The following is a 57,671-nucleotide window of genomic DNA, read 5'->3' on the forward strand; positions in this document are numbered from 1 at the left end:
CTGCGACGCCCACCAGTGCGTGGTGCTTCGCCGCTGTGCGCGGCTGCCGGCTGTCTGCGGTGCGTGGTCCCTTGTCGTCGTGGGCGGGTGCGGGTGTCCGCTGGTCGGCGGGGCTCGGGCTGTGGCTGGGTGGGTTGTCCACAGGGGGTTTTCCACAGGGGTGGTGGGGGCGGTTTGTGGTTGGCACAGTGGGGCCATGCGGGGGCTGTTGCAGGGGCTTGGGGAGTTGGTGTTGCCGGCTGCTTGTGGGGGGTGTGGGCGGGCTCGGGCGGTGCTTTGTGCGGGGTGTCGCAGGGCGTTGAGTGGGGGTGCGCCCTGTCGGGTGCGGCCGGTGCCGGAGCCGGTGGGGCTGCCTGTGGTTCATGCGGGGGCGCGGTACGCGGATGAGGTGCGGGCCGTGTTGTTGGCGCACAAGGAACGGGGGGCGTTGGCGTTGGCGGGGCCCTTGGGGGTGGCTCTGGCGGGGGCCGTGCGGGCGGGGGTGCGGAGTGGGCCGGTGGTGTTGGTGCCCGTGCCGTCGGGGCGGGCCGCGTTGCGGGCTCGGGGGCATGATCCGGTGCGGCGGATCGCGTTGGCGGCGGCGCGGGAGTTGCGGCGGACCGGGACGGCGGCCCGGGTGGTGGCCGTGCTGCGGCAGCGGCGGGTCGTGGCCGACCAGGCCGGGCTCAACTCGCGGGAGCGGCTGGACAATCTCGCGGGGGCGCTGGCGGTGGCGCCGGGGGGCGCCCGGCTGCTTCGGGAGGGGGCCGTGGTGCTGGTGGACGACGTGATGACCACGGGGGCCTCGCTGACCGAGGCGGCTCGTGCCGTGTACGCGGCGGGAAGTCGGGAAGGCAGAGGGGAACGGGGTGGTGGCCTGGTCCGCGCGGCCGTGGTCGCTGCGTCGCCGGATTCTTTCGAAATAAACCGGAACTGACTGAGAACTTGCGTCGTTGCAGGTAATGAGAGGGTCAATTCACCTGAACGGAGGTACGCCGCAGTAGAGGGTGACGACATCCGTCCGGGCGAGATATGTTCGGTTGTGAGGGAAAGGCGCAGGCCATGCCTCACATATCCGAATGCCGTGCTGCGGGTTTTGCGTAATCACCCGTACCGGCGGGGGTGGAGATCTTGCCCGTGGGGGAGGAGGAGGTGGAAGTCACCGAGTCCGAGGTTCCGGGGCTCGCCGGAACTTGGTGCAAAAGGGAGACGCTCCGCCAGCGAGGTGGGGCAATCCGGGAACGGAGTTCTGCGTGGACATCGTCGTCAAGGGCCGCAAGACCGAGGTGCCCGAGCGGTTCCGCAAGCACGTGGCCGAGAAGCTGAAGCTGGAGAAGATCCAGAAGCTCGATGGCAAGGTGATCAGCCTCGACGTCGAGGTGTCCAAGGAGCCGAACCCCCGACAGGCCGACCGTTGCGACCGAGTGGAGATCACGCTCCGCTCCCGCGGTCCGGTGATCCGGGCGGAGGCGGCGGCCAGCGATCCGTACGCGGCGCTCGACCTGGCGGCGGAGAAGCTGGACGCCCGGCTGCGCAAGCAGCACGACAAGCGGTTCTCGCGCCGTGGCGCACGCAGGATCTCGGCCGCCGAGGTCCCCGACCACGTTCCGGGCGCGGCGACGCTCAACGGCAACGGCCATCCCGTCCACGAGGAAGAAGCGGACGGAGTGCCCACGAAGAAGATCGGCTCGCTGGAAGTGAAGGGCGAAGGCCCCCTCGTCGTCCGCGAGAAGACCCACGTCGCCTCCCCGATGACCCTCGACCAGGCCCTCTACGAGATGGAACTGGTCGGACACGACTTCTATCTGTTCGTCGACTCCGAGACGAAGGAACCGAGTGTCGTCTACCGGCGGCACGCCTACGACTACGGCGTCATCCACCTGAGCACGGACCCGATGGTGGCCCAGGCGCAGCCCCCCGCGCCGGGTGGCACGCTGGGTGGCTGACCCGCGCGGCTGACGGCTGAGCCGGTGCCCCTGGAGCGCGCGTGCGCCCCCAGGGGCACCTGTGTGCGACCACTTCGCGCCCCGCTCGGTCACCGCGTTGTCGCCCAGGCATGGAATCATGGCGGCAACGGCCCAACCGGTGGGCCGTTGCCTTGGGTTGGCGATGGCACAGGACCACAGGCCACAGCCTTCAGGGGGAGGAACAATGGCGGACAGCTTCGGACCGATGCAGGACGGGGATGCCGACGACGGCGTCGTCGGCATGGGCCCGGACGCGGGCACTCCACGCAAGGAGCCGATCCGGGTCCTTGTCGTGGACGACCACGCCCTCTTCCGCCGCGGCCTGGAGATCGTGCTGGCGGCCGAGGAGGACATCCAGGTCGTCGGAGAGGCCGGGGACGGCGCGGAGGCCGTCGACAAGGCCGCGGACCTGCTGCCGGACATCGTGCTGATGGACGTGCGGATGCCCAAGCGCGGCGGCATCGAGGCCTGCACCTCCATCAAGGAGGTCGCCCCCAGCGCCAAGATCATCATGCTGACGATCAGCGACGAGGAAGCGGACCTGTACGACGCGATCAAGGCGGGCGCCACCGGTTATCTCCTGAAGGAGATCTCCACGGACGAGGTGGCCACCGCCATTCGCGCGGTGGCCGACGGGCAGTCGCAGATCAGCCCGTCCATGGCCTCGAAGCTGCTCACCGAGTTCAAGTCGATGATCCAGCGGACCGACGAACGGCGGCTCGTGCCGGCGCCGCGCCTGACGGACCGTGAGCTGGAAGTCCTCAAACTCGTCGCCACGGGCATGAACAACCGCGATATCGCCAAGGAGTTGTTCATCTCCGAGAACACCGTGAAGAACCACGTCCGCAACATCCTGGAGAAACTGCAACTGCACTCCAGGATGGAGGCCGTGGTCTACGCGATGCGGGAGAAGATTCTCGAGATCCGCTGACCGTGTGGACCCCTCGGGCGGTCGTCAGCGCATGGCCGCGATCAGGGCGCGGGTCACCTCCTTGGTGAGCGGCTCACGCAGTTCCGGGGCGTCCACGCGCTCCACCCGTACGCTCGTGCAGCCCACCCAGCTCGCCGCCTCGACCAGCGCCTCCGCCACCGCCGGGACCACCTTCGGGCCGTCCAGCGTGACCTGCTTGGCCACCAGCGTGGCGCCCTCGCGGGCCGGGTCCACGCGGCCCACGAGACGGCCCCCGGCGAGCACCGGCATCGCGAAGTAGCCGTACACCCGCTTCGGCTTGGGGACGTACGCCTCCAGGCGGTGGGTGAAGCCGAAGATGCGCTCCGTGCGCGCCCGCTCCCAGATCAGGGAGTCGAAGGGGGACAGCAGCGTGGTGCGGTGACGCCCGCGCGGGGGAGTCTCCAGGGCCGCGGGGTCTGCCCAGGCCGGCTTGCCCCAGCCCTCCACCGTGACCGGGACCAGGCCCGAGTCGGCGATCACCTCGTCGACCTGCTCGCCCTTGAGACGGTGGTAGTCGGCGATGTCCGCGCGCGTGCCGACGCCCAGGGACTGGCCGGCGAGGCGGACCAGACGGCGCAGGCACTCGGCGTCGTCCAGCTCGTCGTGCAGCAGCGCGGCCGGGATCGCGCGCTCGGCGAGGTCGTACACCCGCTTCCAGCCGCGGCGCTCGACGCACACCACCTCGCCGTACATCAGCGCGCGTTCGACGGCGACCTTGGCGCCGGACCAGTCCCACCACTCGCTGGTGCGCTTGGCGCCGCCCAGCTCCGTGGCCGTGAGCGGGCCCTCGGTGCGGAGCTGCTTGACGACCTGGTCGTAGGCGCCGTCGGGGAGTTCGTGGTTCCAGTGCGGGCGGTTGCGGTAGGCGCGGCGGCGGAAGGCGAAGTGGGGCCACTCCTCGACGGGGAGGATGCAGGCCGCGTGCGACCAGTACTCGAAGGCGTGCGTGTCGGTCCAGTACGCCTGCTCGACCGTCTTGCGGCCCACCGCGCCCAGGCGGGCGTACGGGATGAGCTCGTGGGAGCGGGCCAGGACCGAGATGGTGTCGAGCTGGACCGCGCCCAGGTGGCGCAGGACGCCCCGGACCCCGGCCCGCCGGTCGGGGGCGCCGAGGAGACCCTGGGCACGGAGGGCGATGCGGCGGGCTTCGTCTGCGGACAGCTCGGTGGCGGGGCGCGGGGTCGTCATGCCCCGAACGATAGAAGGCGGCACTGACAACGCGAAGTGAGCTGCGGCCGAGCCGGGAAGCCGGTTAGACCGGTGCCGGCAGGTAGGGCGCCGTCGACGGCAGCCCGAGGTCCGACGGCAGCAGCGAGCCCACCCAGCAGTCCCGGCGTACGCCCTTGTTGTTGATCGCGGAGCGCAGCGTGCCCTCGATGGTGAAGCCGGCGCGCTCGGCCACCGCGCGGGAACCCTTGTTGCCGACCTCCGCGCGCCACTCCACGCGGTCCACCGACACCTGCGTGAAGGCCCAGCGGGCGGCGGCGAGGGTCGCCTCGGTGATGTAGCCGTTGCCGCGGTGCTCCTTGGCGGTCCAGAACCCGACCTCGCCGACGCCCAGGGAACGCATCGTGATGCCGAGCATGCCGGCGAGGGTTCCCTCGGGCAGGAAGACGCCGAAGGTGAACATGGAGCCGTCCGCCCAGCCCTCGGGGACCATCCGGCGCGTGAACCCCTCGGCGTGCTCCGGGAGGTAGGGGGAGGGGATCGTGGTCCAGCGCTGGATGTCGGGGTCCTGCGCGGCGGCGTACACGGCGTCGGTGTCCTGCGGCCCGACCGTGCGCAGCAGAAGGCGGGGCGTCGTGAGCGTCACGGGTTCCATCGGCCGATTCTCCTCGCGGGGCCGACGAGAGCGCCATCTTTTTGCGGTGCGTGAGCGCATGATCACAATTCGCGTAATTCGTCGGCGTGATCCGGCACCATCCGCGGGGCCCGTCCGTTGTCCCCTTTGAAGAAGATTTGAAGCAGCGCGCGAAGCAGCGGACGGTCGGCGTCACGGCAGGCCTCCCGGCTTGGCCGTGTCCTCGCATACGATGGCCGTTGCTCAGTAAGCCAAATGGAAACCGACCGTCCCAGGCCCGACCGGCAAGGAGACCAGCCCCCGTGTCCGTCCTCTCGAAGATCATGCGTGCAGGCGAAGGCAAGATCCTGCGCAAGCTGCACCGCATCGCGGACCAGGTCAACTCCATCGAAGAGGACTTCGTCGACCTCTCCGACGCCGAGCTGCGGGCCCTCACCGATGAGTACAAGCAGCGCTACGCCGACGGCGAGAGCCTCGACGACCTGCTCCCCGAGGCGTTCGCCACGGTCCGCGAGGCCGCCAAGCGCGTCCTCGGCCAGCGGCACTACGACGTGCAGCTGATGGGCGGCGCCGCCCTCCACCTCGGCTACGTCGCCGAGATGAAGACCGGTGAGGGCAAGACCCTGGTGGGCACGCTGCCCGCGTATCTGAACGCGCTGTCCGGAGACGGCGTCCACCTCATCACGGTCAACGACTACCTGGCCGAGCGCGACTCCGAGATGATGGGCCGCGTCCACAAGTTCCTGGGCCTGAGCGTCGGCTGCATCCTCGCCAACATGACGCCGGCCCAGCGCCGCGAGCAGTACGCGTGCGACATCACCTACGGCACGAACAACGAGTTCGGCTTCGACTACCTGCGCGACAACATGGCCTGGTCCAAGGACGAACTCGTCCAGCGCGGGCACAACTTCGCCATCGTCGACGAGGTCGACTCCATCCTCATCGACGAGGCCCGTACGCCGCTGATCATCTCCGGCCCGGCCGACCAGGCCACCAAGTGGTACGGCGACTTCGCCAAGCTCGTCATGCGCCTCAAGCGCGGCGAGGCCGGCAACCCGCTCAAGGGCGAGGAGGAGACCGGCGACTACGACGTCGACGAGAAGAAGCGCACGGTCGCCATCCACGAGTCCGGCGTCACCAAGGTCGAGGACTGGCTGGGCATCGACAACCTCTACGAGTCGGTGAACACGCCCCTGGTGGGCTACCTGAACAACGCCATCAAGGCCAAGGAGCTCTTCAAGAAGGACAAGGACTACGTCGTCATCGACGGCGAGGTCATGATCGTCGACGAGCACACCGGCCGTATCCTCGCCGGCCGCCGCTACAACGAGGGCATGCACCAGGCGATCGAGGCGAAGGAAGGGGTGGACATCAAGGACGAGAACCAGACGCTCGCCACGATCACCCTGCAGAACTTCTTCCGCCTCTACAAGAAGCTCTCCGGCATGACCGGTACGGCGATGACCGAGGCCGCCGAGTTCCACCAGATCTACAAGCTCGGCGTGGTCCCGATCCCGACCAACAAGCCGATGATCCGCAAGGACCAGTCGGACCTGATCTACCGCACCGAGGTCGCCAAGTTCGAGGCGGTCGTCGACGACATCGCCGAGAAGCACGAGAAGGGCCAGCCGATCCTCGTCGGTACGACGTCGGTCGAGAAGTCCGAATACCTCTCGCAGCAGCTGTCCAAGCGGGGCATCCAGCACGAGGTGCTCAACGCCAAGCAGCACGACCGGGAGGCGACGATCGTCGCCCAGGCCGGCCGCAAGGGCGCCGTCACCGTGGCCACCAACATGGCCGGCCGTGGTACGGACATCAAGCTCGGCGGCAACCCCGAGGACCTCGCCGAGGCGGAGCTGCGCCAGCGCGGCCTCGACCCCGAGGAGCACATCGAGGAGTGGGCCGCGGCCCTGCCGGCCGCCCTGGAGCGGGCCGAGCAGGCCGTCAAGGCCGAGAAGGAAGAGGTCGAGGAGCTCGGCGGCCTGTACGTGCTGGGCACCGAGCGGCACGAGTCGCGGCGCATCGACAACCAGCTGCGCGGTCGTTCCGGCCGTCAGGGCGACCCCGGCGAGTCGCGGTTCTATCTCTCCCTCGGTGACGACCTGATGCGGCTGTTCAAGGCCCAGATGGTCGAGCGCGTGATGTCCATGGCGAACGTCCCGGACGACGTGCCGATCGAGAACAAGATGGTCACGCGCGCGATCGCGTCCGCGCAGTCGCAGGTCGAGCAGCAGAACTTCGAGACCCGTAAGAACGTCCTGAAGTACGACGAGGTCCTCAACCGGCAGCGCGAGGTCATCTACGGCGAGCGCCGCCGCGTCCTGGAGGGCGAGGATCTGCAGGAGCAGATCGGCCACTTCATGGACGACACGATCGACGCGTACGTCGCCGCGGAGACCGCCGAGGGCTTCCCGGAGGACTGGGACCTCGACCGGCTGTGGGGCGCGTTCAAGCAGCTCTACCCGGTGAAGGTCACCGTCGAGGAGCTGGAGGAGGCGGCCGGCGACCGGGCCGGTCTGACCGCCGAGTTCATCTCCGAGTCCATCAAGGACGACATCCACGAGCAGTACGAGGCGCGTGAGGCGCAGCTCGGCTCCGAGATCATGCGGGAGCTGGAGCGCCGGGTCGTGCTGTCGGTCCTGGACCGCAAGTGGCGCGAGCACCTCTACGAGATGGACTACCTCCAGGAGGGCATCGGCCTGCGCGCGATGGCGCAGAAGGACCCGCTGGTCGAGTACCAGCGCGAGGGCTTCGACATGTTCCAGGCCATGATGGACGGCATCAAGGAAGAGTCCGTCGGCTACCTGTTCAACCTGGAGGTCCAGGTCGAGCAGCAGGTCGAGGAGGTCCCGGTCGAGGACGCGCAGCCGGTCGACATGGAGAAGCAGGACACCGTGCCGGCGCAGGCGAACGGGCGGCCGGAGATCCGCGCGAAGGGGCTCGACGCCCCGCAGCGGCGCAACCTCCACTTCTCCGCGCCGACGGTGGACGGCGAGGGCGGCACCATCGAGGGCGACTTCGTCGGCGACGACGAGCCGGTGCGCTCCGAGGCCGACGGCCTCACGCGCGCGGAGCGGCGCAAGCAGGCGCGCGGCGGGCGACGCCGCAAGAAGTGACGGATTGCGAAACGCCGTAACGCCGTGATGCCGGTGCCAGTGCCGGCGGCGGTGTGCGAGACGCCGTAGTGCGCCGTAGTGCTGTGGAGGGCCGGTCACCCGAGGGGGCCGGCCCTTCGGCGTGCCCGGGCTAGTGGTCGTCCCTGGTGCGGGGTGGGCGGGGGCCGCCCAGTTCCACCGCCGTGCAGCGCCAGCGCAGGTCCTGGCCGCGTTCCAGACGGAAGGCCATGGCGCGCAGCTGGTCGCCGGCGCCGATGCGGGCGAAGGCCTCCAGGGCGCCGGGGCCGGCGACGTAGTAGCCGATGTCCCGGACCACCGGGCGGGTGCCGCGGGCCCGCAGGGGGCCGCGTTCGGCGAGCCAGGCCAGTTCGTCGTAGGCGCGGCCAGCGGTGTGCCGGAGCATCGAGTGAACGGGGCGCTGCCCGCTGAGCACCGCGAGGAGCAGCTCGGCGAAGAGGTCCGTGGGGCGGGGCTGGGGGACGGCGGGGCGACGGGGCGTTTGGGCGGGGGCGTGGGTGAGCGGGCTGTCGCTGCCTTCCATGCTCAGGGCGACGCCGCCCTGCGGGGCGGTGGTCTCCTGGTGGGTGGCCAGCGTGGGCCTCGGGCGGTTGCCCGGTGCGGGTCCTGGGCGGTTTTCCTGTGGGGTCTGCGGGCGGTTGTCCGCGGGGCGGGTTCGGGCGCGGAGGCCGCGGCCCGTGGGGGAGCCCGGTGGGCGGCCGTCGCCGGGGGACGTGCGGGACGACGTACCGCCGGGGGTGCGGGGCGGGAGGCCGCCGGGTGCGCGCGGTGGGGTGGTGCCGGGGCGGCGGGAGTCGCGGCGGGTCGGTGGGCGGGTGCCGGGGTGGAGCGGGAGTTGTGCCCTGGTCATGACCTTGTTCACGGGTGCCCCCGGTCGGTGCGGCCCGGTGAGTACCGGGCGGTAACTTGGGTGGTTGGGGATCTTGTACGGGGCGGCGGGCGGCGACGGCAAGGAAGCCGGAGGCCGGGTCGGGGTGGCCGGAATGTTCACTTATCCGAGTGACCGAGGGGTGCGGAAAGCCCGTTACGGCGGGGGTGTACCGGGTGAACGCAGGGACTGGAGTGGACGCCCCCCGACCGGTGCGCAGGGACTCGAAAGGGGACGCCCGCACGTATCCTGAAGGCTCCCCGAAAGGCCCCTGCGAGCCCACCGACCACGAAAGCGGCCAGCCATGCGCGTCTACGTCCCCCTGACCCTCCCCGGTCTCGCCGAGGCGTACAAGACGGGAGAGCTGGGAGCCGCGCCGCTCGTCGCCTACGCCGTCACGCCCGCCCTGCGCGAGTGGTACCTCTCCGACGACATCGAGGAACTGGAGTACGCCGCGCTGAACCGCGCCGCGCTCGCCTCGCTGCGGCTGCTGGCCGCGGACGCGGCGGCGGCACGGCGCCGGGTCGTGGTCGCCGTCGACGTGCCCGACGGCGCGGCCGTCGCCGACCCGGACCGCGGGCTCGACCCGGCGGCGCTCGGCGAGGTGCGGGTCGACCGGGCCGTCCCCTTGGCCAAGGCGGCCTCGGTGCACGTGGACGCCGACGACGCGGAGGCGGACGTGGCCGCGGCGGCCGAGGCGTTGGCGGCGGCGGACGGCGGGGACGACGACGCCCAGTTCGTGGTGGACGGCGCGGAGGACCACGAGCTGCTGTGGTACGCCACGCAGGAGATCCCGAACCTGGTCGGACTCGGCGACTGAGCCGCCCGCGGACCGGCCGAAGCCGCCTCAGGGCCCCGTTGAGCTGCCGTTCTCTTGATTGTCAGTGGGGCCGGGTACGGTTTTTGGCATGGGGAAGCGGACAGGGGCGCACATCGTCTGGGACTGGAACGGCACGCTGTTCCACGACAACGACGCCATCATCGGAGCGACGAACGCGGCCTTCGCCGAGCTGGGGCTGGAGCCGATCACGATGGAGCGGTACCGGGCGCTGTACTGCGTGCCGGTGCCGAAGTTCTACGAGCGGCTGATGGGGCGGCTGCCGACGGACGCCGAGTGGCAGGTCATGGACGAGATCTTCCACCGGTACTACGCCGAACACCGCGTCGGGTGCGGGCTCACCGAGGGTGCGGTGGAGCTGCTGACCGGGTGGCGTTCGGCGGGAGGCAGCCAGTCGATCCTCAGCATGTACGTGCACGACGAACTCGTGCCGCTGGTGCGGGGGTTCGGGATAGAGCCGCACTTCATACGGGTCGAGGGGCGGTCGGGGCCGTCCGGCGGCAGCAAGGCGGAGCACATGGTGCGGCACCTCGCGGCGCTGGCCGGGGTGGCGCCGGAGCGGACGGTGGTGATCGGGGACGCGGCCGACGACGCGGTGGCGGCCCGGCACGTGGGGGCGAAGGCGGTGCTGTACACCGGCGGGTCGCACAGCCGGGAGAGCCTGGAGGAAGTGGGGGTGCCGGTGGTGGACACCTTGGCGGAGGCCGTGGTGGAGGCGGAGCGAATAGCGGCGTAGCCGCGGCACGGCACCGGCAGCCGGCAGGGAGGGCACGGGCGGCCTCGACGGCAGGGCGGCACCGCCGTACGGACTCCATTGACGGCCCCGCCGGCCCGGGCGCACGCCCACAGCCCGCCCAGCACCGACGGCACGCACGACACCATCAGCGAGCCCGGCACCGACGGCACGCCCCGCACCGGCAGCACGCCCGGCACCCGACGGCACGTCCAGCACCGAGAGCACGCCCAACACCCGACGACACGCCCGGCACCGAGAGCACGCCCGATACCGACAGCACGCACGACACCGACGGAACGCCCGACACCCGACGGCACGCCCGGCACCGAGAGCACGCCCGGCACCTGACGGCACGTCCAGCACCGAGAGCACGCCCGGCACCGGCAGCGAGCCGGCGCCGACGGTACCTCCCGCCCGGGAACACGTCGCCAAGGTGTCCCGTCCCTCAGGTCACCGGTGCCTTCGCCCGCAGGACCGTCAGGAACTCCCGCATCCACGCCGGGTGGTCCGGCCAGGCACGTGAGGACACCAGCGTGCCGTCCACCACCGCCTCCGCGTCCTGGAAGTCGGCGCCGGCGGACTGCATGTCGGGCTCCAGCGCCGGGTACGCCGTGACGCGCCGGCCGCGCAGGCCGTCGACCGCCGCGGTGAGCAGCGGGCCGTGGCAGATCTGGGCGACGGGCTTGTCCGCGTCGAAGAAGGACTTGAGGATCTTGCGCAGCTCGGGATCGTTGCGCAGGTACTCGGGGGCCCGTCCGCCCGGGATGACGACGGCGGCGTACGCGCCGGGGTCGACGTCGGCGAAGGCGAGGTCGGCGGGCCAGGTGTAGCCGGGCTTCTCGGTGTAGGTGTCGTAGCCGGGTTCGAAGTCGTGGACGACGAACCGCAGCTGCTTGCGGGTGGGGGCCGCGACGTGCACCTCGTAGCCCTCTTCGCGCAGACGCTGGTAGGGGTAGAGGACCTCCAGTGACTCCGCCGCGTCGCCGGTGACGATCAGGATTTTGGCTGTCATGTCGGCAACGTGCCTCCGGCGGCCGGACTTGCCAAGAGGGCGCGCGCGGGTAGGGCGCTTCAGGCCACTGCGGAACACGTCACCGTCCGGCCACCTCGTTACGCCACCGCCACCCCCGGCGCCCTGTGCAGAACGTCAAAGTTCGACCCCCGGTTTTGTACACATACGGCTCATGACGGGCCCCCTGTAAGGAGCGATAGCCTTGGTGGCGTGATCAGCGCGATAGCACGCGGGGGCACCGTCGCCCCTGCCCCGCGCCCGGTGAGCACGGACGACATCCGTGTCCGGGCGGCGGTCGCTGGTCCGCGCGGGCGGGACGGGGGTGCCAGAGCCTCCCGGGCGCCGCGCACCCCCCGACAAGTGATCACGCAGAGAGCAGCGTCACACCCCTCAGGGGCGTCGACATTGGCTGATATCCCCCCGCTCATCTCACCTCGCGGCATAGCGTCGGAGCAGACCGGAGAACCCGGGCCGTGGCGACGAGCCGCAGGGGAAGAGACCGTACTTCCTTCTACGTCACGCAACGGCGCGCGACAGGAGCCAGAGGACAATGCAGACCAAGCTGGACGAAGCCAAGGCCGAGCTGCTGGAGAGGGCCGCTCGGGTAGCTGAGAACAGCCCGGTCGGGGGGCACCTACCGACCGGGACGACGGACAAGGACGCGCCGGACACCCCGGACCGCGAATCCGTGCTCGCGTTCCTCCAGCGCTACTACCTGCACACCGCCCCGGAGGACCTGACCGACCGCGACCCGGTCGACGTCTTCGGAGCCGCGCTCTCGCACTACCGGCTGGCCGAGAACCGTCCCCAGGGCACGGCCAGCGTGCGGGTCCACACCCCGACTGTCGAGGAGAACGGCTGGACGTGCAGCCACTCCGTCGTCGAGGTCGTCACGGACGACATGCCCTTCCTCGTCGACTCGGTGACGAACGAGCTGACCCGGCAGGGCCGCGGCATCCACGTCGTGATCCACCCCCAGGTCGTCGTCCGCCGCGACCTGACCGGCAAGCTCATCGAGGTGCTGACCGCGCCCGCCGGCGACCTGCCGCATGACGCGCACACCGAGTCCTGGATCCACGTCGAGATCGACCGCGAGACCGACCGCTCCGACCTCAAGCAGATCACCGCCGACCTGCTGCGCGTGCTGTCCGACGTGCGCGAGGCCGTCGAGGACTGGGAGAAGATGCGGGACGCGGCGGTGCGGATCGCCGAGGAACTGCCCGCCGAGCCGACCGCCTCCGACCTGCCCGCCCACGAGGTCGAGGAGGCCCGCGAGCTGCTGCGCTGGCTGGCCGCCGACCACTTCACCTTCCTCGGCTACCGCGAGTACCAGCTGCGCGCGGACGACTCGCTGGCCGCCGTCCCCGGCACCGGCCTCGGCATCCTGCGCGCCGACCCGCACCACGCCGGCGAGGAGGGCCACCCGGTCTCCCCGTCCTTCGAGCGGCTGCCCGCCGACGCGCGCGCCAAGGCCCGCGAGCACCGGCTCCTGGTGCTGACCAAGGCCAACAGCCGCGCCACCGTGCACCGGCCGTCGTACCTGGACTACATCGGCGTCAAGAAGTTCGACGCGGACGGCAACGTCGTCGGCGAGCGCCGCTTCCTCGGCCTGTTCTCCTCGGCCGCGTACACCGAGTCGGTGCGTCGGGTTCCGGTCATCCGCCGCAAGGTCGACGAGGTGCTGCGGCGCGCCGGGTTCTCGCCCAACAGCCACGACGGGCGCGACCTGCTGCAGATCCTGGAGACCTACCCGCGCGACGAGCTCTTCCAGACCCCGGCCGACGAGCTGGAGTCCATCGCGACCTCCGTCCTGTACCTGCAGGAGCGCCGGCGGCTGCGCCTGTACCTGCGCCAGGACGAGTACGGCCGCTACTACTCGGCCCTGGTCTACCTCCCACGCGACCGCTACACCACCGGCGTGCGCCTGCGGATCATCGACATCCTCAAGGAGGAACTGGGCGGCATCAGCGTCGACTTCACGGCCTGGAACACCGAGTCGATCCTCTCCCGGCTGCACTTCGTCGTGCGCGTCCCGCAGGGCACCGAGCTGCCCGAGCTGTCGGACGGCGACCGCGAGCGCATCGAGGCGCGCCTGGTGGAGGCCGCGCGCTCCTGGGCCGACGGTTTCGCGGAGGCACTGAACGCCGAGTGCGGCGAGGAGAAGGCCGCCGAGCTGCTGCGCCGCTACAACAACGCCTTCCCGGAGGGCTACAAGGCGGACCACACCCCGCGCGCCGCGGTCGCCGACCTGGTCCACCTGGAGGCGCTGAGCGAGGAGAAGGACTTCGCGCTCAGCCTGTACGAGCCCGTGGGCGCCGCCCCCGAGGAGCGCCGCTTCAAGATCTACCGCAAGGGCGGTGCCGTCTCCCTGTCCGCCGTGCTGCCGGTGCTCAGCCGGCTCGGCGTCGACGTCGTGGACGAGCGGCCGTACGAGCTGCGCTGCGCGGACCGCACCACCGCCTGGATCTACGACTTCGGCCTGCGCATGCCCAAGTCGCAGAGCGGCGGGGACTACCTGGGCGACGACGCCCGCGAGCGCTTCCAGGAGGCCTTCGCCGCGTCCTGGACCGGCAAGGCGGAGAACGACGGCTTCAACGCCCTCGTGCTGAGCGCGGGCCTGACCTGGCGTCAGGCGATGGTGCTGCGCGCGTACGCGAAGTACCTGCGGCAGGCCGGCTCCACCTTCTCGCAGGACTACATGGAGGACACCCTCCGCAACAACGTCCACACCACGCGCCTGCTGGTCTCCCTGTTCGAGGCGCGGATGTCGCCGGACCGCCAGCGCGCGGGCCACGAGATCGTCGACGCGCTCCTCGAAGAGGTCGACGCGGCCCTCGACCAGGTGGCGAGCCTCGACGAGGACCGCATCCTCAGGTCCTTCCTGACCGTCATCAAGGCGACGCTGCGCACGAACTTCTTCCAGGAGGCCGCGGGCGGCAGGCCGCACGACTACGTGTCCATGAAGTTCGACCCGCGGGCCATCCCCGACCTGCCCGCGCCGCGCCCCGCGTTCGAGATCTGGGTGTACTCTCCGCGCGTCGAGGGCGTGCACCTGCGCTTCGGCAAGGTCGCGCGCGGCGGTCTGCGCTGGTCGGACCGGCGTGAGGACTTCCGCACCGAGATCCTCGGCCTGGTCAAGGCGCAGATGGTGAAGAACACCGTCATCGTGCCGGTCGGCGCCAAGGGCGGCTTCGTCGCCAAGCAGCTGCCGGACCCGTCCGTGGACCGGGACGCGTGGCTCGCCGAGGGCGTCGCCAGCTACAAGATGTTCATTTCGGGCCTGCTCGACATCACCGACAACATGGTGGCCGGCGAGGTCGTGCCCCCGCAGGACGTCGTCCGGCACGACGAGGACGACACCTACCTCGTCGTCGCCGCCGACAAGGGCACCGCGACCTTCTCCGACATCGCCAACGAGGTGGCCGCCAGCTACAACTTCTGGCTCGGCGACGCCTTCGCCTCCGGCGGCAGCGCGGGCTACGACCACAAGGGCATGGGCATCACCGCCCGCGGCGCCTGGGAGTCCGTCAAGCGGCACTTCCGCGAGCTCGGCGTCGACACGCAGAGCGAGGACTTCACGGTCGTCGGCATCGGCGACATGTCCGGCGACGTGTTCGGCAACGGCATGCTGCTCAGCGAGCACATCCGCCTGGTCGCCGCCTTCGACCACCGGCACATCTTCATCGACCCCAACCCGGACGCGGCCACCTCCTACGCCGAGCGCCGCCGCGTCTTCGAACTCCCGCGCTCCAGCTGGGCCGACTACAACACCGAGCTGATCTCGGCCGGCGGCGGCGTGTTCCCCCGTACCGCCAAGGCCATCCCGATCAACGCGCACATCCGCGAGGCCCTCGGCATCGAGGACAAGGTCACCAAGATGACCCCGGCCGACCTGATGAAGGCCGTCCTCAAGGCGCCGGTGGACCTGCTGTGGAACGGCGGCATCGGCACGTACGTCAAGTCCGGTACGGAGACGCACGCCGACGTCGGCGACAAGGCCAACGACGCGATCCGCGTCGACGGCGCGGACCTGCGCGTCAAGGTCGTCGGCGAGGGCGGCAACCTGGGCCTGACCCAGCTCGGCCGGATCGAGTTCGCGCTGCACGGCGGGAAGATCAACACCGACGCGATCGACAACAGCGCGGGCGTGGACACCTCAGACCACGAGGTGAACATCAAGATCCTGCTCAACGGCCTGGTCGCGGACGGCGACATGACCGTCAAGCAGCGCAACAAGCTGCTCGCCGAGATGACCGACGAGGTCGGCCGGCTGGTCCTGCGCAACAACTACGCGCAGAACACGGCGATCGCCAACGCGCTGGCCCAGTCCAAGGACATGCTCCACGCGCAGCAGCGCTTCATGAAGCACCTGGTGCGCGAGGGCCACCTCAACCGCGCCCTGGAGTTCCTGCCCACCGACCGCCAGATCCGCGAGCGGCTGAGCCAGGGCCAGGGCCTGACCGGTCCGGAGACGGCCGTCCTGCTGGCGTACACGAAGATCACGGTCGCCGAGGAGCTGCTGCGGACCTCGCTGCCGGACGACCCGTACCTGCGCGGCCTGCTGCACGCCTACTTCCCGACGGCGCTGCGCGAGCAGTTCGCCGAGCGGATCGACGGCCACCCGCTGCGCCGCGAGATCACCACGACCGTGCTGGTCAACGACACGGTCAACACGGGCGGTACGACGTATCTGCACCGGCTGCGCGAGGAGACCGGCGCCTCCCTGGAGGAGATCGTGCGGGCGCAGACCGCGGCCCGGCGGATCTTCTGCTCGGCACCGGTGTGGGACGCCGTCGAGGAGCTGGACAACCGGGTCGAGGCCGCCGTGCAGACCCGTATCCGCCTGCACTCGCGCCGCCTGGTCGAGCGCGGCACGCGCTGGCTGCTCAACAACCGGCCGCAGCCGCTGCAACTCGCCGAGACGGTCGACTTCTTCGCCGACCGCGTCGAGCAGGTCTGGCAGCAGCTGCCGAAGCTGCTGCGCGGCGCGGACCTGGAGTGGTGGCAGAAGATCTACGACGAGCTGACGGACGCCGGCGTCCCGGACGAACTCGCCACCCGGGTGGCCGGGTTCTCCTCCGCCTTCCCGGCGCTCGACATCGTCTCGGTGGCCGACCGCATGGGCAAGGAGCCGATGGACGTCGCCGAGGTCTACTACGACCTCGCCGACCGGCTGCACATCACCCAGCTGATGGACCGCATCATCGAGCTGCCCCGCGCCGACCGCTGGCAGTCCATGGCCCGCGCCTCCATCCGCGAGGACCTCTACGCGGCCCACGCGGCGCTGACCGCGGACGTCCTGGCGGTGGGCAACGGCACCTCCACCCCCGAGCAGCGCTTCAAGGCCTGGGAGCAGAAGAACGGGGCGATCCTGGGCCGGGCGCGCACGACCCTGGAGGAGATCCGCAGCTCGGAGACGTTCGACCTGGCGAATCTGTCGGTGGCGATGCGCACGATGCGCACGCTGCTGCGCCAGCACTCGTAGGCGGTACGACCCACCGGTCGCCGCCACGACGACGAGGGCGCCCCGGGCCACAGAGGCCCGGGGCGCCCTCGCGCACGCGGGGGTGTCAGGAGGCGACGGCCACCTTGGGCTTCGCCTTCGGCTTGGGCCTCGGTTTGTTGCCCTTGTCGCCGGTGAACGCCTCGTACTGCTCCATGACCTCCTCGGTCGGCCCGTCCATGCGCAGTTCGCCGCGCTCCAGCCACAGCACGCGGTCGCAGGTGTCGCGGATGGACTTGGCGCTGTGGCTGACCAGGAAGACCGTGCCCGCCTGCTCGCGCAGGGCGCGGATCCGCTCCTCGGAACGGATGCGGAAGGCCGCGTCGCCGGTGGCCAGCGCCTCGTCGATGAGCAGCACGTCGTGGTCCTTGGCGGCGGCGATGGAGAACCGCAGCCGGGCCGACATGCCGGAGGAGTAGGTGCGCATCGGGAGGGTGATGAAGTCGCCCTTCTCGTTGATGCCGGAGAAGTCGACGATGTCCTGGTAGCGCTCCTTGATCTGCTCGCGGGACATGCCCATGGCCAGGCCGCCGAGGTAGACGTTGCGCTCGCCGGTGAGGTCGTTCATCAGGGCCGCGTTGACGCCGAGGAGCGAGGGCTGGCCGTGCGTGTAGATCCGGCCGTTCTCCACCGGCAGCAGGCCCGCGACCGCCTTGAGCAGCGTGGACTTGCCGGAGCCGTTGGTGCCGATCAGGCCGATGGCCTCGCCCTTGTAGGCGACGAAGGAGACGTTCTTGACGGCGTGCACCTTGCGGACGCCGGCCGCCTTCTCGGCCTGCTTCTTGCGCAGCATGCGGTTGAGGGCGGCGGTCGCGGAGCCCTTGCCGGCGCCGGTGCCGTTGACGCGGTACACGATGTCGACGCTGTCGACGACGACGGTGGGGACCGACTCTGTGCTGTTCTGCGAGGTGTGCTCAGCCACGGCCGTAGGTCTCCTCAGCCTTCCAGAAGTAGATGAAACCGCCGACGCCGACGACCAGCGCCCAGGCCGCCGCGATCGCCCACACGTGGTGGGGCAGCTGGCTGGAGTGGAAGCTGTCGATCAGGGCGTAGCGCATCAGGTCGATGTAGATGGCGGCCGGGTTGGCCTTGATGGCCGCGACCACGGCGTGCGGGAGGTGGCTCTTGCTGGTCAGCTTGTCGATGCTCCACATGACGCCCGAGACGTACATCCAGGTGCGCAGCACGAAGGGCATCAGCTGGGCGATGTCCGGGGTCTTCGAGCCCCACCGGGCCATGATCATCGCCATGCCGGCGTTGAAGGTGAACTGCAGCGCCAGGGCCGGGATCGCGAGCACCCAGGAGATGGCGACCGGGACGCCGAAGAAGAGCAGGATGATGACCAGGGCGCACATCGAGAACAGCAGCTGCTGGAGCTGCTGGAGACAGAAGGCGATCGGCAGGGCGGCCCGCGGGAAGTGCAGGGCGCGGACCAGGCCGAGGTTGCCCGAGATGGCGCGGGTGCCGGTCAGGATCGAGCTCTGCGTGAACGTCCAGATGAACACGCCCGTGACCAGGAACGGGATGTAGTCGGGGACGCCGCGCTTGGTGCCGAGCAGGATGCCGAAGATGAAGTAGTACACCGCCGCGTTGAGCAGCGGGGTCATGACCTGCCAGACCTGGCCGAGCTTGGCCTGGCTGTACTGGGAGGTCAGCTTGGCGGTGGAGAACGCGGAGATGAAGTGGCGCCGGGCCCACAACTGGCGGACGTACTCGGGCAGCGAGGGGCGGGCGCCGCTGACGGACAGGCCGTGGCGGGCGGCGAGGGCCGCGAGGTCGTCTTCGGCCGGAGCCGCCGTGGAGGGCGGTGTGTGGAGGACCTGGCTCACATCCGCTGCTTTCGCTCGGGGGTGGGGGTGGTGCCGTGACGGCGTGTCCTTCGCCCGGCGTTTCCTTACGCTTCTCTTCACGTTTTCTTACGTCGGGACGGGACCGTATCGTCGCAACGTGAGCGTAGGCCGACCGGGCGTCGGAACGCAACCGTTTCGTCGTAACGTATCGCGTCGGGACGGGACCGTTTCGTCGTGACGGGTCGCGTAGGGACGGCACCGTATCGTCGTAACGCCCTATGCTGGAGCGCATGACGACGAACGCCGACGGGCCCCAGACGCGTACGCGCCGCCGGACCCCCGCCGGAGCCGCCGTGCTCCGCGAGGATGTGACGGAAGCCATCCGGGCGGCCGTCTTCGAGGAGCTCGCGGCCGTCGGCTACGCGCGGATGTCGATCGAGGGCATCGCGCGCCGGGCGGGCGTCGGCAAGACGGCGGTGTACCGGCGCTGGCGTTCCAAGCTGCACCTGGTGCTCGACGTCGTCTCGGCGATCGCGGTGATGGGCCTGCCGACACCGGACACGGGCTCCCTGGAGGGCGATCTGCGCCTGCTGTACGAGGTGACCTCGCGCGCCCTGCGCCACCCCGTGGCCTCGCAGATCATCCCGGACCTCCAGGCGGAGGCGGCCCGCAACCCCGACATCGCGGAGGCCATGCAGAAGACGCTGCGCGAGGGCCAGGAGGGCGTCGCCAGCAAGATCCTGGTCGCGGCGGTGCGGCGCGGCGAGATCAACCCGCACGTCGACGACGAGCTGGCCCTCGACCTCATCTCCGGCCCCCTGTACTGGCGTTCGGTCGTCATCCGCGCCCCGAAGCTGCCGAAGGGGTACCTCGACGCGCTGGCCCGCGCCACCGCGCAGGCGATCAAGGCGCTGTGAGCGGGGTGTCCTGAGCGTCAGCGGCAGTCCGGCGCGGCGCGCAGGCCGAGGAGTTCCGCCGCCGGCACCTCGACGCGGCCGTCCGCCGCCGAGTGACGCGGGTGACCCCCAGCAGGTCGGCGAGCGCGCGCTGACCGCCGGCCGGCGTCACGTGTCCGGCAGCCAGGCCGCGAGTGGCGCCTCGCAGAGCAGGGTGGCGGTGGCCGTCAGCCGCCGCTGCCGGGCGCGGGCCCGGGCGGCGAGCAGGCGCAGGACGTGGGTGCGTACGGCCGCGGGGTCGCCCAGCGGCGCCAGGAAGCGGGCCCGTGGGAGGAGCCCGTACGGAACACGGCGTGAGCGCGGTGTACGTCGTGGTGTGGCCCGCGCCGTCGAGCAGCGCGACCTTGTCCAGGGCGCACGGCCTCGACCACGTGCGCACCGCACGACGCGCCCGCCCGCGGTCGTCGCGGAGGTGGCGGCGCGGCCGTCGAGGAGGACGAGCAGGTGGTCGGCGGGAGAGCCCTGGAGACGCAGCAACTCAGCGGTGCCGTGGCGGCGGGGCGTGGAGGCCGTCCACAGGGTGTGGAGGACGGGGTCGGGGAGCGAGGCGAACAGCGGCACGTCCCGCAGCCGGCGCCAGCCGCCGTCGGCGTGCAGGACGGCGTGGTGGGCGGGGCGGGCGGCGAGGCGCTCGGGGGTGGGGGGAAGGACGGTTCACTCGTCGTCGCGAGCCCCTGGGCCGACGACAGCGGCGCGCTCCTCCTGTTCACCGTGGACCGCGAACGCCTCGACGCCCTGATGAGCGAGGACCCGTTTACCGCACCCCCGGAGTCCAGGTCCGCGCGATCCGTGCCTGGACACCGGTGGCCGAGGGCGTCCCCCAGCCGTCCTGACCGCGTCCGCGCTATCCCCGCGCCGCCCCCGGATGGAGCCGTACCCAGCCCTCCCAGGCCGACGTGATCATGTCCTCGACGTCGTGTCTGGCCTTCCAGGTCAGTTCCGTGGCGGCGCGGTCGGCGGAGGCGACGACGCGGGCCGGGTCGCCGGGGCGGCGGGGGGTGACGGTCGGGGGGCGGTCGTAACCGGTCAGGGCGTTGATGCGGTCGATCATCTCGCGCACGGAGACGCCCTCGCCGCGGCCGATGTTGAGGGTGAGCGCGCGGCCGGGGGAGGAGCGCAGGGCGCGGGCCGCGGCGACGTGGGCCTCGGCGAGGTCGACGACGTGGATGTAGTCGCGGACGCAGGTGCCGTCGGGAGTCGGGTAGTCGTCGCCGAAGATGCGGGGCGGGGCGTTCTCCGTCAGCTTCTCGAAGACCATGGGGATGAGGTTGAAGACGCCCACGTCCGCCAGCTCCGGGGCCGCCGCGCCGGCCACGTTGAAGTAGCGCAGGCAGGCCGTGGACAGGCCGGTCGCGCGGCCCGTCGCGCGGACCAGCCACTCGCCGGCCAGCTTCGTCTCGCCGTACGGGGACATCGGCACGCACGGCGTGTCCTCGGTCACCAGGTCGACGTCCGGCATGCCGTACACGGCCGCGGAGGAGGAGAAGACGAAGGAGGGGACCCCGGCCGCGGTGACCGCCTGGAGCAGGACGCGCAGGCCCTCGACGTTCTCCCGGTAGTAGTGCAGGGGCTTGTCCATCGACTCGCCCACCTGCTTCTTCGCCGCGAGGTGGACGACGCCGGTGACCGCGTGCTCGGCGAGGGTGCGGGCCAGGCGCGCGCCGTCCAGCGTGGACCCCTCCACCAGCGGTACCCCGTCCGGCACACGCGCGGCGATGCCGGTCGACAGGTCGTCGTACACCACGGCGTTCTCGCCCGCCTCGGTCATCGCCCGGACGACGTGCGCGCCGATGTAACCGGCGCCACCGGTGATCAGCCAGGTCATGTACGGCCGTCCCCTCGTGCTCGTTCCTGGCCGGGCGCCTTTCGGGCCCGGCGCCGGCCTGTGTGTCGCGTATCAGTGAAGCAGGCGGGGAGGGCGGCGGGGCGCAGGTGCGGTTACCGGGTGTGAGGGAGGGGGTGCGTGTGGTAGCGGCGCGTCGGTCGGCGGTAGGAGGGTGCTAACAGCACACAATCGGGCGGGTGGAGAGAAAGGGCAGACGCGAGGGCGTGGTGGCCGTGGCGGTGCCCACGGCCGTGATGTCGGCGGTGGGACTGTGGGGGCTCGACCGCGGGGGCATGTGGGGCGACGAGAGCGTCACCTATCTGGTGGGCCGGCGGTCCGTGCCGCAGATCTGGCGGTTGCTGCATGGCATGGACGCGGTGCACGGCCTGTACTACCTGTTCATGCACGCCGTCCTCGCCGTCCACCCCGGCGAGGTCGTCCTGCGTCTGCCCTCGGTGTGCGGTGCCGCCGCCGCGGCCGGTCTGGTCGCGGCGCTCGGGGTGCGGCTCGCCCGGCCCCGGGTGGGTCTGTGGGCTGGTCTGCTGTACGCGGTCACGCCGCTGACCGGGCACTACGCCCAGGAGGGCCGTTCGTACGCCCTGGTCGCGGCGGGGGTGGCCGGGGCGACGCTGCTGCTGGTGCGGGGCGTGGAGGGGCGGGGGCGGTGGTGGGGGTACGGCGGTGTCCTGGCCGTGTCCTGTCTGCTGCACGAGCTGGCGGTGCTGGTGGTGTGCGCGCACGCGGTGACGCTGGTGCTGTGCCGGGCGTCGCGGCGGGTGTGGCTCGGGTGGGGGTGCGCGGTGACGGCGGCGGGGGCCGCGCTGGCGCCGCTGGTGTGGGTGTCGCGGCGGCAGTCGGGGCAGGTGGCGTGGCTGGCGGTGCCGGGCTGGGGGCGGGTGGAGGCGCTGGCGCGGGATTTCGCCGTGGCGCCGAGGGGGGTGGTGTTCTGGGCCGCGGTGGTGCTCATGGCGGTGGGTGCGGTGGCGGGGCGGCGGGTCGCGGTGGTCGCGGGGCCGTTGCTGGTGGTGCCGCCGGGGGTGCTGATGGCCGTGTCCCAGGTGCGGCCGCTGTACCACGAACGGTACGTGCTGTACGCGCTGGCGGGGGCGCCGCTGCTGGTGGCGGCGGGAGGGGAGTGGGCGGTGGGGCTGCTGCGACGGGGGCGTCGCGTGGCCGCCCTCGACGCCCTGCCCAATGGCGCCTCCCACGGTCACCTCCGCCTGTCCCGCCTCCCCGTCCTCGCCGGCGCCCTCGCCATCGCCCTCGTCTTCCTCCACGCGCTCCCCCTCTACCGCCAGGACCGCTCCCCGGCCCACCGCCCCGAGAATCTCGCCGCCGTCTCCGCGCTCGCCGCACGGGAGATCCGTCCCGGCGATCCCGTGCTGTTCGTGCCGTCGGTCTGGCGGCTCACCGCGCTGACCTATCCGCGGGCCTTCCGCGCGGCGCGCGACATCGCGCTGCGGGAGCCGGGACCGCGGTCCGGCACGCTCAGCGGGCGCGAGACGCCGCCCCGCGAGCTCCCGCGGGAACTGCGGCGCCGGCTCGCCTCCGCGGACCGCGTGTGGGTCGTGGCCGACACCCGGGCCCTGCACGCGCCGGGCGATCCGACCGACCGGCTCAAACTGGCCGCCCTGCAAAGGCGGTTCACGCCCGGCCAGGAGTACGTCAGCGGACGCGTCGCCCTGCGTCTCTACGTCCGCCGCGCCGCCCTGACGGGCTCTCCGGCGCAGCCGGGTCCGCCGCGCCCCACCGTCACGGCCCCTCCGCCGCGGCCGCGTCCAGCGCCACGGTGAGTTCGTCGAGGCGGGCCCGCAGTGCGCGGATCTCGTCGGCGTCGAAACCGGTCGCGGCGACGATGCGGCGCGGTACCTGCAGCGCGCGCTCGCGCAGGGCGACGCCCTCGTCGGTGAGCCGTACCTCCACCGAACGCTCGTCGCGGGCGCTGCGCTCACGGCGTACCAGACCGGCCGTCTCCAGGCGCTTGAGCAGCGGGGAGAGCGTGCCGGAGTCGAGCCGCAGGTGCTCGCCGAGCTTCTTGACCGGCAGCTCGCCGTGCTCCCACAGCACCAGCATCACCAGGTACTGCGGATAGGTGAGCCCGAGGTCCTTGAGGATCACCCGGTAGACACCGCCGAAGGCGCGCGACGCGGCGTTCAGGGAGAAGCAGATCTGCTGGTCCAGGCGGAGCCAGTCGGTGGCAGGCGGCGTACTCATGCCTCCAGGGTAGCTCTTGTTCCCCATTTAGTTGTGTGCAATTGAATTGTGTGCTCTACTTGTGGTCGTGAGGCGGCCGCCGGAAGCGCCGCCGGACCACGCACCGACTTCGAGAGGGACGGTTTCCCATGGACGCGCTCTACACCGCTGTCGCCACCGCCACCCACGGCCGTGACGGCCGGGCCTTCACCAACGACGGCAAGATCGACGTCAAGCTGGCCCCGCCGGTGGAACTGGGCGGCAACGGCGAGGGCACCAACCCGGAGCAGCTGTTCGCCGCCGGTTACGCCGCCTGCTTCGGCAGCGCGCTCGGCCTCGTCGGCCGCCAGGCCAAGGTCGACGTCAGCGACGCGGCCGTCACCGCCGAGGTCGGCATAGGCAAGCAGGGCGAGGGCTTCGGCCTGAAGGTGACGCTGCGCGTCGAACTGCCCGACACCGTCGACCAGGAGACCGGCCGCAAGCTCGTCGAGACCGCCCACCAGGTCTGCCCGTACTCCAACGCCACCCGCGGCAACATCGACGTCGACCTCGTCATCGAGTAGCCGGTCCGGCAGGACTCAGCGCACCCGCGCCAGCACCTCCCCCGTCCGCCCGCTCCACGTCACCACCACCGCCTCCGGCGGCACCGGCTGCCGTCGCGTCAGCAGCAGCCAGCGGACGTGGTAGCGGCGGACCACCGCCTCCCGCTCGGCGCGGGTGGCGTCCGGCGCGAAGTAGGCGCGCACGTCGGCCGACCGTCGCCTGCGCTCGCGTTCGTCCAGCGCCGGGTCGGGCCAGATCGGCGCGGCGAGGTTCGGCCCGTACCCGGCGATGAGATGGGCGGCCTGGTAGCCGTCGGTGAGCACCACCTCGCCGCGCCTGACGTACCGCGCCGCCCAGTCGTACGACGGCCAGCGCGGCGGCTGGTCCAGCCCCACCGGGTCCAGGGCCCGCGGCACCACCGCCCCGCCCTGCACCGTGCAGAACCCCACGCACGCCCACACCACCGCGGCCCCGCCCAGCACCTTCCGGAACGCCCCCCACGGCCGGGGCGCCGCCAGCTCCACCGCGAGCGCGAACTGCAGCGGCACCAGCACCGCCCACAGGACACGGCCGTAGGTGTAGTGCCCGCTCAGCCAGCCGTACGCCAGCACCAGGCTCTCCAGCGCGAACATCAGCAGCAGCGGGTCGCGTCCCGCCGTGCCCCGGGCCCGCCACCACAGCGCCGGCGCCCCGATCAGCGCCAGCCAGGAGTTCCCGGCCAGGTGCTCGTAGAGCCGCCGGTGCATCCAGTCCATGCCGGAGTCGCCGCCCAGCGACAGCACGTCGTAGTACGGCCAGACGACGGCCACCGCGAGCGCCGCCGCGCCCGCCACCGCCCAGCGTGCGACCAGCGGACCCGTCCACCCCCGCTGCCGGGCCGCGACGATCGCCACCGCCCCGACCACCGCGGAGACCGCCGTGACCGGATGCACGAGCAGGATCAGGGCGTACAGGGCGCCGGTCCCCGCATACCCCCACCAGCCGCCCAGGCCGCTCGGACCGACGTAGCGGACCGGCGCCTCGCGCTCGGCCGCGCGCGTGGCCGTCAGCGCCCACGCCCAGAAGGTCAGCCCGATCGCGAACGCGGACGGGTAGCTGATGTTCGTCGTCAGCGACATCAGCCCGAGGTAGCCGCTCCACAGCAGCCGCTCGGTGCCCCACAGCAGCGTCATCGCGGGCACCGCGAGCACCGGCGCCCACGGGCGGTCGGTGAGGGTGCGCACGAAACGGCCCACGCCCGTCAGGAGCAGGACCAGGTGCAGGGGCCCGGCGATCCTGAGGACCGCCCAGCCCGACAGGCCCGTCAGCCGCGCGAAGAGGGCCTGGACGACGGCGTACGGGCCGTAGTACGGGCTGCCCGCGCCCGGCAGGTCCGCCATGGAGTGCGCCGGGTGCAGCAGGTCCGCCCTGAGCCGCTCGATGACCGCCGCGTGCTGACCGGCGTCGCAGCACAGCGGAATCCGCCAGAACGCCAGCGTCAGCACCAGCCAGAACAGGCCGCCGAAGACCTGGTACGGACCGGGGTGCCAGGCGCGGCCGCCGCGCAGCGCCGTCGCGCCGCGCAGGGTCCGCCGGACGAGGACGTCGGCGCTCGGGAGGGTCTTGGACATGGGCCGTATGTTTCCCGCCACGAGTGCCGGAACGGCGGACCGTCACCTCAACGAGTGAGCCCGACCGGTGGCGGGGGCCGGGATGGCGGGGGAGCCCTCCGGCCCGGGCGGACGCTCGCCCAGCAGCACCGTCCGCACCACCCGCTCCGCCGCCCGCCCGTCGTCGAACTCGCAGAACCGCTCCCGGAACGCGGCCCGCAGCCGCGCCGACTCCTCGTCCCGCCAGCCGCCTGAGGCGAACAGCCGCGCCAACTCCCGGTAGGAGCGCGAGACATGGCCCGGCGCGTCGGCGGTGATGTCGAAGTAGGCGCCCCGGCTGGCCGCGTACGCGCCCCAGTCGTCGGCGTGGATCACGATCGGGCGGTCCAGGTTGGCGTAGTCGAACATCACGGCCGAGTAGTCGGTGACCAGCACGTCGGCCGCGAGCAGCACGTCCTCGACGTGCGGTTCGTCGGTCGCGTCGACCAGGACGCCGCGCCGGTGCAGGTCGGCGAGGCCGAGACCGCGGGCCGGGCCGGCGGCGAGGGAGGGGTGCAGGCGGACGACGAGGGTGTGGCCGGGGCCCAGGTCCGCGGCGAAGCGGGCCAGGTCGATCCGGTCGACGTGACCGCCGCGCCGGTAGTCGCGACGGGTGGGCGCGTACAGGACGACCGTGTCGCCGTCCGGGACGCCCAGCCGCTCGCGCACCGAACGGCCCCTGTCCGCGGGCGCGTTGACCAGGACGTCGTTGCGGGGGCTGCCGGTCCGCAGCGAGGTGAAGTGACAGGGGTACGCCCGCTCCCACACCAGCTCGGAGTGGCGGTTGGCGACCAGGCTGTAGTCCCAGCGGTCGGCGCGGCGCAGCATCTGCGGCACGCTGAAGCCGTGCCGGGCACCCGGCTTGGTCAGCAGGTCGGCGCCCATGTACTTCAGCGGGGTGCCCTGGTGGGTCTGCACGTGCACGCTGCCGGGCCGTTTGGCCAGGCTGCCGGGCCAGTTGACGTCGTTCACCCAGTACGTCGCCCGGGCCATGACCGCGTGATAGCGCGCCGAGCCCGGCGTCACGTACTCGACGCCCGGCGGCAGCGCGTCCACCGCGTCCTCGCGCACCACCCACACCCCGCGGATGTGCGGGGCGAGTTCGCGGGCCTTGGCGTGGATGGCGGCCGGGTCGCCGGAGGGCACGCGGTGGTGGTTGGCGGAGTAGACGGCGAGGTGCGGATCGAGCGGCAGCCTCGACTGGGCGGTGTGGAGCGCCTGTCGGGCCCTGCCCGACACCGCCCGGCCGATGCGCCGCCCGCCCCTGCCCGCCAGGGTGCGCGTACCGCGCCAGCCCCGCAGCAGCGCGTACGAGGCGTAGGGCGCCGACGCCAGCAGGCGCATCTCGGTGCCGCGCGGACCGTCCGGCGGGGTGAAGCCGGGCGGGAGGTGGCGGCGGTGGAAGGCGCGGATCTCGCGGTAGAAGTCCGGGCGGTCCTTCGCGGTCACCCGGTCCTCGCGGGCGATCACGTACAGCATGTGGTCCAGGGCCCGCTCGAACAGCAGCGGACGGGCCCACGCCAGGTCGTCGCGCTCCTCCAGGAACGCGAACAGGCCCTCGTACTGGGGGAAGATGTCGAAGTGCCGCCGCCCCGGCGTCTTGGTGATCGCGCCCTGCCGGCGCTGCCGGTACTCCACGCCGATGCGGTCCAGGCAGGCGATGCGCCCGGCGAGGACCATCGAGCGGTAGGTGACCGGCGCGTCCTCGTACAGACCCGGCGCGTACTGCAGCCCGTGCTCCTGGAAGAAGGCGCGCCGGTACGCCTTGTTCCAGGCGACCAGGAACAGATGGACGTACTGGGGGCTCTCGCGCAGGGTGAAGGTGTCCAGGCCCGCCGCCGCCAGCAGGTCCGCGGAGTCGCTGCGCCCGCCCCGGCCCCACCAGTGCGTGCGGACGTGGTCGAAGACCAGGATGTCCGGCTCGCCGGCGCCCTGGAGGCGCTCGGCGACGGCGGCCAGCAGGCCCGGCGTGTAGGCGTCGTCGCTGTCGAGGAAGAGGACGTAGTCGCCGGTGGCCAGCGCGAGACCGGCGTTGCGGGCCCGGCCCAGGCCGACGTTCTCCGGCAGGTGCAGCACCCGCACGCGCGGGTCGCGCCCGGCGTACTCGTCGAGGATCGCGCCGCAGCCGTCGGGCGAGAGGTCGTCGACGGCGATCACCTCGAAGTCGCCGTAGGACTGTCCGAGCACCGAGTCGAGGCACTCGCGCAGATAGCCCTGCACCTTGAAGACGGGGACGATGATGCTGAAGCGGGGCACGTCAGCTCCTTGCGAGGGTCGTCGCGGCGGCGGGGGCGGGAACGCGCTCGGCGAGCGGCAGCACGGGCGGGATCGCGTCCGGCGGCTCGCCGAGGAAGACCCGGCGCACGACGCGCTCGGCGGCGCGCCCGTCGTCGAAGCCGCAGAAGCGCTCCCGGAACGCGGCCCGCGCCGCCGTCGCCTCCGGCCCCCTCCAGGTGCCGTCGCGGAAGACGGCCGCCAGCTCCCCGGGCGTCGTGGCCACCGCGCCGGGCGGGCTCTCCATCAGGTCGAAGTACACGCCCCGGGTCTCCCGGTAGACGTCCCAGTCGTCCGCGTACACGACGATCGGCCGGTCCAGGTTGGCGTAGTCGAACATGATCGACGAGTAGTCGGTGATCAGCGCGTCGGCCGCCAGGCACACGTCCTCGGCGCTGCGGTGCGAGGTGACGTCGATGATCCGGCCGGTGTTCCGCGCGCCGCCCCGGTCGTAGAAGTAGTGGGCGCGCAGCAGCACGACCACGTCCTCGCCGGCCTGTTCGCAGAAGGCCTCCAGGTCCAGGCCCGTCTCGAAGCCGGTGTGGTAGTCGCGGTGCGTGGGCGCGTACAGGACCGCCGTCTTCCCCTCCGGGACGCCCAGCTCGCGCCGGACGCGGATCACGTCGTCGGCGGTCGCCGTGTAGTAGACGTCGTTGCGCGGATAGCCGTATTCGAGCGTCTCGTGGGCCGCCGGGAACGCCCGCTCCCACATCTCGGTCGAGTGCCGGTTGGAGCTGAGGTTGTAGTCCCAGCGGTCCACCCGGGCCAGCAGCTTGGCGAAGCTGCCGGTGGCCGCCGCGACCACGGGGTACGCCGCCTGGTCGACGCCCATCTTCTTCAGCGGGGTGCCGTGCTGCGTCGAGATGTGGACGCTGCCGGGGCGTTTGACGACCGCGTCCGCGAAGTTGGCGTTGTTGACGAGGTACGTGGCACGGGCGAGCACGTCCCAGTACGCGCGGCTGCCGATGACGGCGTACTCGACGCCCTCCGGCACGGTGTGCGCCTGGTCGGCCTCGACCAGGAACACCGAGCGGATGTGCGGGGCCAGTTCGCGGGCCTTGGCGTGGATGGCGGCCGGGTTGCAAGTGTAGCCGCGGCCCCAGTAGGCGCAGTACACCGCCAGGTCGGGGTCCAGGGGGCGGCGCAGGGCGCGGGCGTAGTGCAGGCGGGTGCGCAGGCCGCGGGGGCGGGGCAGCCGCTCCACGGCCCGGGTCGCCGCCCGGCTGGTGCCGCGCAGGGCGCGGAAGGCCGCGTACGCGCCGGTCGCCAGCAGCCGGTGCTGGACGCCGAGGCGGCCGGCCGGCGCCCGGAAGCCGGCCGGGCGGTGGCGCCGGTAGAGCCGGCCCGCCCGCCGGAAGAAGGCCCGGCGCCGGCCCGTGAGCCGCCTGGGGTGCGCGGCGGTCTTGAGGATCGCGGCGAAGAGCTGCTCGAACAGCGGCGACAACCGCTCCTCGGGCAGGCCCAGTTCGGCCGCGCGGGTGAGCACCAGGTCGGCCTGGTCGAGGAGTTCGAAGTGGTGCTCGCCGGGCAGGTTCAGCCGGCTGCCCTGGCGGCGCACGAGATGCCGTACGACGACCTCGCGCAGCACCGCCGCCTTCTCGGCCCGCAGCGCGACCAGGCCCCCGAAGCCGACGTCGGTGAAGTGACCGCCGGGGAAGCCCAGTTGGTGGTCGGCCAGGAACGCCCGCCGGTAGGCGGCGCCGAACGCCGGGAGCTGCACGCCGGTCAGCTGCGGGGCCTGGTCGGGGTGGAAGGCGCCGGCCGGCGTCTTCGCCGGCCACAGCGGCGCGGCCGGGTTGGTCGGCTCGCCCTCCCACCACGGGACGCGCTCGTGCTCGGCGTACAGGACGTCCACGTCGCCGGTCTCGCGCAGCCGCGCCTCCAGCGCCGCCAGCGCGCCCGGCACGAGCGTGTCGTCGCCGTCGAGGAACAGCACGTACGCGCCGGTCGCCGCCCGCATCCCGGCGTTGCGCGCCCCGGCCAGCCCGGCCGACGGCGGCGAGTGCACCGGGGCCACCCGGGAGTCCCGCCCGGCGTACCCGGCGGCCACGTCCGCCGCGGGCGCGTCCGGCGCGTCACAGACCGGGATCAGCTCGAAGTCGCCGTAGGACTGCGCGAGGACGGAGTCCAGCGCCTGGGACAGCCGGCCCGCGACCCCATGGGACGGGACGATGATGCTGAAGCGGGGCATTCTGATCTTTCTGTCGATGGTCGAGGGGGCGCGTCAGCGGCCCGGCCGTCCCGCCGGACGCCAGGTGGAGGGCCGGCTCGGGGTGGGCCGGGACGGACTGGAGGGCATGCGAACTCCCCAAGGTGAGAACGGCGTTCAGAGGCTGTCGGTGACGGTCAGGGGGCCGGACGGTTGCGGCACGGTGGTCTGCGGGGAGCGCGCGAGGCGCGCGGCCGGGGCGGGCACCGGGTGGCGGTCGGCGAGCGGGACGACCGGCGGCAGCTCCGTCTCGCCCAGCACCACCCGGCGGACGACGCGTTCGGCGGCGCGTCCGTCGTCGTACGGGCAGAACCGCTCGCGGAACGCGGCGCGCAGCTGGGCCGAGCGGGAGCCGCGCCAGTGGCCGGTGGCGAAGATGTCGGTCAGTTCGTCCTCGCTGCGGGCGACCGCGCCCGGCGGGAAGGAGCGCAGGTCGAAGTAGACGCCGCGGGAGGCCTCGTACGCCTCCCAGTCGTCGGCGAGGATCACGATCGGCCGGTCCAGGCCGGCGTAGTCGAACATGACCGACGCGTAGTCCGTGACCAGGGCGTCGGAGGCGAGGCAGAGCTCCTCCAGGCTCGGGTGGCCGGTGACGTCGATGATCCCGGGGCCCTGCGGCACGGGGCCGTGGACGCGGGCCAGGACGGTGAAGCCGGGGCCCAGGCGGCGCAGCAGGCGCTCCAGGTCGAGGGGGGAGCGCTGGGTGCGGCGGTAGTCGCGGCGGGCGGGCGCGTACAGCAGCGCCACCGTGCCCTCGGGGACGCCGAGCGTCTCGCGCAGGCGGGTCACGTCCGCCGAAGTGGCCTTGTGGAACACGTCGTTGCGGGGGTGGCCGTATTCGAGCGTGGTGTAGCGGCCGGGGTGGACGCGTTCCCAGGTGAGGGTGGAGTGGCGGTTGGCCGACAGGACGTAGTCCCACTTGTCGACGTCGTCCAGGAGCCGGGCGAAGTCCGTGTCCCGGGCCGCGGCCGGGCGTTCCTGGAGGTCGAGGCCCGTGTGCCCGAGGGGGGTGCCGCGGTGGGTCTGGATCAGGACCTGGCCGGGGCGCTTGACCAGGCGGGGTTCGAAGGGGCGGTCGGCGACGAGGTACCTGGAGCGGGCCAGGGCCGTCCAGTAGGCGGCCGTGCCGGGGCGGGGGAGCCAGGCCGTGCGCAGGTGCGGGGCGAAGGAGCGGAACGCCTCCTCCAGGGCGCCCGGGTTGCCGGCGCGGGTGGTGAACACCGCGCGGTCGGCGCGCAGCGGGAGGCGGCGCTGGAGGCGGTAGTGCAGCCGCAGGGCGGCCGAGCGGACGGCGCCGCGCAGGCGTGCGGTGAGCCCGGTCGCGGCGCGGTGCAGGGCGGCGGCCGACCGCAGGGCGCGGTAGGTGCGGTACAGGCCCCAGCGGATCAGCAGGTGGCGCGGCAGGACCCGGGTGCCGGTGACGCGGTAACGGCGGTAGTGGGCGCGGGCCTTGCGCAGGAACTCGGCGCGGGCCTCGCGCGGCAGCCGGCCGGGGCGGGTGAAGACGACGGCCAGGTGGTCGACCATGCGGCGGAACAACACCGGGCGCCAGCGGGCCAGTTCGGGGTGGTGGTCGACGTAGGCGAAGACGCGGTCGTACTGCTCGAAGACGTCGAAGTGCCGGCGGCTGGTCGTGCCGAGGATGTTGCCCTGCCGGCGCTGGCGGTAGTGCACGCACACCCGGTCGAGGGTGGCGAGGGAGTCCGCGGCCATCAGCGCCGGGAACGTCCACGGCGTGTCCTCGTAGTAGCCCGGCGGGAAGGAGAGGGCCGCGCGCTCGACGAACTCCCGCCGGTACGCCTTGTTCCAGGCCACCATCAGCAGGTGCAGCAGGCCCGGGCGGTCCTCCAGCCGGAAGGGCGCCGGGCCCTGCTCGGTGAGCTGCACGGCCGCCTGGTTGCGGACCGTCTCGCCGGTCCAGAAGACCCGCGCGTAGTCGTAGACCAGGACGTCCGGCTCGCCCGTCTCCTTCAGCCGGTCGGCGATCGCCCGCAGCGCGTCCGGGGTGAGGGTGTCGTCGCCGTCCAGGAAGACCAGGTAGTCACCGCTCGCCTGGGCGATTCCCGCGTTGCGGGCGAGGCCCAGGCCCTGGTTCGCGGCCAGGTGCACCGGCCGCACCCGCGTGTCCCGTGCCGCGAACTCGTCGATGATCGCGCCGGATCCGTCCGGCGAGCAGTCGTCGACGGCGATCAGCTCCAGATCCGGATACGACTGCGCCAGCACCGATTCCAGGCATTCGTGCAGGTACGCCTGAACCTGGTACGCGGGGACGATGACACTGAACCTGGGCAACGGGACATCCATGGGTCGCAGCGGGTGGTAGGCCCCGTCGCGTCACGACCGGACCTTGCCCGGGAACGGCCGATGGAGTGACTTGGTTACGGTTTCCTACGTCATAAGGGGGACGCCAGGTGAACGGCGTCCCCCTTATGTCTGGGTTTCGGGCTACTTGACCGCCCCCGCCATCACACCGGAGACGAACTGCCGCTGGAAGGCGAAGAAGACGATCAGCGGGATCACCATGGAGATGAACGCGCCGGGCGCCAGGACGTCGACGTTGTTGCCGAACTGCCGTACCTGCGTCTGCAGTGCGACCGTGATCGGCTGGCTGTCGGCGTTGGTGAACACCAGCGCCACCAGCATGTCGTTCCACACCCACAGGAACTGGAAGATGGCCAGGCTCGCGATCGCCGGCCCGCCCAGCGGCATCACGACCCGGAAGAACAGGCGCAGTTCACCGGCGCCGTCCAGCCGGCCCGCCTCCAGCAGCTCCCGGGGGATCTCCGCGAAGAAGTTCCGCAACAGGAACACCGCGAACGGCAGCCCGAAGCCCGTGTGGAACAGGATCACCCCGAAGATCGTCCCGAACAGGCCGATGTCACCGAAGAGTTCGGCGATCGGGATCAGCGCCACCTGCACCGGCACCACCAGCAGCCCGACCACGGCCAGGAACCACCAGTCGCGGCCCGGGAACTCCATCCACGCGAACGCGTAGCCCGCCAGCGAGCCGATCACCACCACCAGGATCGTCGCCGGCAGGGTGATCAGCACCGTGTTCACCAGGGAGTTGGTGATGTCGCTGTTCTCCAGCAGCTTCTGGTAGCTGTCGAAGGTGAGCTCGGAGGGCTTGGAGAAGACGTTCCACCAGCCGTTGGCACCGATGTTCTCCGGCGCCCGCAGCGAGGACACCAGCAGCCCGAAGGTCGGCACCAGCCAGAACAGGCCGACGAGGATGAGGAACACCCGCAGCAGACCGCCGCTGACCCCGCCCGCCAGCCGGGAGCCCAGCGACTGCCTGGCCCGCACCGCGGTGACCGGCGGAGCCGCCTTGCGGAGACTGTCGGCATGCGTCGTCATCGCCGTACCTCCCGCCGCAGCCGGCGCACGTTGAACCACATCACCGGGATCACCAGCAGCAGCAGGAACACCGCGATGGCGCTCGCGATGCCCGGCTGGTCCTCCGAGAAGCCCTTGCGGTACAGCTCCAGGGCGAGCACGTTCGCGTCGTCCTGGGAGGAGCCCGGGGCGATGATGAAGACCAGGTCGAAGATCTTCAGCACGTTGATCATCAGCGTGACGGTGACGACGGCCAGGACCGGCGCCAGCAGCGGCACCGTGACCCTGCGGAACACCTGCCACTCGCTCGCCCCGTCGACCCGGGCGGCCTCCAGCAGCTCGCGCGGCACCCCGGCCAGCCCGGCCGCGATCAGCACCATCGCGAAGCCCGCCCACATCCAGATGTACGACCCGATGATGGCCGGGGTGACCAGCGACGGGCCCAGCCAGTTGACGCCGTTGTACGGCTCCTTGAAGTTGCTCGCCGGCAGGCGCAGTCGAGCCCCGTCCGCCTTGGCCGGCAGCGTGAAGGTGCCGTCGTCGGCGGCCTTGGCGGACGCGACCACCTTGCCGTCCTTGACCGCCTCCACCTTCATCCCGGCGTAGCCCAGCTCCGACGGGTCGGGCTTGCCCAGCGTGCCCACGCCCTTGCCCCGCGTGAAGTCCTGCCAGGTGGTGCCGGTGATCTTCCCCGCCTCCGGCTGCGCCGCCACGGCCTTCTTGGCGCTGTCGGGCATCTGGTCGGGGGCGACGCCGACGAGGGGCAGGGTGACGACCTGGCCGGTGTGCACGGTCGCCGAGGTGAGGTACCCGCCGTGGTCGGGCCTGAGCGGCGACTGACGCCCCGGGTGCGCCTTCGGGAACGCCGAGGACTGCGCGAACGTGTCGTGGATGCCCACCCACACCGCGTTCGCCACGCCCTTGTCCGGGTCCTGGTCGTACACCAGCCGGAAGATGATCCCGGCGGCCAGCATGGAGATCGCCATCGGCATGAAGACGACCAGCTTGAACGCCGTTCCCCAGCGCACCCGTTCGGTCAGCACCGCGAAGACCAGCCCGAGCGCGGTGGCGCCCGTCGGCGCGAACACCACCCAGATGACGTTGTTCTTCAGCGCGGTGCGGATGCCGTCGTCGGTGAACAGCGCCTTGTAGTTGTCGAATCCGGCGAAGCCGTCACCGGAGGAGTCGTAGAAGCTGCGGACGACCGAGTACCCGATCGGGTAGACCACGAGCGCGCCCAGCAGCACCAGGGCCGGCAGCAGGAACAGCGCCGCCACGGTCCTGCGGGTGCCGGTCACGCTCTTGCGCTTCGGAGCGGCAGGGGTGTCCGGCACCCCTGCCGCCGTGGCCGACGTCATCGCCGGATCAGCTCCCGCTGCCGTACGCCGCCGCCGCGTCCTTCTCCAGCTTCGCCTGGGCGCCCGCCACGTCGGTCGGGTTCTTCAGGAAGTCCTGGAGATCCTTCCACTCGCCCTTGCCGGGCGTGCCGCCGAAGGCCTGCGGGGCCTGGTCGGACATGTCGAAGCGGAAGTCGTCGCCCGAGTCGATCAGGGCCTTGGCGATCTTCTGCTGGACCGCGTTCGGATACGCGGAGTCCGGCACGTTCTTGTTGGGCGAGAGGTAACCGCCCAGCTTCGCCTGGATCGTCGCGGCGTCCGGCGAGGCCAGGAACTTCACCAGGGCCTGCGCGCCCTTGGAGTCCTTCAGGATGACGGCCGCGTCGCCGCCGGTGACCACGGGGGCGGTGTCGCCGACCTTCGGGAACGGGAACACCTTGGCGTCCGTGCCGACCTTCGCCTTGGTCTGGCCGATGTTGACCTGCACGAAGTCGCCCTCGTAGACCATCGCCGACTTCGGCTGGTCGCCGCCGGTGAAGGTGTTGGTGACGGAGTCGGTGAACGACGTCTGCAGGGCGCCGTTGCCGCCGCCCGCGACCCAGTCCTTCTTGCCCCAGACCTGCGCGAGCGTGGTCAGGGCCTGCTTCACGGACGGGTCCGTCCACTTGATCTTGTGCTGGGCGAGCTGGTCGTACTTGTCCGGGCCCGCCTGGGAGAGGTAGATGTTCTCGAACCAGTCGGTCAGCGGCCAGCCGTCCGCGCCCGCGACGGAGAACGGCGTGACACCGGAGTCGTACACCGCCTGCGCGGTGGTCAGCAACTCCTGCCAGGTCTTCGGCTCCTTGGCGCCCGCGTTGTCGAAGACCTTGGTGTTGTACCAGATCAGCGACTTGTTGGCGGCCTTGTAATAGGCGCCGTACTGCTTGCCGTTGACCTTGCCGATGTCCTGCCAGCCCTGCGAGTAGTTCTTCGCCAGCTCCGACTGGGTGTCGGCGCTCAGCGGCTTCGCCCAGTTCTTGTCCACGGCCTGCTTGATGGCGCCCGGCTGCGGGAGCAGCGCGACGTCCGGGGGCTGGCCGCCCGCGATCTTCGAACCGAGGAAGTTGATGATCGGGTCCTGGGCCGGTACGAACGTCACCTTCGCGCCGGTGCGCTTCTCGAACTCCGACAGGACCTGTTTGAAGTTCTTCTGCTCCGCGCCGGTCCAGACGGCGGCGACCTCCAGGCTGGTGCCGTTCAGTTTGGGCAGGGTGACCGTGGAGCCCGTCTCCTTGCCTCCGCCTCCTGAGTTGTCCTTGCCGTTGTCGTCGCCGCCGCAGCCGGCGAGCGCCAGAGCCAGCGCCCCTGAGAGGAGGGCGGCGGCGGTCCTGGCGGCCCTGCGTGTCCGGTTCTTGCTGCTCGTGCTGCGCATCACTGCCCCGTTCTTCGATCTTCGTCGAACGTCGAGCGCTGTCCCGTGCGATCTGGTCTACGCCGACCGGTGGGGGGCGGCAAGAGTGCGTTCTGTGTCAAGTAGGGGATCGTGACCGCGTCGTGACCAGGGGCCCGGTGTGTGCGCGCCGACGCCTGCGAACGGGCACGAGGGTGCCAGAAAGCGCCGGACGGGGTTACAGGAGCGAGGGCACCTCGGTCGCCGCGACCTCCCGCGCGGCCCGTTCCAGGGCGCTGGCGAGGAGGGCGAGGTCCGTGGGGCCGTTGCCCAGTTCGCGCACCGGCCGGCGAGCCGGGGGATCGCCCATGCGGTGCCACTCCAGGGGGACGACCGTGGGGCGCAGGGTTGACGTGCGCGGGATGCGGCCCGTGACCCGGCCGCCCTGGAACGCGGTCGTACGGCCGTCCGCCCAGGTCAGCCGGCCGCGACCGGGCGCCGGGTCCTCCGGTGCGGTGCCCGGGGCGTCCAGGGTCACGCGGAGCGCGGCCCTGCGGGACGGTTCCGTCTCCGCCGTACGGCCGCCGGGGCCGGCCGCCGCGACCAGGTGCACGCCGAGCCGCTCGCCCTCCCGGGCCACGGCCTCCAGCGCCCGCATCACCGACCCCGCCGCCGGCCGGCCGGGCGAGCCCAGCGCGGGGGAGACCAGGGCGTCCAGATCGTCCACGACCACCACGAGCCGGGGAAGCGGCGCGGGCGCTTCGGCCTGCCGCCTGGCCGCCGCGGGGCGCAGCCGCAGGGTGGCACTGGACGGGGCGTCGAGGTCGGCGGCGCCGGGGGTGGCGGGGACGCCGGCGGTCCCGCGTCCGAGGCCGGCGGAGGCGTCGAGTCCGGTGGAGGTGCCGAGTGCTGCGTGTGTTCCCGGGGATGCGGATGATCCCGGCGATCCGGGGGCGCCGGGCGCTCGGGACGGGCCCGTCGCCCGTGCGGGAGCCGCTGTGCCGGAGGGGCCTGTCGCCCCGGACGCGCCCGCCGTACCCGCCGCGGCCGCCGCTCGGGAGATTCCGCGTGGCGTCGTCGAGGCTCGCTGGGCCGGACGCTGGGCGACGAGGCGGCCGTTCGTCTCGCGGCTCGTGTGCCACTCGGTGAAGTCGGCGCGGCCGAGCAACTCGGCCCGGCGTTTCAGTTCCGCGGTCAGGGACTGGGCGAACTCCCGCATCCGCACGGGGTCGTTGGCGGTGAGGTGGGTCGTGACGTGCGGGACGTCCGTGCACGGGCGCAGGCCGTCGCCGTGGCCGGCGGCCGTGCCCACGCTGTCGCGGCCGTCGATCAGGACGATGCCCAGCCGGTCGGGACGCTCGGCGGCGGCCAGCGAGGCGACCACGGCCCGCAGCAGCTCCGTACGGCCGCTGCCCGCCGGGCCCTCGATCAGCAGGTGCGGTCCGTCCGCCGCGAGGTCGGCGCAGACCGGGCCGCGCGGTCCGGCCCCGAGGACGGCCCACGCCCGCCCGCCGAGGGACTCGGTGTCGTCCGCGGCGTCCGCCCAACGTGCCATCAACGAGGCCGGGGTGGCCCGGGCCAGCCCCAACTCGTCCAGCAGGCGCGCCGCTTGGGGCAGCGGCACGGACACCCGGGGGTGCCGCTCGGCGGACGAGCCGTCCGGCCGCAACGGGGCGAGGGCACGCGCGAACCGCTCGGCCCACGCGAGGGAGACCGCGTCCACGGCGGCGACGGTGCCGGGGGATATGGGCCCGGAGGGAGCGGCGGCGTCGGGAGGCGTGGTGCCCGGGCCGGTGCGGGCCACGCGCATCAGCCGCAGGGCCGTCGCCACGTCGCCGCTCAGCAGGGCGACCGCACCGCACTCCCGGAACACCGGGGCGACCGCGCAGGCCGCCTCGTACGTCTGCGTCACCGGCGAGACGGGCGAGGCGGACGGGGTCTCGGCGAGGCAGACGACGTGGATTCCGGCCACCGGCCCCTCCGCCGCCAGCCGGGCCACGGCCTCGCGCACATCGGCCCCACCGGGATCCCCGTCGACGACGAGCACGGTGTACGGCCCCGCGAAGACGCCGGTCTCGTCCCCGCCGTCATCGTCCCGGGCCCAGGAGGGCCGCCGAACGGCACCGCGGACGGAGGGCGGCATACCGGAGCCGGCGCGGGTGGTGCCGTCCGCGGAGGTGTACGTCCCGGTGCCGGAAGCGGCTTCTGGCGCCGGGATACCCCTGGAGGTGTGCGGGTCCGTGCCGTGGAAGGCGTCGGCCGTCGCCTGCCTGCCGTGCGCGTCGGTGGGGCGGGAGCCGGCCGCAGTGCCCGCGGGGATCGCGCCCGGTCGGGCCGTGCGCAGGGGCGTTCGGGTCGCGGCGCGGGGGTCCGTGAGCTGGTCCTCCAGGCGGCGGAGGAGTTCGTCCGTGCGGGCCGTGGCCTGTTCGCGGTCGTGGGCGAGGAGGAGGCGGCAGTCCTGGCCGTGCGCGGGGCGCAGGTGGGGGAGCCAGCCGAGCCAGGACCACTCGGCGGTGCGCTCCTCCAGGGAACGGGAGCGGTCCGCGCTGATCAGCACGATTTCCAGCAACTCGGGGGAGTGCAGCGCGGCGAGCTGGGCCACCACCGCGCGGGCCAGCCCCGAGAGGCGGGCACGCGGACCCGCGAGCCCCAGCGCGCCGACCTCGCGCAGGTCCGCCGTGACGGGGACGGCCGGCAGCAGTCCGGAGCCGTCCGGCGCCGTCCGGTCCGCCGTCCCGAGCCGCACGGTGAGCGCCTCCGGGTGACCGGGTCCGCGCTCCCACAGCCGGGGTCCCGGGCCGAGCGCCGTCAGCAGCAGGGCCGCGGGGTCCGGCCAGGTCTCCGGCGCCTGCGGGGCGCCGAAGACCGAGGGAGCCGCCGTGCCGCCCGGCACGTCCTGCTCGTCGTACGCCTCGCTCCCGGCCGTGACCTGCTCGCCCCGCCCCCCGGCCAACCGCCGCGCCCACGCCGTGAGCCCACCGCGTCGGCGCAGCCCCTGCGGGACGTCCGTACCGCGAAGCGGCGTGCCCTTGCGCCGGCCGCCGCCGCTCTCGGTGTCCACGGGGCCCCGGAGCCGCGCCCCCTCGCGTCCTCCGCCCGCGTCGATCCGGGCCGCGCGGGAGCGCGAGCCGTCGCCGCTCCCGGGCTCGGCGGTGTGCCGGAGCCGCGCGTCTCCGCGTCCCGCGTGCTCGCCCTCCGCCCCGGTGCCGTCGCCGCCCCGCGCCCGTGTGCCCGTCGGGGCGTCGTCGGTCGCCGGGCCGTGGGCCGTCGCGTCGTCGGCGAGGTCCGGCGAGGGGGCCCGGGACGGGACGTCGGCCGACGGGCGGCCCAGCGCTCCGAAGCGCCCGCCGTGGGTATCGCCGGTCGTCGCGGACGGCCCGCCCGTCGCGCTGCTCTCGATCCGGGGTGCTCCGCCCTGCCCCGGCACGACCGGCGGCTCGGCGGAGACGTGGCCGCCCTGGGCGGGGCCGCCGCCCCGGGAGGCCGCGTACGGGTCGTCGCCGTCCGCCACGCGCGCGTGGGGCACGCCGGCCGGTCCGGGCAGGCCCCCCTCGGACGGTGCACGGCCCTCCGGCCGTCGGCTCGCGGAGGCCGTCCGGTCGTCGCCCGGAATGTCGCCCGCGGCCCCCGCTCCCGGGTTGCCGCCGGCGGCGACCCGTACGCACCCCTCCCCGTCGGCCACCGTCCGCACGCGTGCCCCCGGTCCCCCGGCCGGAGCAAGCCGCAGCGCCGACTCGCCGATCCGCAGCAGCGCCCCCGGAGGGAACCGCACCGCGCGCGTGGTCAGGCGGGTGCCGTCCAGGGTCGTGCCGTTCGTCGAGCCGAGGTCGGCCACCGAGACCCGGCCGTCGGGTGCCACGGTCACGGCGCAGTGCAGGCGGGAGACGTCCGGGTCGTCCAGGGGGACGTCGGCGTCGGCGGAGCGGCCGATGCGGATCTCGCCGCCGTGCAGGAGGTGGACGCCGCCGGCGTCGGGGCCCGCGACGACGTGCAGCTGGGTGGGGGCGTCGTCCAGCTCGGGGTGTGGTTCGGGCGCGGCCGGGGCGCCCAGGGACAGCACGGCGCCGTCGATCAGCGGGGGCTCGCCGAGCGTGCAGCGCCGCTCGTCCAGGCGCTCCGCGCCCGCGTACAGCACGACCGGGCCCCCGGAGGCGGCCGCCTCACCGGAGACCGCCGAGGCCAGCGCCGACGCCACCGCGCCCAGGGCCGTGCCCGCCGGGGCGGTGACCAGCACGTCGCGGCTCGCGGTGCGGCCCGGCGCCCTGTCGGAAGGGCCCAGCGGGTCTACGACGGTCAGCCGGATCTGCATCGCCGTCAGCGGTCCCTTCTGCGCGGGGCTGCGCGGGCGCGGACTGTTCCCCACCCCGCACGAGCACGTCGGCCGGTACGACAGGCATCCTCGCACCTGCCACTGACAACACGCCCATGCCCCGGTCTCAAGTGATCTTGATTGGTCACCTCTGCCCCCAAAAGTGCCTGACCAGTAGCGCACCCGCGATCACTTGAGATCGGTCACGTCCGCCCGCGGCAACCGGCCGACCGGGTCGCGCGTCTTTCCTTCGAACAAGTACGGCATCCGTTGCGTAAGAGGCGCAGAAGCGGTGCGGAAACGGGCACAGAAAGTCGACAGGATGCCGCCCGGTGCGGCGGCACTACAGTGGGTCGGAACACAGGCAAGCAGCAGGGAGCGCATGACGTGCGGCCGGTAGGCAGCAAGTACCTCCTGGAGGAACCGCTCGGACGCGGCGCCACCGGGACCGTCTGGCGAGCCCGCCAGCGAGAGGCCGCGGGGGCCGAGGCCGCCGTGCCCGGTCAGCCCGGCGAAACCGTCGCGATCAAGGTCCTGAAGGAAGAGCTCGCGAGCGATCCCGACATCGTGATGCGGTTCCTCAGAGAGCGTTCCGTCCTGCTGCGCCTGACCCACCCGAACATCGTCCGGGTGCGCGACCTGGTCGTGGAGGGCGACCTGCTGGCGCTGGTCATGGACCTCGTCGAGGGCCCCGACCTGCACCGCTACCTGCGCGAGAACGGCCCCTTCAGCCCCGTCGGCGCCGCCCTGCTGACCGCCCAGATCGCCGACGCGCTCGCCGCCAGCCACGCCGACGGCGTCGTCCACCGCGACCTGAAGCCGGCCAACGTCCTGCTCCGGCAGCACGGCGGCCAGATGCACCCGATGCTCACCGACTTCGGCATCGCCCGTCTGGCCGACTCCCCGGGCCTGACCCGCACCCACGAGTTCGTCGGCACGCCCGCGTACGTCGCCCCGGAGTCCGCCGAGGGCCGCCCGCAGACCTCCGCCGTCGACATCTACGGCGCCGGAATCCTGCTGTACGAGCTGGTCACCGGCCATCCGCCGTTCTCCGGCGGCTCCGCGCTCGAAGTCCTGCACCAGCACCTGAGCGCCGAGCCGCGCCGCCCCTCCACCGTCCCGGACCCGCTGTGGACGGTCATCGAGCGCTGCCTGCGCAAGAACCCCGACGAACGGCCCAGCGCCGAGAACCTCGCCCGGGCCCTGCGCGTGGTCGCCGAGGGCGTCGGCGTGCACGCGAACTCGGCGCAGATCGCCGCCGCCGAGAACGTCGGGGCCCTGCTCGCCCCCGACCCGATGCCGGCGGCCGTCCCCGGCTCCGCCGACCCGACCCAGGTCCTGCCGCACTCCACGGGCGGCTACGACCCGAACGCCGCGACCAACGTCCTGCCCACCACCGGCCGGCCCGGCCCCGTCGGCGCCGCCGACCCCACCGCCGTACTGCCGAACACCGGGGCGGCCGACCCGACGGCCGTCATGCCGCCGATGCCGCCGGGGCAGCCCGGTCAGGGGCAGCAGCCCGGGCAGCCCGAGCAGCCGCACCCCTGGCAGACCCAGCTGCGCGCCGCCCGCGACCGCAACGAGCAGACGCAGGTGCAGTACCTCGACCCGAACGAGGACCCGCTGCGCCGCCGCCCGCACCGGCAGGTCGCCCGCCCGCAGCAGCCCCCGCCACGGCCCCAGCAGCAGCGGCCCCAGCAGCAGCGGCCGCAGCAGGGGTACGGCTATCCGCGGCAGCAACAGCCGCAGCAGTACGCCCCGCCGCAGCACCGGCAGCCGCAGCGGTACGCGCCGCCGCCGGAGCAGCAGCGGCCCGTCCGCGAGCCCCGGCAGCCGCGGCAGTCCAGCCCCAACCGGATGAAGATCCCCGGGCTCGGCTGCCTGAAGGGGTGCCTGTTCACGATCGTCATCCTGTTCGTCGCGGGCTGGCTGATCTGGGAACTGAGCCCGCTGCAGGACTGGATCGGCACGGGCAAGGGCTACTTCGCCCAGCTGAAGGACTGGTTCGACACGGTCACGGGCTGGATCGGGGATCTCGGCGGGTCCTCCAGCACCGGCAACTGATCGCTGGTTTGGGGATTTGTCGACATCTGGCGGGTGATTTCCGTCTCCGTGGTGAAGGCCGGCTGCTTCGACGCGTAGTTTTGTCGGCAACACGCGTCGGTAGGAGCAGTCTTGGGACGGAAGATCGGCAGCCGGTACACCGCGAACCAGATCCTGGGGCGGGGCAGCGCCGGCACGGTGTGGCTGGGTGAGGGGCCGGAGGGGCCGGTCGCCATCAAGCTGCTGCGCGAGGATCTCGCGTCCGACCAGGAGCTCGTCGGCCGCTTCGTGCAGGAGCGCACGGCGCTGCTCGGTCTGGAGCACCCGAACGTCGTCTCCGTACGGGACCTCGTGGTCGACGGCAACGACCTGGCCCTCGTCATGGACCTCGTGCGCGGCACCGACCTGCGCACCCGGCTCGACCGGGAGCGGCGGCTGGCGCCCGAGGCGGCGGTGGCGATCGTCGCGGACGTCGCGGACGGGCTGGCGGCGGCGCACGCGGCGGGGGTCGTGCACCGGGACGTCAAGCCGGAGAACGTGCTGCTGGACATGCAGGGGCCGCTGGGGCCCGGGGGCGCGCATCCGGCGCTGCTGACCGACTTCGGCGTGGCGAAGCTGATCGACTCTCCGCGGCGGACGCGGGCCACGAAGATCATCGGTACGCCGGACTATCTCGCGCCGGAGATCGTGGAGGGGCTGCCGCCCCGGGCCGCGGTGGACATCTACGCGCTTGCGACCGTGCTGTACGAGTTGCTGGCCGGGTTCACCCCGTTCGGCGGGGGGCATCCGGGGGCGGTGCTGCGGCGGCACGTCACGGAGACGGTGGCTCCGCTGCCCGGGATTCCGGACGAGTTGTGGCAGCTGATCGTGCAGTGTCTGGCGAAGGCGCCGGCCTCGCGGTTGCGGGCGTCGGAGCTCGGGGTGCGGTTGCGGGAGTTGCTGCCGATGCTGGCGGGGATGCCGCCGCTGGACGTGGACGAGCCGGACGTGGAGCCGGCGGAGGACGTCGAGGAGGCGGGGTCGACGGCCTCCGCCGGTGCCGGTGCCGGGGTCGGTGGAGTCGGCGGGGAGGGTGTGGTGCCGGCCGGTGCGGGGACGGTGCGGCGGGGGGCCGTGCCGTTGGTGCCGGGGGCCAAGCCGGCCGACTCCAACCGGGACACGCATACGTCGATGCGGGTGCCGGGGCCGGACGAGTTGGCCGGGGGTGCGCGGGGGACGGCTCGGGTGCCGCGGGCTGCGGGGGCGCCTCGGCCGGGGTCGGCCCGGCATCGGGCTGTGCAGCAGCGACGGCGGCGGTTGGCGTTGGGGGCGGCGGCGTTGGTGTTGGTGGTCGGGGGTGGGGTGGGAGCTTGGTGGGCCGTGTCGGGAGATGACGCGGGGGGTGCGCCGCAGGACACACGTCATTCGGCACCGCCCTCGCCGTGACGGTCCACCTTGTCCTCGCCCCCGCCGCCCCTACCCACCCCACCCCCAGGGCCTACCGCCCCTTCACCCCCACCCAGAAAACTCCGCCCCCTGAACCCCGGCAGGGACTGCGTCCCCCGCACCCCTCACGGGGCCCCGCCCCCGCACCCCCACGAGGCCCCGCCCCCCGCACCCCGCTCCGGGGCCAGCGCCGTCCGGGCCCCCGCTCCTCAGACGCCGGCGGGGCCGCATGCTGGGACTGCCGTGTTCGATGTGCCGAGGGCTGGGTCTGGGGGGCTTGGCGGGGGAGGGCGTCGGTCTGGATGTGCCGGGGAGGCCGGTTGTGGGGTCGTCGTTGTGGGGGGTGGAGGGTCGGCGTCGGGGCGTGGGCGGAGCCGTTACGCTGGAGGCGTGGCAGTCGTCGATGTATCCGAAGAGCTCAAGTCCCTCTCCTCGACCATGGAGTCGATCGAGGCCGTTCTGGACCTCGACAAGCTGAGGGCAGACATCGCCGTGCTCGAGGAGCAGGCGGCCGCGCCGTCCCTGTGGGACAACCCGGACGAGGCGCAGAAGATCACCAGCAAGCTCAGCCATCTCCAGGCCGAGGTCAGGAAGGCCGAGGCGCTGCGCTCGCGGATCGACGATCTCGCCGTGCTCTTCGAGATGGCCGAGGAGGAGGACGACCCGGACACCCGCGCCGAGGCCGAGTCCGAGCTCGCCGCCGTCCGCAAGGCGCTGGACGAGATGGAGGTCCGGACGCTGCTGAGCGGCGAGTACGACGCCCGCGAGGCGCTCGTGAACATCCGGGCCGAGGCCGGCGGCGTCGACGCCGCCGACTTCGCCGAGAAGCTCCAGCGCATGTACCTGCGCTGGGCCGAGCGGCACGGCTACAAGACCGAGGTCTACGAGACGTCGTACGCCGAAGAGGCCGGCATCAAGTCGACCACCTTCGCCGTCCAGGTGCCGTACGCCTACGGCACGCTGTCGGTCGAGCAGGGCACGCACCGGCTCGTGCGCATCTCGCCCTTCGACAACCAGGGGCGGCGCCAGACCTCCTTCGCCGGTGTCGAGGTCCTCCCCGTCGTCGAGCAGTCCGATCACGTCGAGATCGACGAGAGCGAGCTGCGGATCGACGTCTACCGGTCCTCGGGCCCCGGCGGTCAGGGCGTCAACACCACCGACTCCGCCGTGCGCATCACCCACCTGCCCACCGGCATCGTCGTCTCCTGCCAGAACGAGCGGTCGCAGATCCAGAACAAGGCCACCGCGATGAACGTCCTGCAGGCCAAGCTCCTCGAGCGGCGCCGGCAGGAGGAGCAGGCCAAGATGGATGCCCTGAAGGGCGACGGCGGCAACTCCTGGGGCAACCAGATGCGTTCGTACGTCCTGCACCCGTACCAGATGGTCAAGGACCTGCGCACCGAGTTCGAGGTCGGCAACCCGGAGGCCGTTTTCAACGGTGAGATCGACGGCTTCCTGGAGGCCGGGATTCGCTGGCGCAAGCAGCAGGAGAAGTAACCCCGCACGTCCATTTGTCGACTTGGTAACTGCCGTCCGTTGGGCGGCAGTTGTCGTTTGTCTGGGTTTTACATCACACTCACAGGTTCCAACTCCTGTTAAAGGGAACCTAACTGGACATTGCGTGCGCAACGGCCTTGACGTTGCTGTGAAAAATGGGTTGGGTGAAGCGTGGCATGCGTATCTCTGGGGCGCATGTGAACCGGGGGACCTCAGCGCAGCTACTCCCGTCGATCACGGCCCCGAGCGCCGCCTCACTGACGATGAGCTACTGGGGGTAGCAACCATATGACCAAGAAGACGCGGATCCGGATCGCGCGGATAGCCGCCGGTGCCGTGATCGCTGCGGGCGCCTCCCTGACCGCCGCCGGTGCCGCTTCCGCGCTGTCCCTCGGCGTGAGCACCGACGACAGCGGTGTCGCCGTGACCGCCGCCCTCGGCGACGACGACGAGACGACCGCGCCGGCGACCACTCCGCCGGCCACCGAGCTGCCGACCGACCCGGTCACCACCCCGCCGGCCAGCGAGGACCCGACCGACGAGCCCACGGACCCGACGGAGGAGCCGACCGAGCCCACCGACGACCCGACCACCGCGGCGCCGACCGACGGCAGCGGCACGGGCAACGGCAATGGCAACGGAAACGGCAACGGCGGTTCCGGCAACAGCAACACCGACCCCGACGGCGGTTCCGACACCTCCGCGCAGGAGGCCGGTACCTCGAACCTCACCGACACCGGTTCGGACACCTCGTCCGACACGCAGGCCCAGGGCGGCGGCGCGCAGCTCGCCGAGACCGGTGCCGGCCAGACGACGTTCCTGGTGATCGGCGCGGCCACGATGATCGCCGGCGGCGTCGGCTTCCGTGTGCTGCCGCGTCTGATGGGCGGCCGGGGCGGTGCGGCCGCCTGACGGTGGTCGACCGTGGTCGTCCGTGCGCACAGCGTGCGCGGTGATCCGTGACGAGGGGCCCGGAGCGTGCTTCGCTCCGGGCCCCTCGGACGTCTCTGTACGCGCCCGTGCCCTGCTCTACGCGGTCTGGTGCGCCAGCAGCGCCACGGCGGCGATCAGCACCGCCAGCAGCGCGATCAGCGCCATCGGGTTCAGACTCGCGAAGAAGTTCTCCTGCTGCAGCCGCTCGCGGTTCGCACGGCACACGGGGCACCGGCCCTCGCTCACGGGCGCCGCGCAGTTCGCGCACACCAGCCGGTCGTACGTCATGCGCTCGCCCTCCTTGCACCGGTTCCACGTAGACAACGTCCTCGGAAACGAGAACGTTCCCCCTCCACTGTGCCAGGTTCCGCGCACGCCCGCGCGGGGTCGCCCGGACCGGCCCGGGTGGGCTTCGTCTCGTGCCCGGGACGCCGGGACGCCGGGACGGGCGGCTTCGGGGGCATAAACCGTACAACTGTGACGCAACCCCGACCGTCGACTGCGCTCGCACACCCGGGTCGCGTATGGTCACGCTCATCTACCCCCGGCTACCCGTGGTGCATCCGTGATCCGATTCGACAACGTCTCCAAGGTCTACCCCAAGCAGAACCGTCCTGCGCTCAGGGATGTCTCCCTGGAAGTGGAGAAGGGCGAGTTCGTGTTCCTGGTGGGGTCCTCCGGCTCCGGAAAGTCCACCTTCCTGCGGCTGATCCTCCGCGAGGAGCGGGCCAGCCACGGGCAGGTGCACGTCCTGGGCAAGGACCTCGCACGCCTGTCCAACTGGAAGGTGCCGCACATGCGGCGCCAACTGGGGACGGTCTTCCAGGACTTCCGGCTGCTGCCGAACAAGACGGTGGCGGAGAACGTCGCCTTCGCGCAGGAGGTCATCGGCAAGTCGCGCGGCGAGATCCGCAAGTCCGTGCCGCAGGTGCTCGACCTGGTCGGGCTCGGCGGCAAGGAGGACCGGATGCCCGGCGAGCTGTCGGGTGGTGAGCAGCAGCGCGTCGCCATCGCGCGGGCGTTCGTCAACCGGCCCAAGCTGCTCATCGCCGACGAGCCCACCGGCAACCTCGACCCGCAGACCTCCGTAGGCATCATGAAGCTGCTCGACCGGATCAACCGGACGGGTACGACCGTCGTGATGGCCACGCACGACCAGAACATCGTGGACCAGATGCGCAAGCGCGTCATCGAGCTGGAGAAGGGCCGCCTCGTCCGCGACCAGGCCCGCGGCGTCTACGGCTACCAGCACTGACGCCCGACGGTTCGACGGTTCCCGGAAAGGTTTGACCCCAAGGCCATGCGCGCCCAGTTCGTACTCTCCGAGATCGGTGTCGGTCTCCGCCGCAACCTGACCATGACGTTCGCCGTCATCGTCTCCGTCGCCCTGTCGCTCGCCCTCTTCGGTGGTTCGCTCCTGATGAGCGACCAGGTCACCACCATGAAGGGCTACTGGTACGACAAGGTCAACGTCTCGATCTTCCTCTGCAACAAGAGCGACGCCGAGTCCGACCCCAACTGTGCCAAGGGCGCGGTGACCGACGACCAGAAGAAGCAGATCCTCGCCGACCTGAAGAAGATGTCGGTCGTGCAGACGGTCACCTACGAGTCCCAGGACGAGGCCTACAAGCACTACAAGGAGCAGTTCGGCGACTCCCCGCTGGCCAGCTCCCTCACGCCGGACCAGATGCAGGAGTCGTACCGGATCAAGCTGAAGGACCCGCAGAAGTACCAGGTCATCGCGACCGCCTTCGACGGCCGGGACGGCGTGCAGTCGGTGCAGGACCAAAAGGGCATCCTGGACAACCTGTTCGGTCTGCTCAACGGCATGAACTGGGCCGCGCGGGCGGTGATGGCACTGATGCTGGTGGTCGCGCTGATGCTGATCGTCAACACCGTGCGCGTCTCCGCCTTCAGCCGCCGGCGTGAGACCGGCATCATGCGCCTGGTCGGCGCCTCGGGCTTCTACATCCAGGCGCCGTTCATCGCCGAGGCCGCGGTCGCCGGGCTCATCGGCGGCACGGTGGCCTGCGCCTTCCTGGTCATCGCGCGGTACTTCATCATCGACCACGGCCTGGCGCTCTCCCAGAAGCTGAACCTGATCAACTTCATCGGCTGGGACGCCGTGTTGACGAAGCTTCCGCTCATCCTGGCGACCAGCCTGCTGATGCCCGCGCTGGCCGCGTTCTTCGCGCTGCGCAAGTACCTGAAGGTGTGACGCACGCCAAGAGGGCCGTACGGGCAACAGCCCCTGCGGCCCTCTCGCGTTGTCCTAGACTCACCGGCATGTCGGGTCGCGACCTGTTCTGCCAGCCCCGCCGCATCCGCCGCGGGGCCGCCCTGACATTGCTGTTCGCGAGTGTGCTCGTGGCCGGTGCGGCGACCGGCTCCCTGCCCGAGGCCGACCGGAAATCGGCATCCGGCGACGCCCGTTCGGCCGTCCCCGCCAGCCACCACGAGGACGTCGCGAAGGCCGCCGAGGAGGCCATGGCCGACGGCAAGTCGCCCATGGAGGCCGCCGAGCGCGCCGTCAGCCGCAGCGGGGACCGCTGGGGAGCGGTCTACTCCCAGGGCGAGTACGAGGAGTTCCAGGAGGCCCTCGACGGCCGGTACACCGGCGTCGGCCTGTGGGCCCGGCGCGAGCGGGACGGCCGTATCGAGGTGACGAAGGTGCAGCAGGGCTCGCCCGCGGCCGCCGCCGGCATCCGCGCGGGCGACCGGCTGCGCAGCGTCGACGGCCAGAAGGTCGACGGGCGCCCGGTCACCGAGGTCGTCTCGTTGCTGCGCGGCGACGCCACCGACGCGGACGCGGGCTCGCCCGTCACCCTCGGCCTCCAGCGGGGCACGCGCGCGTGGACGCAGACCCTGCGGCGCGCCCGTCTGTCCACCGACTCGGTCACCGTCCGAAAACTCGCCGACGGCGTCACCGTCATCAGGATCGCCGCGTTCACCAAGGGCTCCGGCGACGTCGTGCGCGCCGCCGTCCGCCAGGCCCCCGCCGACGCCGGCGTCATCCTCGACCTGCGCGGCAACTCCGGCGGCCTGGTCACCGAGGCCGTCACCGCCGCCTCCGCCTTCCTCGACGGCGGCCTCGTCGCCACCTACGACGTCGAGGGCGCCCAGCGCGCCCTGCACGCCGATCCCGGCGGCGACACCACCAGACCCCTGGTCGCGCTCGTCGACGGCGGCACGATGAGCGCGGCCGAGCTGCTCACCGGTGCCCTCCAGGACCGGGGCCGGGCGGTCGTCGTGGGCTCCCGCACCTTCGGCAAGGGCTCGGTGCAGATGCCGAGCGAGCTGCCCGGCGGCTCGGTCGCCGAGCTGACCGTCGGCCACTACCGCACCCCCTCGGGCCGCAGCGTGGACGGCCGGGGCATCACCCCCGACCTGGACATCGACCAGGCCGACGCGCCGGCCGCCCTGCAGCGGGCGGAGACCGTGCTCAGCGGCCTCGGGGACGCCGATTAAGGGCTGGCCCCGGACCCCCTGCGTAGTGCGAAAATGGACGGCACTATGAGCAAGGGAATGTACGTACCCAAGGAGGCCCAGCCCAAGCAGGGCGGGGGCGCCGCCAAGGCCAGGGACGGCGAGAAGGGCGGCAAGCGCAAGCTGGTCGCCCAGAACAAGAAGGCCCGGCACGACTACGCGATCATCGACACCTACGAGGCCGGTCTCGTCCTGACCGGCACCGAGGTCAAGTCGCTGCGCCAGGGACGGGCCTCGCTGGTCGACGGCTTCGTCCAGGTCGACGGGGGCGAGGCGTGGCTGTACAACGCCCACATCCCCGAGTACGCCCAGGGCACCTGGACCAACCACTCCGCGCGCCGCAAGCGCAAGCTGCTGCTGCACCGCGAGGAGATCGACAAGCTGTCCGTCAAGGCGGACGAGACCGGTCACACGATCGTGCCCCTCGCCCTGTACTTCAAGGACGGCCGCGCCAAGGCCGAGATCGCGCTCGCGCGAGGCAAGAAGGAGTACGACAAGCGCCAGACCCTCCGCGAGAAGCAGGACCGGCGCGAGGCGGACCGCGCCATCGCGGCGGCGAAGCGCAAGCAGCGGGGCGCCTGACCCGCGGGAATACGGTGGCATCGGCGGGCGTTGGTCACGTACGATGGGACCGCACCTCACAGCGGGTGCGCGGTTTGACAACACAACATGGGGATGATCGGTTTCGACAGCGGCTGTCGAAGCAGGGGAAGCGTGTCGAGAAAGCGGCCATGATCTCGTAAACCACAGGCCGAAAAAAATAATCGCCAATTCCAAGAGCGATTCTCCCGAGCTCTTCGCTCTCGCTGCCTGATCAGGTAGTGATCGAATAGCTCCTTGATGGGAGTGTCAGCCCGGGCTTGTTCCCGACCCGGATCCTGGCATCAGCTAGGGGACTAAACCTCGATCCCGGTCACGGGGTGAAGAGGGAAACCAAACAGTGACTGGGCCCGTCGGCGACTTGTTCGCGTGATCGCCGGGGCCGAGAAAATCACAGCGAACTGCACACGGAGAAGCCCTGGTTCCGCACCGTTGGACGCGGGTTCGATTCCCGCCATCTCCACACTCTCCATGTTGAGGGCCCGGTGGTCTCAGACCACCGGGCCCTCGTCGTGTTTATGGGGTCCGCCAACATGTCGGCGGGTGGTTGCCGCTTCTACCGTCCCTGCTCATGACACAGACCAGAGCCGCAGACCGACGCCTCGCCGTCCTGGTGACCCTGCTGGTCGCCCTCCTCTCCCTCGCCGCGCCGGGCACCGCACGCGCCGCCTCCCTCCAGGAGGTCACCGGCTTCGGAACCAACCCCGGCGCCCTGCGCATGTTCCGCTACGACCCCGACGGGCTGCCCGCCGGCCGCCCGGTCGTCGTCGCGCTGCACGGCTGCACGCAGGACGCCGCCGGCTACGGCACCGGCAGCGGGTGGATCCAGCTCGCCGACCGCTGGAAGTTCTCCGTCCTGCTGCCCCAGCAGACGACCGCCAACAACGCCTCCTCCTGCTTCGACTGGTTCCAGAACGGGGACATCGCACGCGGCCAGGGCGAGGCCGCCAGCATCGCGCAGATGGTCGACCGGCAGCTCGCCGACACCGCCGGCGACGCCTCCCGCGTCTACGTCACCGGCCTGTCCGCCGGCGGCGCCATGACCGCCGTGATGATGGCCGCCTACCCCGAGAAGTTCGCCGCCGGCGGGATCGCCGCCGGGCTGCCGTACGGGTGCGCGCAGGCCGCCGGATCGCCGTACGTGTGCATGTACGTCGGCGCCACCCAGACGGCGGCCCAGTGGGGCGACCGGGTGCGTGCCGCCCGTCCCGGCTACACCGGGCCCTGGCCCGCGCTCACCGTCTTCCAGGGCACCGCCGACTACACCGTCAAGCCCGTCAACATGACCGACCTGATGAAGCAGTGGACGAACGTGCACGGCGCCGACCAGACCGCCGACGTCAGCGACACCGTCGCCGGCTATCCCCACCAGGTCTTCAGGGACCCGGCGGGGAACACCGCCGTGGAGACCTACAGCATCACCGGCATGGGCCACGGCCAGCCGGTCGACCCCGGCACCGGCACCGAGCAGTGCGGGAGCGCCGGGGCCTACCTCCTCGACGTGAACCTGTGCGCGGCCTACCGGCTCGGTGCGGCCTGGAACCTCAGCGCAGGGTGAACGTCGACAGGCGTACGCCCTTGCCGAGCACCAGGTAGACGTCCGTCCGGCCCTTCGCCGCCGCCGACAGCGCCGCGGTCACCGTCGTGTAGGCGTACGGCGACGAGGTGCCCGCGAAGTGCGCGGTGCCGGCGAGGGTGCCGGCCGGCGAACCGAGCCGTACCTCGACCGTGCCGGCGGCGCCGGCGAGGCGGGCGCTGAACTCGCCTGCCCCCGAGCCGAGTTGGGTGTCGGCGAACTTCAGCCAGGCGCCGTCCGAGGCCGCCGACACCGCGGTGCCGCTCGCCTTCGACTCGTCGACCAGGTGGATCGCGGAGTAGTCGTCGAAGTTCTCGGCCCGGGTGGTCTTCGCCAGGTCGCGCGGCGGGATCGTCTCGCCGTGCACCGCCCACGTCGTCCGGGACCGGATGTCGTCGGCGGACGCGCCGGCCAGGACGTCGTACGTGCCGCTCTCCACCACCCACCTGGAGCGCGTCACGTCCCAGTGCGCCAGGTCCGACGAGCGCAGCCTCAGCCGCACGGTCTTCGTCTCGCCCGGCTTCAGCGACACCCGCGCGAAGGACTTGAGCTGCTTCAGCGGCTGCTCATCGCGGGAGGCGCGCTGGTGGACGTAGAGCTGGACCACCTCGTCGCCGGCCCGGCTGCCGGTGTTGGTGACCGCGACCTCGTAGCCGGCGCCCGCCTTCTTCAGCGCGCCGTAGCGGAAGGAGGTGTACGACAGCCCGTAGCCGAACGGGTAGAGCGCCCGGCCCGTGAAGTACTGGTAGGTGCGGCCGGACTTGATGATGTCGTAGTCGAGGATCGAGGGCAGGTCGGACGCGGAGCGGTACCAGGTCTGGGTCAGGCGGCCCGAGGGGTTGGCGTCGCCGTAGAGGAGGTCGGCGAGGGCGTTGCCGGTCTCCTGGCCCGCGTGGGTGGTCCACAGCAGTGCCGGGACCTCCTTCTGCAGCGAGCCGAGCGTGGTCGGGTAGCTGTTCTCGACGATCACCACGGTGTGCGGGTTGGCCTTGCGTACCGCCCTGACCAGGGACTCCTGGGCGGGGGCGAGGCCCATGTCGGTGCGGTCGTGGGCCTCGTGGCCGTTGATCGACGGGTCGGAGCCGACCACGACCACCGCGGTGTCCCTGCCCTTGACCGCGGCCACGGCCTCGTCGACGCCGCTGCGGACGACGTCCTTGGCGTAGTGGGCGGCCTGGTCCTTGGTCACCAGGCCCAGCGTGCCGTCCGCGCCGGTCGGGCCGAGGTAGACCGGGTTGGACCACCAGGACTCCTCGGTCTCGTAGCCCGCGTACCGCAGCAGGTACGTGCCGTCGTCCTGCGCCTCCAGCCTGAACTGCTGCTGGACGTACCAACCGTTCGGCTGCGTCTGGTCGTTGACGAAGTCCGCCCAGTTGTAGCCGACGTACCTGCCGTTGGCGGCCGAGCGCAGGGTGACGACGCCGGAGCCCCAGTCGAACACGTCGAACTGCGCGGTGGCGCCGGTCGCGTCCGTCTCCTTCAGGGCCGCGCCCGCCTCGCCGGTGCCCGCCGTCACGTACTTGCCGGTCGCCGTGTCCTTCAGCGCGATGCGGTCGACGCCCTCGCTGCTCGCCACCGACGTGCCGAGCCTGGCCTCGATGCCGTCCTTGGGGGTGACGGCGTAGGGGAGGGTGCCGGAGTACCAGTCGGTGTAGAGGGTGTCGGCGAGCGGGCCGACCACGGCCACGTCCTTGGCCGAGTTCTTCAACGGCAGCGCGCCGCCCTGGTTCTTCAGCAGGACGGCGGCCTCGGTCGCCGCCTCGCGCGCCAGCTTCCGGTGGGCGGGGCTGTCGATGACGGACGCGTCGATGGAGCCGTACTTCCCGCCGCCCGGGTCGAACTCGCCCAGCCGGACGCGGACGCCGAGCACGTCACCGGCGGCCTTGTCGATGTCCGACTCCTTCAACAGGCCGCCGGCCAGAGCGGACTTGATGGCGGCCGTCGTCGGCCCGGAGTCCGTGTCGTTGTCGGTGAAGCTGTCGATGCCGGCCGTCAGCGCCGCCGCGTCCGCCTCGGCCTGGGTGCCGTAGTACTGCTGGCTGCCGACCAGGTTGCCGGGCGCGTAGGCGTCGGTGACGTTCAAAAGCCGCTGGGAGGTCCAGCTGCGGACGGTGTCGTCCAGGGCCGGATTCACCGTGTCGGGGCGGCCGTTGACGAGGTTGTAGGACGACATCACGCCCGTGGCCGCGTCCGCCTCGATCGCCGGTTTGAAGGCCTGCTCGTCGTACTCCTTCAGCACGCGCGGGCGCAGCTCCGAGGAGGTGGTGTCGCGGTGGACCTCGTTGTTGTTGGCGAGGAAGTGCTTGAGGGTGGGGGCCGTCTTCAGGTGGTCGGGGTCGCCGCCGGTCAGGCCGGTGCCGTAGGCGGTGGAGATCGCGCCGGTGAGATACGGGTCCTCGGAGTAGCCCTCCTCGTTGCGGCCCCAGCGCGGGTCGCGCAGCAGGTTGACCACCGGCGCCCACAGGTTGAGCCCCCAGCCCGCCGGGCGGGTCTGCTGGAAGCCGCGGGCCTCGTCGCCGACCGCCGAGCCGACCTGCCGGATCAGGGCCGGGTCCCAGGTCGAGGCCAGCCCGACGGCCTGCGGGAACACGGTGGCCTTGCCGAGCCAGGCCACGCCGTGCAGGGCCTCGGTGCCGGTGCGGAAGGACTGGATGCCGAGCCGGGGGATCGCCGGTTCGTACTGGTGCAGCAGGGAGATCTTCTCGTCGAGGGTGAGGCGGCTCAGGAGGTCGGTGACACGGGCGGCCACCGGCAGGTCCGGGTCGCGGAAGGGGTAGACCGGGTCGTCGGCGTGGGCGGGGACGGTGGCGCCCAGGCCCGCGACCAGGACCAGCGCCGTCAAGAGGGTGGTTCTCCGTCTGCTTCTGGTGCCTTTCATGTCACGGCTCCTTCGGATGGGGGCACTGAGGACGTTCAGGCGTTGCGTGGTGCCGTGCTCGCGCGCTCCGTCAGCCGCGGCGGCAGCAGAGTCGCCTCCGGTACGGCGCCGCCGCCCAGCTTCTTCATCAGCAGCCGCACCGCCCGCTCGCCCACCTCGGCGGACGGCAGGGCGACGGAGGAGACGGGGACGCGCAGGTTCTCGGCGGTCTCGTCGGGACAGATGGCGGTGACGGACAGATCGGCCGGCACGCGCAGGCCGAGCTGCTCGAAGGCGTCGGTCAGCGGCTCCAGGATCGCCTCGTTGTGCACGACGACCCCGGTCAACGCGGGCTGCTCGCGCAGCAGTTGCTCGGCGACCAGACGGGCGGCGCCCGGCGAGGCCTCGCACGGGTGCACCGAGGAGGACAGCCCGCTGCGGTCGGCGGCGGCCGTGAAGCCCTGCACGACCCGCTGGGCGAACGCCGTCCCCCGCACGTACACCTCCGGCGGCGACCCCACCAGCGCCACCACCCGGTGCCCGAGCCGCGCCAGGTGCTCCACGCACGCCTCGCCGGCCGCCTTGAAGTCCAGGTCGATGCAGGTCAGCCCGGCCGGCTCGGCGGGGAACCCGATCAGCACGGACGGCCGGTCCAGCGAGCGCAGCAACGGCAGCCGCGGATCGTGGAGCTGGACGTCCATCACGATCAGCGCGTCGACCAGCGCCGTGTCGGCGACCCGGCGCAGCCCGTCCTCGCCCTCCTCCTGGGTCAGCAGCAGCACGTCGTGGTCGTGACGGCGCGCGGTGGTCACCACCGACACCGCGAACTGCATCACCACCGGCACATGGATCCCGGTCCGTAACGGGATCACCAGCGCCAGCACGTTGGAGCGGCTGCTGGCCAGGGCGCGGGCGCCGGCGTGCGGGCGGTAGCCCAGCTCGCGGATGGCCTCCTCGACCCGGCGCCGGGTCTCCTCGGAGATGGGGCGCTTGCCGCTGAGCGCGTAGGAGACGGTGCTGGGGGAGACGCCGGCGTGCCGGGCCACATCGGTGATCTTCACCATCAGCCCAGCTCCAGCGAGAGGAACCCGGTCCCCGCCCGCGCCCGCGCCGTGCGCTCCCCGGCCGCCAGGTTCCACGGCGCCACCGGGTCACTGCACGAGGCCCGCAGCGTGTCCCCCTCGCGTACGACGGTGAAGGCCACCTCCCCGACCCGCACCGTCACCTGCGCGCCCCGTCGCAGCCCGAACGCCCGCAGGGTGACGCCGTCGGCATGGTCGTAGTCGGGCCGGTCGGCCACCGCGCCCACCGGGATCACGGCGCCCGGCCTCACCAGCAACGGCACGCTGAGGAACCCGTGCCGCTCACGCACCCAGCGCGGCCCGGTGACCTCCCGCCCGCTGACGAAGTGCGTCCAGGTGCCCTCGGGCACGTAGTACGCGACGTCGCCCTCGTCGCTGAAGACCGGCGCCACCAGCAGGTCCGGGCCCAGCATGTACTGCCGCTCCAGATGCGCGCACCCGGGATCGTCCGGGAACTCCAGCACCATCGCCCGCATCATCGGCACGCCCTCGGCGTGAGCGGTGCGCGCGGCCTCGTACAGGTAGGGCATCAGGCTCAGCTTCAGCCGCGTGAACTCCCGCAGCACCTCCACGGACTCCTCGTCGAACAGCCACGGCACCCGGTACGAGGAGGAGCCGTGCAGACGGCTGTGCGAGGACATCAGCCCGAACGCCAGCCAGCGTTTGAACAGGGCGGGCGTCGGGGTGCCCTCGAAGCCGCCGATGTCGTGGCTCCAGTAGCCGAAGCCGGACAGCCCCAGCGACAGCCCGCCGCGCAGCGACTCCGCCATCGACTCGTACGTCGCCTCGCAGTCGCCGCCCCAGTGCACCGGGAACTTCTGGCTGCCGGCGGTCGCCGACCGCGCGAACAGCACCGCCTCCTGCTCGCCGCGGTGCTTGCGCAGCACCTCGAAGACCGTGCGGTTGTACAGGTACGTGTAGTAGTTGTGCATCCGCTCCGGGTCCGAGCCGTCGGACCAGCGCACGTCCACCGGCACCCGCTCGCCGAAGTCGGTCTTGAAGCAGTCGACGCCCTGGGCGAGCAGCGCCTCCAGCTTGGCCGCGTACCAGTCACGGGCGGCGGGCGAGGTGAAGTCGACCAGCGCCATGCCGGGCTGCCACATGTCCCACTGCCACACGCTGCCGTCCGGCCGCCTCAGCAGGTGCCCGAGCGCCTTGCCCTCCGCGAACAGCGGCGAACGCTGGGCGATGTACGGGTTGATCCACACGCACACCCGCAGCCCCCGCTCGTGCAGCCGGCTCAGCATGCCCTCGGGGTCGGGGAAGACGCGCGGGTCCCACCGGAAGTCGCACCAGTTGAACTCCCGCATCCAGAAGCAGTCGAAGTGGAAGACGGACAACGGCAGTTCACGCTCGCGCATGCCGTCGATGAACGACGTCACCGTCTCCTCGTCGTACGAGGTCGTGAACGACGTCGACAGCCACAGACCGAACGACCAGGCGGGCGGCAGCGCCGGACGGCCGGTGAGGGCCGTGTACTTGCGCAGGACGTCCTTCGGGCTCGGGCCGTAGATGACGTAGTACGTCAGCTCCTGCGTCTCGGCGCTGAACTGCACCCGGGAGACCGCCTCCGAGCCGACCTCGAAGGAGACCTTGCCCGGGTGGTCGACGAA

At 72.0% G+C, this 57,671-nt stretch carries 40 protein-coding genes and 1 other RNA gene (1 of these 41 running past the window's edge); 20 read left to right on the top strand and 21 right to left on the bottom strand.

Annotation, left to right across the window (positions count from 1 at the left end):
- Nucleotides 1–196 precede the first annotated feature (196 nt).
- From ACYF6T_RS34960 to ACYF6T_RS34970, 3 genes are all read left to right on the top strand, one after another.
- Nucleotides 197–916 (top strand): ComF family protein, encoded by a 720-nt coding sequence (locus ACYF6T_RS34960; protein ID WP_461701591.1) that lies wholly within the window; start codon nucleotides 197–199, stop codon nucleotides 914–916.
- Between the two features lie 316 nt (nucleotides 917–1,232).
- Complete coding sequence (gene hpf / locus ACYF6T_RS34965) at nucleotides 1,233–1,925, top strand: ribosome hibernation-promoting factor, HPF/YfiA family (protein ID WP_461701592.1); 693 nt, start codon at nucleotides 1,233–1,235, stop codon at nucleotides 1,923–1,925.
- A gap of 205 nt (nucleotides 1,926–2,130) precedes the next feature.
- Complete coding sequence (locus ACYF6T_RS34970) at nucleotides 2,131–2,877, top strand: response regulator (protein WP_461701593.1); 747 nt, start codon at nucleotides 2,131–2,133, stop codon at nucleotides 2,875–2,877.
- A gap of 24 nt (nucleotides 2,878–2,901) precedes the next feature.
- Here the strand turns inward: ACYF6T_RS34970 and ACYF6T_RS34975 are convergent, their stop codons facing one another.
- Together ACYF6T_RS34975 and ACYF6T_RS34980 are read right to left on the bottom strand one after the other, a co-directional pair.
- Nucleotides 2,902–4,086 carry a winged helix-turn-helix domain-containing protein gene (locus tag ACYF6T_RS34975; protein ID WP_461701594.1) on the bottom strand — a complete coding sequence of 395 codons (1,185 nt, stop codon included), beginning with the start codon at nucleotides 4,084–4,086 and terminating at the stop codon, nucleotides 2,902–2,904.
- 64 nt (nucleotides 4,087–4,150) lie between these two features.
- Nucleotides 4,151–4,720: a GNAT family N-acetyltransferase gene (locus tag ACYF6T_RS34980; protein ID WP_461701595.1), complete on the bottom strand. Its 570-nt coding sequence runs from the start codon at nucleotides 4,718–4,720 to the stop codon at nucleotides 4,151–4,153.
- A gap of 281 nt (nucleotides 4,721–5,001) precedes the next feature.
- Between ACYF6T_RS34980 and secA the strand changes: the two genes are divergently transcribed.
- Complete coding sequence (secA, locus tag ACYF6T_RS34985) at nucleotides 5,002–7,815, top strand: preprotein translocase subunit SecA (protein ID WP_461701597.1); 2,814 nt, start codon at nucleotides 5,002–5,004, stop codon at nucleotides 7,813–7,815.
- Between the two features lie 130 nt (nucleotides 7,816–7,945).
- On the opposite strand, the gene ACYF6T_RS34990 is transcribed toward secA, so the two are convergent.
- Complete coding sequence (locus ACYF6T_RS34990; RefSeq protein WP_461701598.1) at nucleotides 7,946–8,695, bottom strand: Rv3235 family protein; 750 nt, start codon at nucleotides 8,693–8,695, stop codon at nucleotides 7,946–7,948.
- A gap of 310 nt (nucleotides 8,696–9,005) precedes the next feature.
- On the opposite strand from ACYF6T_RS34990, the gene ACYF6T_RS34995 reads away from it, so the two are divergent.
- Together ACYF6T_RS34995 and ACYF6T_RS35000 are read left to right on the top strand one after the other, a co-directional pair.
- Complete coding sequence (locus tag ACYF6T_RS34995; RefSeq protein WP_461701599.1) at nucleotides 9,006–9,521, top strand: DUF6912 family protein; 516 nt, start codon at nucleotides 9,006–9,008, stop codon at nucleotides 9,519–9,521.
- Between the two features lie 88 nt (nucleotides 9,522–9,609).
- Entirely contained in the window at nucleotides 9,610–10,275 is a 666-nt protein-coding gene (locus ACYF6T_RS35000; protein WP_461701600.1) for an HAD family hydrolase, read from the top strand.
- A gap of 445 nt (nucleotides 10,276–10,720) precedes the next feature.
- Here the strand turns inward: ACYF6T_RS35000 and ACYF6T_RS35005 are convergent, their stop codons facing one another.
- Nucleotides 10,721–11,287 carry a DJ-1/PfpI family protein gene (locus ACYF6T_RS35005; RefSeq protein ID WP_461701601.1) on the bottom strand — a complete coding sequence of 189 codons (567 nt, stop codon included), beginning with the start codon at nucleotides 11,285–11,287 and terminating at the stop codon, nucleotides 10,721–10,723.
- Nucleotides 11,288–11,837: 550 nt separating this feature from the next.
- Between ACYF6T_RS35005 and ACYF6T_RS35010 the strand changes: the two genes are divergently transcribed.
- A complete protein-coding gene (locus ACYF6T_RS35010) occupies nucleotides 11,838–16,772 on the top strand; it encodes an NAD-glutamate dehydrogenase (protein WP_461701602.1) in 4,935 nt (1,644 codons plus the stop codon).
- A gap of 85 nt (nucleotides 16,773–16,857) precedes the next feature.
- Here ACYF6T_RS35010 and ACYF6T_RS35015 read toward each other — a convergent pair whose 3' ends face one another.
- Nucleotides 16,858–17,712 carry an ABC transporter ATP-binding protein gene (locus ACYF6T_RS35015; RefSeq protein WP_461701603.1) on the bottom strand — a complete coding sequence of 285 codons (855 nt, stop codon included), beginning with the start codon at nucleotides 17,710–17,712 and terminating at the stop codon, nucleotides 16,858–16,860.
- On the bottom strand, nucleotides 17,705–18,619 hold the full coding sequence (locus tag ACYF6T_RS35020; protein ID WP_461701604.1) for an ABC transporter permease: 915 nt from the start codon (nucleotides 18,617–18,619) through the stop codon (nucleotides 17,705–17,707). Before ACYF6T_RS35020 ends, ACYF6T_RS35015 begins: the two co-directional genes overlap by 8 nt.
- A 251-nt stretch (nucleotides 18,620–18,870) precedes the next feature.
- Here ACYF6T_RS35020 and ACYF6T_RS35025 point away from each other — a divergent pair, with 251 nt between their 5' ends.
- Nucleotides 18,871–19,497 carry a TetR/AcrR family transcriptional regulator gene (locus ACYF6T_RS35025; RefSeq protein ID WP_461701605.1) on the top strand — a complete coding sequence of 209 codons (627 nt, stop codon included), beginning with the start codon at nucleotides 18,871–18,873 and terminating at the stop codon, nucleotides 19,495–19,497.
- Nucleotides 19,498–19,644: 147 nt separating this feature from the next.
- Here ACYF6T_RS35025 and ACYF6T_RS35030 read toward each other — a convergent pair whose 3' ends face one another.
- A complete protein-coding gene (locus ACYF6T_RS35030; RefSeq protein ID WP_461701606.1) occupies nucleotides 19,645–20,097 on the bottom strand; it encodes a cyclic nucleotide-binding domain-containing protein in 453 nt (150 codons plus the stop codon).
- Between the two features lie 283 nt (nucleotides 20,098–20,380).
- Nucleotides 20,381–21,361: a UDP-glucose 4-epimerase GalE gene (galE, locus tag ACYF6T_RS35035; RefSeq protein WP_461701607.1), complete on the bottom strand. Its 981-nt coding sequence runs from the start codon at nucleotides 21,359–21,361 to the stop codon at nucleotides 20,381–20,383.
- A 197-nt stretch (nucleotides 21,362–21,558) separates the two neighbouring features.
- On the opposite strand from galE, the gene ACYF6T_RS35040 reads away from it, so the two are divergent.
- Nucleotides 21,559–23,154, top strand: a complete 1,596-nt coding sequence (locus tag ACYF6T_RS35040) for a glycosyltransferase family 39 protein (RefSeq protein ID WP_461701608.1) — start codon at nucleotides 21,559–21,561, stop codon at nucleotides 23,152–23,154.
- Here ACYF6T_RS35040 and ACYF6T_RS35045 read toward each other — a convergent pair.
- Nucleotides 23,114–23,575: a MarR family winged helix-turn-helix transcriptional regulator gene (locus ACYF6T_RS35045; RefSeq protein ID WP_461701610.1), complete on the bottom strand. Its 462-nt coding sequence runs from the start codon at nucleotides 23,573–23,575 to the stop codon at nucleotides 23,114–23,116. The two genes, ACYF6T_RS35040 and ACYF6T_RS35045, sit on opposite strands and share 41 nt — an antisense overlap.
- Nucleotides 23,576–23,703: 128 nt before the next feature.
- On the opposite strand from ACYF6T_RS35045, the gene ACYF6T_RS35050 reads away from it, so the two are divergent.
- Nucleotides 23,704–24,117 (top strand): organic hydroperoxide resistance protein, encoded by a 414-nt coding sequence (locus ACYF6T_RS35050; protein WP_461701611.1) that lies wholly within the window; start codon nucleotides 23,704–23,706, stop codon nucleotides 24,115–24,117.
- A gap of 15 nt (nucleotides 24,118–24,132) precedes the next feature.
- Here ACYF6T_RS35050 and ACYF6T_RS35055 read toward each other — a convergent pair whose 3' ends face one another.
- The 8 genes from ACYF6T_RS35055 to ACYF6T_RS35090 all read right to left on the bottom strand — a co-directional run bounded on the left by ACYF6T_RS35055 (nucleotide 24,133) and on the right by ACYF6T_RS35090 (nucleotide 40,559).
- Nucleotides 24,133–25,707 carry a hypothetical protein gene (locus ACYF6T_RS35055; RefSeq protein WP_461701613.1) on the bottom strand — a complete coding sequence of 525 codons (1,575 nt, stop codon included), beginning with the start codon at nucleotides 25,705–25,707 and terminating at the stop codon, nucleotides 24,133–24,135.
- 42 nt (nucleotides 25,708–25,749) lie between these two features.
- Nucleotides 25,750–27,981 carry a bifunctional glycosyltransferase/CDP-glycerol:glycerophosphate glycerophosphotransferase gene (locus ACYF6T_RS35060; protein ID WP_461701614.1) on the bottom strand — a complete coding sequence of 744 codons (2,232 nt, stop codon included), beginning with the start codon at nucleotides 27,979–27,981 and terminating at the stop codon, nucleotides 25,750–25,752.
- 1 nt (nucleotide 27,982) lies between these two features.
- Nucleotides 27,983–30,190, bottom strand: coding sequence for a bifunctional glycosyltransferase/CDP-glycerol:glycerophosphate glycerophosphotransferase (locus tag ACYF6T_RS35065; protein ID WP_461701616.1), 2,208 nt, complete (start codon nucleotides 30,188–30,190; stop codon nucleotides 27,983–27,985).
- Between the two features lie 135 nt (nucleotides 30,191–30,325).
- Nucleotides 30,326–32,500 carry a bifunctional glycosyltransferase/CDP-glycerol:glycerophosphate glycerophosphotransferase gene (locus tag ACYF6T_RS35070; RefSeq protein WP_461701617.1) on the bottom strand — a complete coding sequence of 725 codons (2,175 nt, stop codon included), beginning with the start codon at nucleotides 32,498–32,500 and terminating at the stop codon, nucleotides 30,326–30,328.
- A 153-nt stretch (nucleotides 32,501–32,653) separates the two neighbouring features.
- Nucleotides 32,654–33,565, bottom strand: coding sequence for a carbohydrate ABC transporter permease (locus ACYF6T_RS35075; protein WP_461701618.1), 912 nt, complete (start codon nucleotides 33,563–33,565; stop codon nucleotides 32,654–32,656).
- Entirely contained in the window at nucleotides 33,562–34,902 is a 1,341-nt protein-coding gene (locus ACYF6T_RS35080) for a carbohydrate ABC transporter permease (protein ID WP_461701619.1), read from the bottom strand. Before ACYF6T_RS35080 ends, ACYF6T_RS35075 begins: the two co-directional genes overlap by 4 nt.
- A 7-nt stretch (nucleotides 34,903–34,909) precedes the next feature.
- On the bottom strand, nucleotides 34,910–36,292 hold the full coding sequence (locus ACYF6T_RS35085; RefSeq protein ID WP_461701620.1) for an ABC transporter substrate-binding protein: 1,383 nt from the start codon (nucleotides 36,290–36,292) through the stop codon (nucleotides 34,910–34,912).
- 196 nt (nucleotides 36,293–36,488) lie between these two features.
- Complete coding sequence (locus tag ACYF6T_RS35090; protein WP_461701645.1) at nucleotides 36,489–40,559, bottom strand: FHA domain-containing protein; 4,071 nt, start codon at nucleotides 40,557–40,559, stop codon at nucleotides 36,489–36,491.
- Between the two features lie 387 nt (nucleotides 40,560–40,946).
- On the opposite strand from ACYF6T_RS35090, the gene ACYF6T_RS35095 reads away from it, so the two are divergent.
- The 4 genes from ACYF6T_RS35095 (at nucleotide 40,947) to ACYF6T_RS35110 (ending at nucleotide 46,436) form a co-directional block, all read left to right on the top strand.
- The gene (locus tag ACYF6T_RS35095) at nucleotides 40,947–42,623 is read left to right on the top strand and encodes a serine/threonine-protein kinase (protein ID WP_461701621.1); all 1,677 of its coding nucleotides are present in this window, start codon (nucleotides 40,947–40,949) and stop codon (nucleotides 42,621–42,623) included.
- 111 nt (nucleotides 42,624–42,734) lie between these two features.
- The gene (locus tag ACYF6T_RS35100; protein ID WP_461701622.1) at nucleotides 42,735–44,027 is read left to right on the top strand and encodes a serine/threonine-protein kinase; all 1,293 of its coding nucleotides are present in this window, start codon (nucleotides 42,735–42,737) and stop codon (nucleotides 44,025–44,027) included.
- A 390-nt stretch (nucleotides 44,028–44,417) separates the two neighbouring features.
- Entirely contained in the window at nucleotides 44,418–45,524 is a 1,107-nt protein-coding gene (gene prfB / locus ACYF6T_RS35105; protein WP_461701623.1) for a peptide chain release factor 2, read from the top strand.
- A 288-nt stretch (nucleotides 45,525–45,812) separates the two neighbouring features.
- A complete protein-coding gene (locus ACYF6T_RS35110; RefSeq protein WP_461701625.1) occupies nucleotides 45,813–46,436 on the top strand; it encodes a hypothetical protein in 624 nt (207 codons plus the stop codon).
- A gap of 117 nt (nucleotides 46,437–46,553) precedes the next feature.
- Here ACYF6T_RS35110 and ACYF6T_RS35115 read toward each other — a convergent pair whose 3' ends face one another.
- The gene (locus ACYF6T_RS35115) at nucleotides 46,554–46,745 is read right to left on the bottom strand and encodes a hypothetical protein (protein ID WP_461701627.1); all 192 of its coding nucleotides are present in this window, start codon (nucleotides 46,743–46,745) and stop codon (nucleotides 46,554–46,556) included.
- Between the two features lie 277 nt (nucleotides 46,746–47,022).
- On the opposite strand from ACYF6T_RS35115, the gene ftsE reads away from it, so the two are divergent.
- From ftsE to ACYF6T_RS35145, 6 genes are all read left to right on the top strand, one after another.
- Nucleotides 47,023–47,712 carry a cell division ATP-binding protein FtsE gene (ftsE, locus tag ACYF6T_RS35120; protein ID WP_190202671.1) on the top strand — a complete coding sequence of 230 codons (690 nt, stop codon included), beginning with the start codon at nucleotides 47,023–47,025 and terminating at the stop codon, nucleotides 47,710–47,712.
- 45 nt (nucleotides 47,713–47,757) lie between these two features.
- A complete protein-coding gene (gene ftsX, locus ACYF6T_RS35125; RefSeq protein WP_461701630.1) occupies nucleotides 47,758–48,675 on the top strand; it encodes a permease-like cell division protein FtsX in 918 nt (305 codons plus the stop codon).
- A 68-nt stretch (nucleotides 48,676–48,743) separates the two neighbouring features.
- Complete coding sequence (locus ACYF6T_RS35130; protein ID WP_461701631.1) at nucleotides 48,744–49,925, top strand: S41 family peptidase; 1,182 nt, start codon at nucleotides 48,744–48,746, stop codon at nucleotides 49,923–49,925.
- A gap of 45 nt (nucleotides 49,926–49,970) precedes the next feature.
- The gene (smpB, locus tag ACYF6T_RS35135; protein ID WP_461701632.1) at nucleotides 49,971–50,525 is read left to right on the top strand and encodes an SsrA-binding protein SmpB; all 555 of its coding nucleotides are present in this window, start codon (nucleotides 49,971–49,973) and stop codon (nucleotides 50,523–50,525) included.
- A gap of 89 nt (nucleotides 50,526–50,614) precedes the next feature.
- Nucleotides 50,615–51,009, top strand: a transfer-messenger RNA (tmRNA) gene (ssrA, locus tag ACYF6T_RS35140).
- Nucleotides 51,010–51,114: 105 nt separating this feature from the next.
- Complete coding sequence (locus tag ACYF6T_RS35145) at nucleotides 51,115–52,101, top strand: extracellular catalytic domain type 1 short-chain-length polyhydroxyalkanoate depolymerase (protein ID WP_461701633.1); 987 nt, start codon at nucleotides 51,115–51,117, stop codon at nucleotides 52,099–52,101.
- On the opposite strand, the gene ACYF6T_RS35150 is transcribed toward ACYF6T_RS35145, so the two are convergent.
- The 3 genes in view from ACYF6T_RS35150 to yicI are tightly spaced (at most 35 nt apart) and all read right to left on the bottom strand, a layout consistent with a single transcriptional unit that may run on beyond the window.
- Nucleotides 52,088–54,997, bottom strand: a complete 2,910-nt coding sequence (locus tag ACYF6T_RS35150; protein WP_461701634.1) for a glycoside hydrolase family 3 protein — start codon at nucleotides 54,995–54,997, stop codon at nucleotides 52,088–52,090. The two genes, ACYF6T_RS35145 and ACYF6T_RS35150, sit on opposite strands and share 14 nt — an antisense overlap.
- A 35-nt stretch (nucleotides 54,998–55,032) precedes the next feature.
- Nucleotides 55,033–56,040 carry a LacI family DNA-binding transcriptional regulator gene (locus ACYF6T_RS35155; protein WP_461701636.1) on the bottom strand — a complete coding sequence of 336 codons (1,008 nt, stop codon included), beginning with the start codon at nucleotides 56,038–56,040 and terminating at the stop codon, nucleotides 55,033–55,035.
- Nucleotides 56,040–57,671, bottom strand: partial view of an alpha-xylosidase gene (gene yicI, locus ACYF6T_RS35160; RefSeq protein ID WP_461701637.1) — the 3' portion only. Its footprint extends 621 nt past the window's final position; the window shows 1,632 of its 2,253 coding nt (coding positions 622–2,253); the start codon falls outside the window, past its right edge — the gene reads right to left on this strand; the stop codon is at nucleotides 56,040–56,042. The genes ACYF6T_RS35155 and yicI overlap by 1 nt, the downstream gene beginning before the upstream one ends.

It is taken from the genome of Streptomyces sp. 7R007, assembly GCF_054850255.1.

What these genes read in the sequence shown, in the direction of transcription:
- ACYF6T_RS35080 (WP_461701619.1), bottom strand. Translation starts at nt 34,902, where the DNA reads ATGACGTCGGCCACGGCGGCAGGGGTGCCGGACACCCCTGCCGCTCCG.
- ACYF6T_RS35150 (WP_461701634.1), bottom strand. Translation starts at nt 54,997, where the DNA reads ATGAAAGGCACCAGAAGCAGACGGAGAACCACCCTCTTGACGGCGCTG.
- ACYF6T_RS35005 (WP_461701601.1), bottom strand. Translation starts at nt 11,287, where the DNA reads ATGACAGCCAAAATCCTGATCGTCACCGGCGACGCGGCGGAGTCACTG.
- ftsX (WP_461701630.1), top strand. Translation starts at nt 47,758, where the DNA reads ATGCGCGCCCAGTTCGTACTCTCCGAGATCGGTGTCGGTCTCCGCCGC.
- ACYF6T_RS35055 (WP_461701613.1), bottom strand. Translation starts at nt 25,707, where the DNA reads ATGTCCAAGACCCTCCCGAGCGCCGACGTCCTCGTCCGGCGGACCCTG.
- ACYF6T_RS35065 (WP_461701616.1), bottom strand. Translation starts at nt 30,190, where the DNA reads ATGCCCCGCTTCAGCATCATCGTCCCGTCCCATGGGGTCGCGGGCCGG.
- ACYF6T_RS35155 (WP_461701636.1), bottom strand. Translation starts at nt 56,040, where the DNA reads ATGGTGAAGATCACCGATGTGGCCCGGCACGCCGGCGTCTCCCCCAGC.
- galE (WP_461701607.1), bottom strand. Translation starts at nt 21,361, where the DNA reads ATGACCTGGCTGATCACCGGTGGCGCCGGTTACATCGGCGCGCACGTC.
- ACYF6T_RS34960 (WP_461701591.1), top strand. Translation starts at nt 197, where the DNA reads ATGCGGGGGCTGTTGCAGGGGCTTGGGGAGTTGGTGTTGCCGGCTGCT.
- ACYF6T_RS35000 (WP_461701600.1), top strand. Translation starts at nt 9,610, where the DNA reads ATGGGGAAGCGGACAGGGGCGCACATCGTCTGGGACTGGAACGGCACG.
- ACYF6T_RS35075 (WP_461701618.1), bottom strand. Translation starts at nt 33,565, where the DNA reads ATGACGACGCATGCCGACAGTCTCCGCAAGGCGGCTCCGCCGGTCACC.
- ACYF6T_RS35085 (WP_461701620.1), bottom strand. Translation starts at nt 36,292, where the DNA reads ATGCGCAGCACGAGCAGCAAGAACCGGACACGCAGGGCCGCCAGGACC.
- ACYF6T_RS34980 (WP_461701595.1), bottom strand. Translation starts at nt 4,720, where the DNA reads ATGGAACCCGTGACGCTCACGACGCCCCGCCTTCTGCTGCGCACGGTC.
- ACYF6T_RS35010 (WP_461701602.1), top strand. Translation starts at nt 11,838, where the DNA reads ATGCAGACCAAGCTGGACGAAGCCAAGGCCGAGCTGCTGGAGAGGGCC.
- ACYF6T_RS34995 (WP_461701599.1), top strand. Translation starts at nt 9,006, where the DNA reads ATGCGCGTCTACGTCCCCCTGACCCTCCCCGGTCTCGCCGAGGCGTAC.
- ACYF6T_RS35090 (WP_461701645.1), bottom strand. Translation starts at nt 40,559, where the DNA reads ATGCAGATCCGGCTGACCGTCGTAGACCCGCTGGGCCCTTCCGACAGG.
- ACYF6T_RS35130 (WP_461701631.1), top strand. Translation starts at nt 48,744, where the DNA reads ATGTCGGGTCGCGACCTGTTCTGCCAGCCCCGCCGCATCCGCCGCGGG.
- ACYF6T_RS35145 (WP_461701633.1), top strand. Translation starts at nt 51,115, where the DNA reads ATGACACAGACCAGAGCCGCAGACCGACGCCTCGCCGTCCTGGTGACC.
- ACYF6T_RS35050 (WP_461701611.1), top strand. Translation starts at nt 23,704, where the DNA reads ATGGACGCGCTCTACACCGCTGTCGCCACCGCCACCCACGGCCGTGAC.
- ACYF6T_RS35115 (WP_461701627.1), bottom strand. Translation starts at nt 46,745, where the DNA reads ATGACGTACGACCGGCTGGTGTGCGCGAACTGCGCGGCGCCCGTGAGC.
- smpB (WP_461701632.1), top strand. Translation starts at nt 49,971, where the DNA reads ATGAGCAAGGGAATGTACGTACCCAAGGAGGCCCAGCCCAAGCAGGGC.
- ACYF6T_RS35045 (WP_461701610.1), bottom strand. Translation starts at nt 23,575, where the DNA reads ATGAGTACGCCGCCTGCCACCGACTGGCTCCGCCTGGACCAGCAGATC.
- ACYF6T_RS34970 (WP_461701593.1), top strand. Translation starts at nt 2,131, where the DNA reads ATGGCGGACAGCTTCGGACCGATGCAGGACGGGGATGCCGACGACGGC.
- ACYF6T_RS34975 (WP_461701594.1), bottom strand. Translation starts at nt 4,086, where the DNA reads ATGACGACCCCGCGCCCCGCCACCGAGCTGTCCGCAGACGAAGCCCGC.
- ACYF6T_RS35110 (WP_461701625.1), top strand. Translation starts at nt 45,813, where the DNA reads ATGACCAAGAAGACGCGGATCCGGATCGCGCGGATAGCCGCCGGTGCC.
- ACYF6T_RS35025 (WP_461701605.1), top strand. Translation starts at nt 18,871, where the DNA reads ATGACGACGAACGCCGACGGGCCCCAGACGCGTACGCGCCGCCGGACC.